Annotated in this window: 61 protein-coding genes, 2 pseudogenes and 1 riboswitch (2 of these 64 only partly in view); of the genes and pseudogenes, 42 read left to right on the forward strand and 21 right to left on the reverse strand. The window is 34.4% G+C overall.

What is annotated here, in order from left to right; translation table 11 throughout:
• Positions 1-200: the beginning of a hypothetical protein gene (locus M9897_01510; GenBank protein ID MCO5267554.1), read on the reverse strand. 649 nt of this gene lie to the left of the window's left edge; the window shows 200 of its 849 coding nt (coding positions 1-200); the start codon lies at positions 198-200; its stop codon lies beyond the left edge, outside the window.
• A gap of 66 nt (positions 201-266) precedes the next feature.
• Between M9897_01510 and M9897_01515 the strand changes: the two genes are divergently transcribed.
• On the forward strand, positions 267-1,526 hold the full coding sequence (locus tag M9897_01515) for an LETM1-related biofilm-associated protein (GenBank protein MCO5267555.1): 1,260 nt from the start codon (positions 267-269) through the stop codon (positions 1,524-1,526).
• Between the two features lie 3 nt (positions 1,527-1,529).
• On the opposite strand, the gene M9897_01520 is transcribed toward M9897_01515, so the two are convergent.
• The 3 genes from M9897_01520 to M9897_01530 all read right to left on the reverse strand — a co-directional run bounded on the left by M9897_01520 (position 1,530) and on the right by M9897_01530 (position 3,156).
• Positions 1,530-2,120 carry a hypothetical protein gene (locus M9897_01520; protein MCO5267556.1) on the reverse strand — a complete coding sequence of 197 codons (591 nt, stop codon included), beginning with the start codon at positions 2,118-2,120 and terminating at the stop codon, positions 1,530-1,532.
• 176 nt (positions 2,121-2,296) lie between these two features.
• Positions 2,297-2,710 carry a T9SS type A sorting domain-containing protein gene (locus M9897_01525; GenBank protein ID MCO5267557.1) on the reverse strand — a complete coding sequence of 138 codons (414 nt, stop codon included), beginning with the start codon at positions 2,708-2,710 and terminating at the stop codon, positions 2,297-2,299.
• Positions 2,701-3,156: a hypothetical protein gene (locus tag M9897_01530; protein MCO5267558.1), complete on the reverse strand. Its 456-nt coding sequence runs from the start codon at positions 3,154-3,156 to the stop codon at positions 2,701-2,703. The genes M9897_01525 and M9897_01530 overlap by 10 nt, the downstream gene beginning before the upstream one ends.
• 492 nt (positions 3,157-3,648) lie before the next feature.
• Between M9897_01530 and M9897_01535 the strand changes: the two genes are divergently transcribed.
• The 8 genes from M9897_01535 (at position 3,649) to M9897_01570 (ending at position 11,015) form a co-directional block, all read left to right on the forward strand.
• Positions 3,649-4,161 carry an RNA polymerase sigma factor gene (locus M9897_01535; protein ID MCO5267559.1) on the forward strand — a complete coding sequence of 171 codons (513 nt, stop codon included), beginning with the start codon at positions 3,649-3,651 and terminating at the stop codon, positions 4,159-4,161.
• A 171-nt stretch (positions 4,162-4,332) separates the two neighbouring features.
• Positions 4,333-4,740, forward strand: coding sequence for a 6-carboxytetrahydropterin synthase (locus M9897_01540; GenBank protein ID MCO5267560.1), 408 nt, complete (start codon positions 4,333-4,335; stop codon positions 4,738-4,740).
• A 93-nt stretch (positions 4,741-4,833) separates the two neighbouring features.
• The gene (locus tag M9897_01545) at positions 4,834-5,763 is read left to right on the forward strand and encodes a PfkB family carbohydrate kinase (GenBank protein MCO5267561.1); all 930 of its coding nucleotides are present in this window, start codon (positions 4,834-4,836) and stop codon (positions 5,761-5,763) included.
• A gap of 11 nt (positions 5,764-5,774) precedes the next feature.
• On the forward strand, positions 5,775-7,478 hold the full coding sequence (locus M9897_01550) for a DUF349 domain-containing protein (GenBank protein ID MCO5267562.1): 1,704 nt from the start codon (positions 5,775-5,777) through the stop codon (positions 7,476-7,478).
• The gene (locus M9897_01555; GenBank protein MCO5267563.1) at positions 7,471-8,133 is read left to right on the forward strand and encodes a hypothetical protein; all 663 of its coding nucleotides are present in this window, start codon (positions 7,471-7,473) and stop codon (positions 8,131-8,133) included. Before M9897_01550 ends, M9897_01555 begins: the two co-directional genes overlap by 8 nt.
• 89 nt (positions 8,134-8,222) lie before the next feature.
• A complete protein-coding gene (gene rseP / locus M9897_01560; GenBank protein MCO5267564.1) occupies positions 8,223-9,554 on the forward strand; it encodes an RIP metalloprotease RseP in 1,332 nt (443 codons plus the stop codon).
• A 111-nt stretch (positions 9,555-9,665) separates the two neighbouring features.
• Positions 9,666-10,325: a hypothetical protein gene (locus tag M9897_01565; protein MCO5267565.1), complete on the forward strand. Its 660-nt coding sequence runs from the start codon at positions 9,666-9,668 to the stop codon at positions 10,323-10,325.
• A gap of 15 nt (positions 10,326-10,340) precedes the next feature.
• Positions 10,341-11,015, forward strand: coding sequence for a GLPGLI family protein (locus tag M9897_01570; GenBank protein ID MCO5267566.1), 675 nt, complete (start codon positions 10,341-10,343; stop codon positions 11,013-11,015).
• 51 nt (positions 11,016-11,066) lie between these two features.
• Here the strand turns inward: M9897_01570 and M9897_01575 are convergent, their stop codons facing one another.
• On the reverse strand, positions 11,067-11,726 hold the full coding sequence (locus M9897_01575) for a hypothetical protein (GenBank protein MCO5267567.1): 660 nt from the start codon (positions 11,724-11,726) through the stop codon (positions 11,067-11,069).
• Complete coding sequence (locus M9897_01580; GenBank protein MCO5267568.1) at positions 11,678-12,916, reverse strand: DEAD/DEAH box helicase; 1,239 nt, start codon at positions 12,914-12,916, stop codon at positions 11,678-11,680. Before M9897_01580 ends, M9897_01575 begins: the two co-directional genes overlap by 49 nt.
• A gap of 351 nt (positions 12,917-13,267) precedes the next feature.
• On the opposite strand from M9897_01580, the gene M9897_01585 reads away from it, so the two are divergent.
• The 4 genes from M9897_01585 (at position 13,268) to M9897_01600 (ending at position 18,182) form a co-directional block, all read left to right on the forward strand.
• Positions 13,268-15,589, forward strand: coding sequence for a T9SS type A sorting domain-containing protein (locus tag M9897_01585; GenBank protein ID MCO5267569.1), 2,322 nt, complete (start codon positions 13,268-13,270; stop codon positions 15,587-15,589).
• A 2-nt stretch (positions 15,590-15,591) separates the two neighbouring features.
• Positions 15,592-16,299: a DNA repair protein RecO gene (recO, locus tag M9897_01590; protein ID MCO5267570.1), complete on the forward strand. Its 708-nt coding sequence runs from the start codon at positions 15,592-15,594 to the stop codon at positions 16,297-16,299.
• 96 nt (positions 16,300-16,395) lie between these two features.
• Positions 16,396-17,406, forward strand: coding sequence for an NAD(P)/FAD-dependent oxidoreductase (locus M9897_01595; GenBank protein ID MCO5267571.1), 1,011 nt, complete (start codon positions 16,396-16,398; stop codon positions 17,404-17,406).
• Between the two features lie 8 nt (positions 17,407-17,414).
• Positions 17,415-18,182, forward strand: a complete 768-nt coding sequence (locus M9897_01600) for an exodeoxyribonuclease III (protein ID MCO5267572.1) — start codon at positions 17,415-17,417, stop codon at positions 18,180-18,182.
• Here M9897_01600 and M9897_01605 read toward each other — a convergent pair.
• Positions 18,179-19,867, reverse strand: a complete 1,689-nt coding sequence (locus tag M9897_01605) for a hypothetical protein (protein ID MCO5267573.1) — start codon at positions 19,865-19,867, stop codon at positions 18,179-18,181. The genes M9897_01600 and M9897_01605 overlap by 4 nt on opposite strands.
• A gap of 131 nt (positions 19,868-19,998) precedes the next feature.
• Here M9897_01605 and M9897_01610 point away from each other — a divergent pair, with 131 nt between their 5' ends.
• Positions 19,999-20,139, forward strand: coding sequence for a hypothetical protein (locus M9897_01610; GenBank protein ID MCO5267574.1), 141 nt, complete (start codon positions 19,999-20,001; stop codon positions 20,137-20,139).
• 55 nt (positions 20,140-20,194) lie between these two features.
• On the opposite strand, the gene M9897_01615 is transcribed toward M9897_01610, so the two are convergent.
• Positions 20,195-20,863, reverse strand: a complete 669-nt coding sequence (locus tag M9897_01615) for an SCO family protein (GenBank protein MCO5267575.1) — start codon at positions 20,861-20,863, stop codon at positions 20,195-20,197.
• A 120-nt stretch (positions 20,864-20,983) separates the two neighbouring features.
• Positions 20,984-21,787 carry a hypothetical protein gene (locus tag M9897_01620; GenBank protein MCO5267576.1) on the reverse strand — a complete coding sequence of 268 codons (804 nt, stop codon included), beginning with the start codon at positions 21,785-21,787 and terminating at the stop codon, positions 20,984-20,986.
• Positions 21,788-21,958: 171 nt separating this feature from the next.
• Between M9897_01620 and M9897_01625 the strand changes: the two genes are divergently transcribed.
• The gene (locus M9897_01625; protein MCO5267577.1) at positions 21,959-23,731 is read left to right on the forward strand and encodes an ABC transporter substrate-binding protein; all 1,773 of its coding nucleotides are present in this window, start codon (positions 21,959-21,961) and stop codon (positions 23,729-23,731) included.
• Between the two features lie 33 nt (positions 23,732-23,764).
• Positions 23,765-26,230 (forward strand): TonB-dependent receptor, encoded by a 2,466-nt coding sequence (locus M9897_01630; GenBank protein MCO5267578.1) that lies wholly within the window; start codon positions 23,765-23,767, stop codon positions 26,228-26,230.
• Between the two features lie 27 nt (positions 26,231-26,257).
• Here M9897_01630 and M9897_01635 read toward each other — a convergent pair whose 3' ends face one another.
• The 5 genes and pseudogenes from M9897_01635 to M9897_01655 all read right to left on the reverse strand — a co-directional run bounded on the left by M9897_01635 (position 26,258) and on the right by M9897_01655 (position 29,571).
• Positions 26,258-27,643, reverse strand: coding sequence for an aminotransferase class V-fold PLP-dependent enzyme (locus M9897_01635; GenBank protein MCO5267579.1), 1,386 nt, complete (start codon positions 27,641-27,643; stop codon positions 26,258-26,260).
• A 237-nt stretch (positions 27,644-27,880) separates the two neighbouring features.
• A complete protein-coding gene (locus tag M9897_01640; protein ID MCO5267580.1) occupies positions 27,881-28,072 on the reverse strand; it encodes a cold-shock protein in 192 nt (63 codons plus the stop codon).
• A 28-nt stretch (positions 28,073-28,100) separates the two neighbouring features.
• Positions 28,101-28,541 (reverse strand): cold shock domain-containing protein, encoded by a 441-nt coding sequence (locus M9897_01645; GenBank protein MCO5267581.1) that lies wholly within the window; start codon positions 28,539-28,541, stop codon positions 28,101-28,103.
• Between the two features lie 48 nt (positions 28,542-28,589).
• Positions 28,590-28,742, reverse strand: a pseudogene (locus M9897_01650) (DEAD/DEAH box helicase).
• Positions 28,743-29,133: 391 nt separating this feature from the next.
• Positions 29,134-29,571 (reverse strand): hypothetical protein, encoded by a 438-nt coding sequence (locus M9897_01655; GenBank protein ID MCO5267582.1) that lies wholly within the window; start codon positions 29,569-29,571, stop codon positions 29,134-29,136.
• 25 nt (positions 29,572-29,596) lie between these two features.
• Here M9897_01655 and M9897_01660 point away from each other — a divergent pair, with 25 nt between their 5' ends.
• Entirely contained in the window at positions 29,597-29,887 is a 291-nt protein-coding gene (locus M9897_01660) for a hypothetical protein (GenBank protein MCO5267583.1), read from the forward strand.
• On the opposite strand, the gene M9897_01665 is transcribed toward M9897_01660, so the two are convergent.
• Positions 29,884-30,828, reverse strand: coding sequence for a hypothetical protein (locus tag M9897_01665; protein ID MCO5267584.1), 945 nt, complete (start codon positions 30,826-30,828; stop codon positions 29,884-29,886). The genes M9897_01660 and M9897_01665 overlap by 4 nt on opposite strands.
• Before the next feature lie 132 nt (positions 30,829-30,960).
• On the opposite strand from M9897_01665, the gene trmB reads away from it, so the two are divergent.
• A complete protein-coding gene (gene trmB / locus M9897_01670) occupies positions 30,961-31,596 on the forward strand; it encodes a tRNA (guanosine(46)-N7)-methyltransferase TrmB (protein MCO5267585.1) in 636 nt (211 codons plus the stop codon).
• A gap of 64 nt (positions 31,597-31,660) precedes the next feature.
• Here trmB and M9897_01675 read toward each other — a convergent pair whose 3' ends face one another.
• Both M9897_01675 and M9897_01680 read right to left on the reverse strand, forming a co-directional pair.
• Positions 31,661-32,476: an isocitrate lyase/phosphoenolpyruvate mutase family protein gene (locus M9897_01675; GenBank protein ID MCO5267586.1), complete on the reverse strand. Its 816-nt coding sequence runs from the start codon at positions 32,474-32,476 to the stop codon at positions 31,661-31,663.
• Between the two features lie 88 nt (positions 32,477-32,564).
• On the reverse strand, positions 32,565-35,033 hold the full coding sequence (locus M9897_01680) for a TonB-dependent receptor (GenBank protein ID MCO5267587.1): 2,469 nt from the start codon (positions 35,031-35,033) through the stop codon (positions 32,565-32,567).
• A gap of 68 nt (positions 35,034-35,101) precedes the next feature.
• Positions 35,102-35,199, reverse strand: a riboswitch (TPP riboswitch).
• Positions 35,200-35,515: 316 nt separating this feature from the next.
• Between M9897_01680 and M9897_01685 the strand changes: the two genes are divergently transcribed.
• The 15 genes from M9897_01685 (at position 35,516) to M9897_01755 (ending at position 48,742) form a co-directional block, all read left to right on the forward strand.
• Positions 35,516-35,842, forward strand: a complete 327-nt coding sequence (locus tag M9897_01685; protein MCO5267588.1) for a TfoX/Sxy family protein — start codon at positions 35,516-35,518, stop codon at positions 35,840-35,842.
• Between the two features lie 53 nt (positions 35,843-35,895).
• Positions 35,896-37,206 carry an adenosylhomocysteinase gene (gene ahcY, locus M9897_01690; GenBank protein MCO5267589.1) on the forward strand — a complete coding sequence of 437 codons (1,311 nt, stop codon included), beginning with the start codon at positions 35,896-35,898 and terminating at the stop codon, positions 37,204-37,206.
• A gap of 275 nt (positions 37,207-37,481) precedes the next feature.
• Positions 37,482-38,333, forward strand: a complete 852-nt coding sequence (locus M9897_01695) for a site-specific integrase (GenBank protein ID MCO5267590.1) — start codon at positions 37,482-37,484, stop codon at positions 38,331-38,333.
• The gene (locus M9897_01700) at positions 38,330-39,490 is read left to right on the forward strand and encodes an IS91 family transposase (protein MCO5267591.1); all 1,161 of its coding nucleotides are present in this window, start codon (positions 38,330-38,332) and stop codon (positions 39,488-39,490) included. Before M9897_01695 ends, M9897_01700 begins: the two co-directional genes overlap by 4 nt.
• Positions 39,491-39,607: 117 nt before the next feature.
• A complete protein-coding gene (locus tag M9897_01705; GenBank protein ID MCO5267592.1) occupies positions 39,608-39,847 on the forward strand; it encodes a hypothetical protein in 240 nt (79 codons plus the stop codon).
• A gap of 56 nt (positions 39,848-39,903) precedes the next feature.
• The gene (locus tag M9897_01710; GenBank protein MCO5267593.1) at positions 39,904-40,470 is read left to right on the forward strand and encodes a DUF1851 domain-containing protein; all 567 of its coding nucleotides are present in this window, start codon (positions 39,904-39,906) and stop codon (positions 40,468-40,470) included.
• A gap of 220 nt (positions 40,471-40,690) precedes the next feature.
• Positions 40,691-41,542: a site-specific integrase gene (locus M9897_01715; protein ID MCO5267594.1), complete on the forward strand. Its 852-nt coding sequence runs from the start codon at positions 40,691-40,693 to the stop codon at positions 41,540-41,542.
• Entirely contained in the window at positions 41,539-42,699 is a 1,161-nt protein-coding gene (locus M9897_01720; GenBank protein ID MCO5267595.1) for an IS91 family transposase, read from the forward strand. Before M9897_01715 ends, M9897_01720 begins: the two co-directional genes overlap by 4 nt.
• Positions 42,700-42,816: 117 nt before the next feature.
• Positions 42,817-43,056 (forward strand): hypothetical protein, encoded by a 240-nt coding sequence (locus tag M9897_01725; GenBank protein MCO5267596.1) that lies wholly within the window; start codon positions 42,817-42,819, stop codon positions 43,054-43,056.
• A 106-nt stretch (positions 43,057-43,162) separates the two neighbouring features.
• Positions 43,163-44,014 (forward strand): site-specific integrase, encoded by an 852-nt coding sequence (locus tag M9897_01730; protein ID MCO5267597.1) that lies wholly within the window; start codon positions 43,163-43,165, stop codon positions 44,012-44,014.
• Positions 44,011-45,171 carry an IS91 family transposase gene (locus M9897_01735; protein MCO5267598.1) on the forward strand — a complete coding sequence of 387 codons (1,161 nt, stop codon included), beginning with the start codon at positions 44,011-44,013 and terminating at the stop codon, positions 45,169-45,171. Before M9897_01730 ends, M9897_01735 begins: the two co-directional genes overlap by 4 nt.
• 117 nt (positions 45,172-45,288) lie before the next feature.
• A complete protein-coding gene (locus M9897_01740) occupies positions 45,289-45,528 on the forward strand; it encodes a hypothetical protein (protein ID MCO5267599.1) in 240 nt (79 codons plus the stop codon).
• A 122-nt stretch (positions 45,529-45,650) separates the two neighbouring features.
• Positions 45,651-46,727: an adenine-specific methyltransferase EcoRI family protein gene (locus M9897_01745; protein ID MCO5267600.1), complete on the forward strand. Its 1,077-nt coding sequence runs from the start codon at positions 45,651-45,653 to the stop codon at positions 46,725-46,727.
• A complete protein-coding gene (locus M9897_01750; GenBank protein ID MCO5267601.1) occupies positions 46,724-47,887 on the forward strand; it encodes a DUF262 domain-containing protein in 1,164 nt (387 codons plus the stop codon). Before M9897_01745 ends, M9897_01750 begins: the two co-directional genes overlap by 4 nt.
• Positions 47,888-47,947: 60 nt before the next feature.
• Complete coding sequence (locus M9897_01755; protein ID MCO5267602.1) at positions 47,948-48,742, forward strand: abortive infection family protein; 795 nt, start codon at positions 47,948-47,950, stop codon at positions 48,740-48,742.
• 64 nt (positions 48,743-48,806) lie between these two features.
• On the opposite strand, the gene M9897_01760 is transcribed toward M9897_01755, so the two are convergent.
• The 3 genes from M9897_01760 to M9897_01770 form a co-directional block, all read right to left on the reverse strand.
• Entirely contained in the window at positions 48,807-49,121 is a 315-nt protein-coding gene (locus M9897_01760) for a transposase (GenBank protein ID MCO5267603.1), read from the reverse strand.
• A 13-nt stretch (positions 49,122-49,134) separates the two neighbouring features.
• The gene (locus M9897_01765; GenBank protein MCO5267604.1) at positions 49,135-49,512 is read right to left on the reverse strand and encodes a hypothetical protein; all 378 of its coding nucleotides are present in this window, start codon (positions 49,510-49,512) and stop codon (positions 49,135-49,137) included.
• Positions 49,513-49,582: 70 nt separating this feature from the next.
• A complete protein-coding gene (locus M9897_01770; GenBank protein ID MCO5267605.1) occupies positions 49,583-49,783 on the reverse strand; it encodes an IS110 family transposase in 201 nt (66 codons plus the stop codon).
• Between the two features lie 1,206 nt (positions 49,784-50,989).
• Here M9897_01770 and M9897_01775 point away from each other — a divergent pair.
• The 9 genes and pseudogenes from M9897_01775 to M9897_01815 all read left to right on the forward strand — a co-directional run bounded on the left by M9897_01775 (position 50,990) and on the right by M9897_01815 (position 56,495).
• Complete coding sequence (locus tag M9897_01775; GenBank protein MCO5267606.1) at positions 50,990-51,313, forward strand: reverse transcriptase domain-containing protein; 324 nt, start codon at positions 50,990-50,992, stop codon at positions 51,311-51,313.
• 298 nt (positions 51,314-51,611) lie between these two features.
• A complete protein-coding gene (locus M9897_01780) occupies positions 51,612-51,869 on the forward strand; it encodes a hypothetical protein (GenBank protein ID MCO5267607.1) in 258 nt (85 codons plus the stop codon).
• Positions 51,870-52,162: 293 nt separating this feature from the next.
• A pseudogene (locus M9897_01785) lies at positions 52,163-52,267 on the forward strand (Maebl).
• Positions 52,268-52,468: 201 nt separating this feature from the next.
• Positions 52,469-52,879 carry a glyoxalase/bleomycin resistance/extradiol dioxygenase family protein gene (locus M9897_01790; GenBank protein ID MCO5267608.1) on the forward strand — a complete coding sequence of 137 codons (411 nt, stop codon included), beginning with the start codon at positions 52,469-52,471 and terminating at the stop codon, positions 52,877-52,879.
• Between the two features lie 12 nt (positions 52,880-52,891).
• Positions 52,892-53,278, forward strand: coding sequence for a DUF1801 domain-containing protein (locus tag M9897_01795; protein ID MCO5267609.1), 387 nt, complete (start codon positions 52,892-52,894; stop codon positions 53,276-53,278).
• Between the two features lie 6 nt (positions 53,279-53,284).
• Entirely contained in the window at positions 53,285-53,725 is a 441-nt protein-coding gene (locus tag M9897_01800; protein MCO5267610.1) for a VOC family protein, read from the forward strand.
• Between the two features lie 821 nt (positions 53,726-54,546).
• Positions 54,547-54,969 (forward strand): VOC family protein, encoded by a 423-nt coding sequence (locus M9897_01805; protein ID MCO5267611.1) that lies wholly within the window; start codon positions 54,547-54,549, stop codon positions 54,967-54,969.
• Positions 54,969-55,262: a helix-hairpin-helix domain-containing protein gene (locus M9897_01810; GenBank protein ID MCO5267612.1), complete on the forward strand. Its 294-nt coding sequence runs from the start codon at positions 54,969-54,971 to the stop codon at positions 55,260-55,262. The genes M9897_01805 and M9897_01810 overlap by 1 nt, the downstream gene beginning before the upstream one ends.
• A gap of 258 nt (positions 55,263-55,520) precedes the next feature.
• On the forward strand, positions 55,521-56,495 hold the full coding sequence (locus M9897_01815; protein ID MCO5267613.1) for a hypothetical protein: 975 nt from the start codon (positions 55,521-55,523) through the stop codon (positions 56,493-56,495).
• 344 nt (positions 56,496-56,839) lie between these two features.
• On the opposite strand, the gene M9897_01820 is transcribed toward M9897_01815, so the two are convergent.
• A protein-coding gene (locus M9897_01820; GenBank protein MCO5267614.1) for a hypothetical protein crosses the window boundary here: on the reverse strand, positions 56,840-57,671 show its 3' portion. 314 nt of this gene lie beyond the right edge of the window; 832 of the gene's 1,146 nt are visible here — the last part of the coding sequence; its start codon lies off the right edge, out of view — the gene reads right to left on this strand; its stop codon occupies positions 56,840-56,842.

Raw genomic sequence — 57,671 nt, forward strand, 5'->3', positions numbered from 1 at the left:
CTTCGATTAAATTGATAAATTTTCGGCTCATTTCCAGAATCATTGATGGTTAAGAATGTATTTTGATATACGATAAGTGCCGAGCTTTCTTTTAATTCTTTGGGGAGTTTGACCTTTTGTTCTTGAGACCAAGTAAGAAAAGAGTGTAAACTCAATATATAGATAAAGGAATATTTTACGAATGTATATTTATGTATCATACCTAACAAAAGTAAAATACTAAATTGAATATTTACTATTTTTGTATTTAAAATAGGGGTATAAAGATGATTCAACCTGGATCTAAAAATTGGATTGATAAATATTTTTCTTTGATTGAAGAAGAAAAGATTGATGTGCTTAAACACGCTGATATTCAATCAGATACTCTAGATGCATATTTGCATAATTTATTTTTTAAATCTGGGATTATCTTTGGTTTCCCATGTGAATTTATTTTTTTTAATGATAAAATTTCAGATAATTGGACAGATGAAGAAAAAATGTCTTTACTGCTTTTTGAATGTCTTTTATTGATTTATATTAGTGAGAAAAAACAATGTAAGAAAGAAGAACTTATCAACTCTTTATTAGAATTTTATCAGAAGTATCAAGACAATTCTTTATTCAATATTACAAAGATTATTTTCAAGGAAACAGATGGCGTCAAACTTGAGAATATTCTTAAAAGAAGAGTTCACCCAAAATCAACCTTTGGTAACCGTTTATGGATTAATTATATAGAAAATAGTTTAATCTATTTGGATGTTATTGCTTTTAGGTCATTTTTACAACATCAGCGTGAAATAACGGAAAGCTATAGTGTGTTTATGAAAGGTACTCTATATACAATCGGAGTAATGTCTTTGATTGATAAGAATATTGATGCCGAAGAAAAATCTATTCTGAATGTCTTTTTGAATTCTATATATCTCAATGAAACGGATAAAATGGAGTTTAATGATAGATTAAAGAGTCAAAACTTAACCGTGCAAGATATTACGATTCCTAAATATGCCGAAAACTTATATCGTTTATATCTCATTGATATGGCAATTCTTACTATCCATTCAGATATTTCTGAAATTAGCCAGGATTCAAGTGAGGAGATTATTCAATTAAATGAATTATGTGCTTATTTATCTATTGATCTTACTCAGTTAAGGAGTGCAATTATCTTTATTGAAAAGTTTATTATGGAGAATAATCATAAAATTATTTTCTTCCATCAAAGCACTTCTTATGAGCGATTAGTAAATAACTTTTCAAAACGCTGGATTAAAATCTTAGGAAGGAACAAAGATAAGGTTGTAGAAGAATTAAAAGAGAGCAGAGAGTTGATAGCATTAGTAAATAAGTCTCTTCAAACTGAATTAACAGATGATGAAAAAGAAAAGGTGAAATCTCAATTTGGAGATATAGTTAAGTCTCTACCTGCTTTTGCTATCTTTATGTTACCTGGAGGGATGATTTTATTGCCAATAATTTTAAAAATTATTCCCGATTTACTCCCTTCTGCATTTAGAGACAATGAGACTCCCAAATAGAGTCTATACTGGCTTTTCAGTGAGAGGTTTTACAAACTTAACGGTTTTCTCCATATAATCCGTAATTGGTTTTGGATGCCCGTCTTCGGTAGTAATAAACAAGTAGTTAATTCCATCGATTTTGTGTTGAGACATCACGTAAAAACTTTCGTGATCTACACCTACCTCATCTCTTCCTTTTACGCCATTTACGTTAAGAATAGTTTTATAATACACAAAATTATCTTCTTTTTTTAGAAACTCTACTTTATAAATTTTTTGATTTTCAAGTTCTTTAACTCTTTCACTGAAAGCATCTGTTCCACCCCAATCTTCTATGTTCAGACTGAAATTTTGTCCTACATTGATGGTCCATTTGTAATCATCCATATCATGAAGTATTTCTGGAGAAGTTGCGGCACCAATATTAGCAGTGGCATCAGGTAAATATATGAGAGCAGGAATCCCATAAGGAGCCAAACTAAATGCTTCGTAATTATCTAACCCTTCATCTATATCATCGTATTCAATAATAGGTTCGTCACTATTTCCACCGCCACAAGAAGATAGCCCTGTTAGGACTGATACACATAAGATTAGGTAAATTGCTCTCATATTTCTTAATTAGATTACGATGTGAAATTACAAATAAATTTGTAAACCATCGCAGGAAACTATAAATTTTTTAGCTGTCTAAATTATATAACCGCAAAAGGCACTAAGATTTTTTGTGCAAAGTGTGCAGATCCTAGCGACCTTCGCGTAAACTTCGTGACCTTTGCGATTTATCTTCATTGTTTTATTATTTTAAATATTTGTTGTCCTTTCTCACCTCTAATGATAAGGAAATACATTCCAGTCGCACACTTCAAAGGTGTGTAAAACTCGCCTTCTTTTCGTAAAAGGATTTCATTACCATTTAGATCAATCAACTTTATTTTATCGAGTGGCATAGCTTCTGGTAATTTGAAATTGTCTGTGAATGGGTTGGGTGATACTTGAATTTGCTTTTCTATTTTATTTTGTTGCACACCCATTGTTATTAATTCCATTGTTCCAAACATTTGCCAAAAGGCGGAGATTGTATCCCCGATCGAATTGATATAAGAAAAAGGGTAACCAGATCCTCCAGCCCCCACATTGGAGGAGAAGGTGTTTCCCCAAAAACCGCCTGATTCGTTATCAAAGAAAGATATCACTTCCATATTACTCGGTCCAGGAACGTCAAACCACCCCCCGGATGATAACTCGTTATAAGACTACCTTTTATACAGCTGTCAACACTTATAGCCTCCCAAATTATTGTTACGGGCCAATTTTTAGTAAAGATATTGATCTGTTGTAGATTAGCACTACTGCAAGTGTAATTGATGATTTGTTTTTTTGTCTCATAGGACGGATATGAGTATGGTTGCCCTTTTGGATCTGAAATCCTCACCTCTATTCCAGAAGTTTTCCACGGAATACTAGTTAAATCTACTTCATCAAAATCAGCATCAATCGAATCCGTTGCCAAAGGATCATAACCTAAAGCAATTGTATCCTTATTCCCTGCCGCATCTTCAAAATACAGCTGAAATTCGAATTCAGGGATTTGGGAGAAACCATTTACCCCTACCAGCATAAACAATAAAAGATACATGTGTTTCATAATAGTCATTTTTAAGGTTATCTGTTACGAATTTACGATAATATATTCAATTACCCGTTGTGCATTTAGAACAAAATACCAATTATAATCTTAGACCCCGAGCAATCAAGGTTCTCGGGGTCTTTTTTATAAATAATTCCTATTTTCTTACATCCTTTCAGATTAAGCATAATCCATATATAGTAGAGATTATTGATTTAATTAATTTTTGTAAATGCACAACGGGCAATCAATTAAAAAAATATATTTTGGGGTTTAGGAGTTAGAAGATACTTGAGGCAAATTACATGCAATTAAATACGTGTAAAATATACACAAAGTGTCTAAGAAAATACACATATATACAATATTCATAGATAACTATGATAGTTGTGTATAAAATGTAAACACTTAATTATCAGCAATCTATTTTCAATAGTTTAAATTTTTAAGCTAATTTTAATATGGCATAGTTTTGTTGTTATTCAGGATATAATATTTAAATAGTTTATTATGTCAACAATTGAATTTAACAACACACTGACTGCAATGGAAACCCACCTTTTGGCATTTGCAATGAATTATACCCGAAATAAAGAGGATGCACAAGATTTAACACAAGAAACTATGTTGAAAGCCATCCGATATAAAGAGCAATATATCCCACAAACCAATTTTAAAGCATGGGTATTTACTATTATGAAGAACACCTTTATCAATCAATATAGAAGACGTGTTAAATCTCGAACTATTTTTGATAATTCAACAGACTATTATTTATTAAACAATACTTCTGTTTCTACAAGTTCTCCATTACATCAACTTACGAATCAAGAGGTTATTAAAAAAATTGATCAATTGGAGAATGAATATAAAGTACCTTTTGAAATGCACTTTGCCGGATATAAATACAAAGAGATATCTGATAAATTGGATATTCCATTGGGAACAGTAAAAAGTCGAATTTTTATCGCCCGTAAGAAATTAATGGAAGCAATGCCTGAATATCAGTTCAGTGAAAATTAAAAATTAACTAAATATAGAGAACCTGTTTCAAAGGTCAATATTGACAGCGAAACAGTAGGTGTTTAAAAAATGGTGTAAGCCTGTACTGAGCTTGCTGAAGTGCAGGATTTCGCCATTTTTGAGGCACCTATATATAAATTTTGTAACTTGCACAAAAAAACTGGACGACAAATTATGATTAAAATTGGAAGAAGAACAACTTTTAATTCGGCACATAGACTCAACGTTCCAACCTGGTCGGAAGAAAAGAACCAACATGTTTTTAGGAAATGCAATTCTCCTAATTATCATGGACACAATTATGTGCTTGAAACTTGGATTAAAGGTGAAGTTGATAAAGAGACAGGGTTTTTAATAAACCTCACTGACTTAAAGAAGATTATAAAAGAAGAGGTGGAGGATAGATTTGATCATAAGAATTTAAATTTAGATGTCCCTGAGTTTCAAAACCTAAATCCAACTGCTGAAAATATTGCGAAAGTTATTTATGAAAGGTTAAAGCCTAGACTGCAAGCGTATGAGTTAATTGTTAAGTTATACGAAACAGAAAATAACATCGTAGAATATTCAGGAGAATAGCTAAAATCCCAAAACAAGTAATTACTTTCATAGGAATACCATAAAAATAGAGTGATATTCCGCATTAAGCAATATATTTGTGACAAATTTTAAATTATGAGTTTAGTTACTGTAGGAAGTGTTGCGTTTGATGCCATTGAAACCCCGTTTGGAAAGACCGATAAAATTATTGGTGGCGCAGGAACTTATATTGCTTTTTCATCTTCTTATTTTGTGAAGAAACAGAATATTGTTGCAGTTGTAGGTGAAGATTTTCCTCAAGAAATGTTGAATAAATTAAGCAATAAGGGAGTTAACCTAGAAGGCCTTCAAATTAAACAAGGGAAAAAATCTTTTTTCTGGTCTGGTCGTTATAACAACGATATGAACTCTAGAGAAACCTTAGTAACGGAATTAAATGTATTAGGAGAATTTGACCCAATTATTCCAGATTCTTATCAAGATTGTGATTATTTAATGCTCGGAAATTTGAGTCCAGAGGTTCAACTAAAAGTTATGGAACGTCTTCATAAACGCCCAAAATTAGTTGCTATGGATACTATGAATTTCTGGATGGATGTGGCAATGGATGATTTAGCTAAAGCATTAAAAAAGATTGACCTTTTAATTATAAACGATGAAGAAGCACGTCAGCTTTCTAAAGAATATTCTCTGGTAAAGGCAGCGAGAATCATTCGTGATATGGGTCCAAAGCATTTAATTATAAAGAAAGGAGAACATGGAGCCTTATTGTTTTATGGAGATAAAGTGTTTTCTGCACCAGCTTTACCATTAGTCGATGTTTTTGACCCAACAGGAGCAGGAGATACTTTTGCAGGTGGTTTTATGGGGCATTTAGCAGCAACGGATGATATTTCATTTGAAAATATGAAACGAGCTATTATTGCAGGTTCTGCAATGGCTTCTTTTTGTGTTGAAAAATTTGGAACGGAACAGTTAGAAAACCTTACGCGTGCTCAGATTGAAAATAGAATCCATGAGTTTGTACAACTAACTGACTTTAATTTAGTAAATCTTATTTAAAAGCATTGACTATGGAAAAAAGAGCTTTTATTGATGATTTGAAAAAACTAACAGAAACTGAAGATATTTTAGCAGTTGGAAGGGATGTAGATGAACTTCGTCAACAATTTGAAGATTATCTGTTAGAAGCAAATCGTCTAATGCAGGTGGCAGAATTGGAAGCACGTGAGAAAGGGGAAGAATTGGAACAAGAAGATTGGATTTCTCCGTTAAAGAATGAATTTTATGAAATCTTTTCTGCATATAAAACGCAACAAAAGGAATTGAGGGATAAACAACGTGCCTTTGAAGAAGACAATCTTCGTCAGAAAAGAGCACTTATTAATCAGTTCCAAGCATTAATTGCGGATGAAGAGAATATTGGAGTAGCTTTCTCTACTCATAAAGAAATTAGCGAGAAATGGAAAACTATTGGCGATATTCCACGTGTAAAACGTCATGAAATTCAACAAGAATTTAGTCGTTTACAAGAAGAATTCTTCTACAACATGCGCATTTATAAGGATATTAAAGAATATGATTTCCAGAAGAATTTTGAAGCAAAGCAAAATATCATATCTAAATTACAGTCTCTTGTAAATCAGAATGAAATAAAAAATCTAGAAGTTGGAATCAAAGAACTTCAAAATGATTGGGAAGATATTGGTCCTACCAAACAAGAATTGTGGGATAAGATTAAGGATGAATATTGGGCGACTGTCAACCAAGTTTATGATAAAATTCGTTCTTTCTATGAGGAACGTAAGAAAAAGAGCGAAGAAAGTATCCAACAAAAGAAGGAACTTATTCAAAAGATGGAAGAGATTCTTGCTTCTGAGCGCGACTCTGTTAAAACATGGACAAAGCATACACAGCAGGTATTGGATTTACAGGATAAGTGGAAACATACAGGTATTGGCCAGCGCAAGGAGAGCGAACAAGTATGGAAAGATTTTCGAGGATTGTGTGATCAATTTTTTGAATTGAAAGGAAACTTTTTTTCTGTTGCTAATCAAGAGTTTGATAAAGTAGCTAAATATAAGGAAGGATTAATACAAAAAGCGCTAAAACTAAAGGATAGTACCGAATGGAATGAAACTTCAAAAGCTTTTATACAATTACAACAGGATTGGAAACGAGCAGGTAATGCTGGAAAGAAATTTGAACAAAAATTATGGAAAGAATTCCGTTCGGCGTGTGATTATTTCTTTAATGCCAAAGAGAGCTACCAAGCAGAACAAGAAAAAAGTTTTGAAGGTAACTTAAAAGAAAAACAAACATTAATTGAGGAAATTAAAGGATATACATTGCCTACTGATAAAAAGGAGGCACTCCAAATCTTAAAAAGTTTTTCCGAACGTTTTGCCTCTATAGGATATGTGCCAAATCAGCAAAAGAATCAAATTTTTGACGCGTATAAAAAGGCTATCAACGCGCATTATGAGGCATTGGATCTGAAAGGTGTAGAAAAGGAGAAAGTCATGTTCCAAGCACGTTTAAATACGCTCCAAGGAAGTAGTGATGCTGCTGAGATGCTAGCAAAAGAAAAATTTGCTATTCGCAACGAAATAAACAAAGTAAAACAACAAATCATTCAATACGAGAATAATCTTGGGTTTTTTGCAAATTCAAAAGGAACAAATCCATTGCTGGAACAAGCTGAAAAAAGTTTAAAAGCAGAACAGTTAAAATTGGAGGCGTTAAAAGAGAAACTAAAAATGATTCCAAATGAATAAGATTTACAATGCGTGGATTTTAATCATTTCTTTACTAACTCTTCCCTTTGCTTTCTTTACGGGAGTGAATGAGGTGTATGGAGCTTGGGACATTTCTTTGAAAGATTATGCACATCGCGATTTCATTTTTGCGCTATCTGCTGGTTTAATCCTTCTAATTGGTGTACATCGTTCCGTTCGTAAATGGGCAGGAATACGTATAGTTAACCAGAAGAATAAATTTGTATTTAATGCAGAAATTAGTACGGCTAGAAGAAAGAGGGTTATCTTATTCAATACAATCGAGATAGTATTTTTCTTTTTGCTTAGCATAGTCTTTGTTTTATTTTCTGTCTATGCTAGCATTATTTCTTTGGTTTTCTTTCTGTTTATTATAGATAATTTTTTGAATACCTTGTTAGGTATTTATGGTAAAAAATATCGAATAGGAATTACCAATAAGGCAATTGTTGCTGTCGATAGAGAAGTGATTGCTATTTATTTTAAAGGATTAAAACGAATTTCTTTTTGTGAAGAAAGCTTGGTGTTTGAGTATGTAAATGAACTTGTATTAGAACTTCCTTTTGAAAATGTTTCGCTTGAAGATAAAGAACAGTTTATAACTGTACTAAAAGAAAAAGTGGACTTAACAAAGGTGTATGTGGCCGGCCTATAATATTTTCACAAATTTTGGCAGGTGATTCAATTAGAATACTATAATGTTGAGTGAATTATTCTCATATTTGTAAACTTAATTAATAAACTATGGATTTTTGGATTAAAGCAGCACAACTGATTCTGTCACTAGCAATTCTTATTGTTTTACATGAATTTGGACATTTTATAGCAGCTCGTGCATTTAAGATACGTGTGGAAAAATTCTATTTATTCTTTGACCCTTGGTTTTCTATTTTTAAAAAGAAAATTGGTGATACAGAATGGGGTATTGGTTGGCTGCCTTTAGGTGGGTATGTGAAAATTGCCGGGATGATTGATGAATCCATGGATAAAGAACAAATGAAACAACCGCCAAAGGAAGATGAATTTCGTTCTAAACCAGCTTGGCAACGTTTGATTGTTATGATAGGTGGGGTTACCGTTAACGTTATCCTAGGCTTCCTGATTTATATTGTTGTAGTGGCTGCTTGGGGTGATAATGTGGTAAGCAATCAAACGCTAAAATATGGCATAGCTGTAGATGAGAATTTTAAAAAATTAAATACGGGCATTGAAGATGGTGATTTAATTACAAAAGTAGATGGACAGGAGGTTGAAAATTTTAATTTAATCAATCTACAAATCTTCCTTCGTGGCGCTCGTACTTTAGAAGTTGAAAAACCTTCTGGAGAAAAGCAAACTATCCAATTAGAAAAAGGCATTAATAAATGGATGTGGGAACACGACGCTATTATGGCATTCAATCCTCGTTTTCCTATTGTTGTTGATTCTGTAATGGAAAATAGAGATGTATTTAAGAAGGGATTGCGTAAGGGAGATAGTATTGTGTCATTAAATGGTATTGAAACGCCTTTCTTTAACAACCTAAAAGCCCAACTTAATAAACTAAAAGAAGATACTGCAAATGTAACTATCGGATTTTACCGCAATGGAGAATATCAAGAGCTAGAAACTTATGCTGATGTAAATAAAACGATCGGTTTTCAACCTGCTAATCCAGAGTGGCTGGTTCCTACTCATCGTGACTTCTCTTTTGGAGAAGCTATTCCTTTGGGATTTGAAAAGGCTATTTGGACTATGCGTGATTATGCAGCACAACTCCCTCTAATATTTACATCTAAAGGGGCAAAAAATGTTGGTGGATTTGGAGCTATTGGAAATTTATTCCCTTCTACCTGGGATTGGCATGTTTTTTGGGCAAATACAGCGTTTATTTCATTAGTATTAGCGATTATGAATATTTTACCAATCCCTGCGCTTGATGGTGGACATATTGTCTTCTTGTTGTATGAAATGATAACAGGAAAGGAAGCTCCTCAGAAAGTACTAGAATATGCACAATTAGTTGGTTTTGTTTTATTACTCGCTCTTTTTGTGTATGCCAATGGAAATGATCTCTATCGTTTCTTGTTTAAGTAGCGCCTTTTGAATGTAACACATGCTGTTTATCCTAAGATAATTGCGATTTATCCTATTATTGAGAGTAACAGTAAACTGAAATTGTAAATTTGATTAAATAAAAAATAAAAAATGAGAAAGATTACATTAATTACCGCTTTAATATTGTCTGTTAATTTTGTATTTGGACAAAATTTTACAGTTAAATATGACTTAAAAATGAAGTCAAGCAACCCACAAGTACAAGCTCAATTAGGAATGATGGAAGGTTCCAAATTAGCTATATATACCAAAGGAACTCAATCCAGAACGGAATCTAACATGGGTGCTTTTATTACAACAATCAATGTCATTGATGCAAAAAAGAAAAAGGGAATTCTACTTATGGATGGCATGATGGGTAAGATTGCTTCACCGTATGATTTGAATCAAGCTGATGATGAAAATGACATTAACAAGGCTGAAATCCAATTTGTAGATGAGACAAAAGAAATCTTGGGATATAAGTGTAAGAAAGCTATTATGAGTATGGGGGAAGAAGCAGAATTTACATACTGGTACACAGAAGATATTAAAATAAGTCCAGAAGCTATGGGAAAATATGTTAGCAATAAAATACCTGGACTTCCATTGGAATATACCATAGAACAAGAACAAGTAACGTTAAATTTTGTGGCAACTTCTGTTGAAAATTCATTGAAAGAAACAAAAGGAATGTTTGATGTAAGTGTTCCAAAAGGATATACTGTTAAAACTATGGAGGAAATTTCTAAAATGGGAGGCGGCCTCTAAAATGAATATTGAATTATGAAATCACTATTATTATCTCTGAGTGTTCTATTATCTATTGGGTTGAACGCTCAAATTACCAAAGGACAGATTAGTTACGATGTAGATTACTCCTCTGATAGCCCTGAAGCTGCTCAATACATGGAGCGTTTACAAAACAGCTCTTTAGATATTTATTTTACAGACGGAATTTTAGCTAGTAATTCTGTGATGGGAGAGTTTATGACTTTGAAAAGTGTAAGCGTCCAAAGTCTGGATTCAACCTTTATATTTATGGATGGAATGATGGGGAAAATAGCCATGCGTTTATCTAATAAAGAGAATCAGGATGATAGAAACAGCCAAAGTTTAGTGGCAGATGATGCTAAAGTTGAGTTAATAGATGAAACTAAGAAGATTGCTGGATACGATTGTAAGAAAGCTATAATTACTCAAAAGGATGGAGAAACTTCTGAAGTTTGGTACACAACTGCTATCTTACCTTCTTATAGAGGGGGCACTTACTTTTCAGATAAAATTCCGGGAGCAACTATGGCAATTACTGCTAAAATGAATGGAATGGATGTGAAAATTTCTGCCTATAGCGTAAAAACTAAATTTAAGAAAGAAGAAGAAATATTTAGTACGGCTACTCCAAAGGGGTATAAAGTAATGACTCCTGAAGATATGAAGAAGATGCGAGGAGGCAGATAGTTTATTGAAATATTCTAAAAGCACGGGATTCCCGTGCTTTTTTTATGCTTTCTAGTCTGCCAGACGTATTGATGTTTCAAAGCGCATCTTAACATTTCCTTTTCCTTTGATTGTTGAATTTTCTGTGTCTGAAAATTCTCCTTTTACTGAAAATTCAATTATACCTCCTTGCGGATTAAAATCTATAATTTGTACATTTCCTTTGGTGAGTGTGTATGTTTTCTCCCCTAGTCTAACAATCATCTTTACACCCTTTTTTGCATTCTGCTCGGGATCTGCTGCATAATCTCCTTTATAGTGAGTAAGAATTGTTGTATTGTTTTTGAAATAGACTTGAATTTCTTCACCTTCAGTCCCTTTAATTAGAGTATTGATAGTGCTGGAGTTAAAACTTAAAGCATTTAATTTCCCTTCAAATAGCGTAATGTCGATGATTTCTTGGTCAAGAGTTAGCTTTACTTCTCCTAAATGCAGAAACTCGGAACTGTTTCCTTTCTTTTTTATCTTCTTCTCTGCGTCATCTTTCACGCGAATATATTCACCATTCCATTTTCCTTTGGGAAGACTATCATACGTAAGAACATCAGTAGATTGTTTGTTTTTGTTTGTTTCGTTCTTACAAGATGGAAAAAATAGTGTTATGGATGCAATAATCACCCATACTATTTGCCAGTCTCGCCTCCTTTTGAAAAATGTTTGTTCTTGTTCCATTTTTTCTTTCCGTAAAATTTTTTGTTTTTTGTTTTCTCTTTTACCTCCCAGATGGGTGCCTCTCCTAATTCTACAGGCAAGGGGGTAACCGGAATCTCCATTTCAATTAATTTTTGAATACGCGCTAGACGCGCCATGTCCTTCGGATTAATTAATGAAATAGCTTCTCCTTTTGTATTAGCTCTTGCTGTTCTACCCACTCGATGCACATACTCTTCTGCATCCCCAGGCACATCATAATTAATCACCAAATCAATATCCTGAATATCAATTCCTCTACTCATCACATCTGTAGCTACTAGCACAGGAACCCTTCCTGAACGGAATCCCCGCAATACTTCTTCTCTTTCTTCTTGCTCTAGATTAGACGAAATTCCCTTCGTAGAGGGTTGGATGGTACGCATAAATCGAGTGATTTCAACAACTTTATCTTTGGTTGAAGTAAAAATAATAATCTTCTGGTAATGTTTGCGTTCGTTTAGAATATGTTCTAGTGTTTTATTCTTTTGTTCATCAAAACATAAATAAACAGATTGTTTTACCCCTTCGGCCGGTTTTGAAAGAGATAAATTAATCTCGATAGGATCTGTCAATAAATTTTTAGCTAATTTTCTTATTTCAGGAGCCATCGTGGCGCTAAATAGAAGCGTTTGTCTATTCTTAGGTAATTTATTAATGATTGTTGTTAAATCATCAATAAACCCCATGTCCAACATACGGTCTGCTTCATCTAAGACAAGATGTTTGAGTGATGAAAAATCCACATAACCAAGTTTTAAATGGGAGATTAATTTACCTGGAGTTGCTACAATAATATTTGTTCCTCCCACGAGCGCATCTTTTTGTATCTGCCAATCTTTTCCATCTCCCCCACCATAAATTACAGTAGAGCTTACTGATACAAAGTAAGCTAATCCTTGTATTTGTTGCTCAATCTGTATTGCTAATTCCCGTGTGGGAACTATAATTAGCGTATTGATATCATCTGTAGGATTTTGAGATAAGTAATTCAATATTGGAAGTACAAAGGCTACTGTCTTCCCAGTTCCTGTTTGTGCACAACCGATTATATCTTTTCCTGCCAAAATCTCCGGAATGGCATATTCTTGAATAGGAGTTAATTCTTTATATCCCATATAATCAATGGCATTGAGTAACTCCGATTCTAAATGTAATTGGGTAAATTCCATACTACAAAAGTAATGATATTTGTGTGAAAGTTAGAATGCATTGTATTTATTGCTTACTCGTTGAATATTTAGAATAAAATACATATTATAATCTTAAACTCCGACACTCCTTCGTCTATCGGGGTGACAATACATTGAGAGAATAAGGCGGTCGGCTTTGCCGACCGAAAGTAGCCCTATACTATTGTCACCCCGAGAACCTTGGTTGCTCGGGGTCTATTTGTAAATTATTCCTATTTTTTATATCTTCAAAAATTCAATACAATTCATATACAGTAGAAGTTATTGCTTATTTAGATTTATCTATCCAAAAAATAAAATAACTTTGACACTTGAACGTTTACGTTGAACATGAAAGGATTAATATTATTTTATTTCGTTTTATTGATTTTCTCTACTGTGACTTCCCAAGTGGAAATGGAAAAATGGAGAATGCATGTATCACCTAATGTGGCTGAGGATGTGGTATATGCCGACGGCTCTGTTTTTGCTATATTAGGGAATGCTTTATTAGAATATGATATTGAAAAAGAAGAGCAATCTTTATGGGCATATACTAATTTCTTATCGGATGTATCTCCTTCATCTATAGCGTATGATAAGAAGACAAAAACAGTTATAATTGGCTACGAGAATGGAAATCTTGACTTGCTAAAAAGTAATCGAATTTATAATATTCCTGCAATTAAATTAGCTAATACGAATGGTGTTAAACGTATAAATAAGATTACAACAAGAAATGGATTAGCATATCTATCAACTGGGGTTGGAATCGTTGTAATTGATTTGCAAAAAAAAGAAGTAAAAGACACGTACCATCCTTCGAATGAGAATTTAGATTTTCTGGATATTGCTTTTTATAATGATAGTATTTATGCGATAGATAAAAATGGAGTGTATGTAGGAAAAATTTCTTCTCCATTTTTGATGGATCCTTCTCAATGGAAAAAGAAAAATACTATTCCAAGTTACGCACCTAAGGGTAAATATACCAATATAGAAGCCTTTGGAGATGATTTATTCCTATTGTTTTATTCCGACTCTGTTTATTTCGGCGATACTCTCTATAAGATAAATTCAGGCAACTTAGAGATTTTTGAGACTAACGAGCTAATTCGCAATATCCAATCAGATGATGGTTTTTTCCTTGTTTCTCATTATGATAATCTTAAAATATATGATGGAGATTATAATCAAGTAGAAAAAATATTTCAATCAAAAGAAGGTAATCACGTTTATCCAAATGGCGCTTGTTCATCGAATAACGGATTTTATATTGCGGATAGTGACGAGGGTCTATTTTGGGTGAAAGATAATTACAATAATAAATACATTAATTTCCAAGGTCCTAGGCATAATTCAGTGTATCGTGTGAAATGGACAAAGGATAAATTGTCTATTGCTTGTGGGGGTATTGGGGGTTCAGGTCCTTTATTCAGTAAAGATGGAGGTAGTGTAATGGAAAATGAGCAATGGATTTCAACTGAAGTATTTAAACAGCCTATGTTAAATAATACCCATACATGGGATTTTATTTCAACAGCAATTAACCCTACAAATAAGGATATTGTGGCTTATGGAACAAACTCTGGAGTTCCATTAATTATTACGGATAAAGGAAAAGTGGTAGATACTTTTGGTTTTTATAACAGCCTTATTGAAGAAACGGGGAATATAGGATGGGGAAATATTGCGGATATGAGTTACGATGATAATGGAAATTTATGGGTATTAAATGGATATTCTATTAAACCTATTAAGGTTATGACGAGTAATGGTACTTGGTACGACTATAATATAGGAAGTAATGTAAATAATAGAGTGGCATTACGTTTCTTAATAGATAGGAACGGTATTAAATGGGCTAGTTTTAAAGAACTCGGATTGGTAGCTTTTGATGATAATGGTACATTAAGCAATTCGGGGGATGATCATTATAGATTATTTACTACGGGCGTTAATGATGGAGCTTTACCTTCCTTTAATGTATACGCCATAGCTTCCGATTTTGATAATAATATTTGGATAGGAACGGAAGAAGGAATGCGTGTTTTGTATAATACGGAGAATATCTTTACGGCTTCTCCTGGACAATATAATTTCCAGAAATTGCTAATTGAGTATGGAGAAAATGTTGAAATTGTTTTGGGAACCACCCATATAACCGCAATTGCCATAGATGGAGCTAATAGAAAATGGATAGGTACAGCTACTTCAGGTGTATTCCTTCTTTCTCCGGATGGGTTATCCATAGAAAGAAAATTCACTACTGAGAACAGCCCCTTACTCAGTAACTCAATTATGGATATTACCATAAACCAAACAACAGGAGAGGTGTTTTTTGTAACTGAAAAAGGACTTGTGTCTTATCGTTCAGATGCCTCCCAAGGGGATGATGAATTCTCAAATGTCAAAATTTTCCCAAACCCTGTATATCCTAATTTTGATGGGGTTATAACCATTCAAGGTGTAGCATATAATTCTGATGTAAAAATTACAGATGCTTCCGGCAAATTAGTATATCAAACACATTCTAATGGAGGAACTGCCACTTGGAATGGTAAAACGATGGATGGTAAACCTGTTTCTACAGGTGTATATCTTATCTGGTCAAGTATTGATAGTGATGAATATAAAGGAAGACATGTAGGTAAGATTCTAATAATTAATTAATCATGAAGCAAATCCAACATGGGATATTACTTAAAAAAATTAATTATAGTGAATCCAGTCTAATACTCCATTTCTTTACATTAGAAGAAGGTTTTCAGGCAGGTATTTTTCAAGGAGGTAAAAAGAAGAAGGGAAATATACTTCAAGCTCTTAACATAGTTGAAATATCATTATCTAAAAGGGTAGATAGTGAATTGAATAAGATTCACGAAGTGAATTTGATATATACCCCACAATCTATACCCTACCATCCTATTAAAAGTGGGTTAGCTTTTTTTATGACAGAAGTATTGGCTCAGGTTCTATCAAGAAGCGAAAAAGATGTGACTTTATTTGAATTTCTCGAAAAAGAAATACAATGGATTGATTTATCAGATGAATTAACGAATTATCCGTTATGGTGGATGATCAAGTTGATTGAAAAATTAGGACTGGGGATACAGACAGAAGAGCATGGAGATACTTATTTTGATTTGTTGGACGGTACTATCTTAAAATATAAACCAAACTCTCATCAATATATTCAAGATACGACAATTCCTCTTCTATCGGAATTAGTTAGCTTAGACAAAAACACCTGTATGGCCAAGGTAATTCAAAAAACAGATAGAAGGGTTTTGTTAGAGCATCTTATTCTGTATTATAAGACACATATACAAGGATTTAAAACTCCGCATACAATACAAATTATGCAAACTATATTTGAATAGATAATGTAGCTTTTTGGTCATACTTTTACTGAAAACCTTTTTTCTTTTAAACTGTTAGCTAAAGAATAGTTAACTTTGCATCCCAAATGATTTGATATGATTCAAACTGATATAATTATAATTGGAGCAGGTCCTGTTGGACTTTTTACAATATTTGAGGCGGGACTTTTGAAATTACATTGCCATCTGATTGATTCTTTACCTGTACCAGGTGGACAATGTGCAGAAATTTATCCTAAAAAACCAATTTACGATATACCTGGATTCCCTTCTGTTTTAGCGGGAGACTTAATTGATAATTTAATGGAACAGGCTGCACCTTTTAAGCCTGGATTTACCTTAGGTGAGGCAGCGGTGAAGATTGATAAAGCAGAGGATGATATGTTTATTGTCACAACGAATAAAGGTACTCAACACATGGCACCTGTCGTTATCGTTGCAGGAGGATTGGGAGTTTTTGAACCTCGAAAACCACCTATTTCCTCTCTTGAACAATATGAAGATAGAGGGGTAGAATATATCATTAAGGAACCTGAATTATATCGTGCAAAGGAATGCGTGATTGCTGGAGGAGGGGACTCGGCTTTAGATTGGGCTATTTATTTAGCGGATAGAAAAATTGCTTCGAAAGTCACTTTGGTACATAGAAGAGATTCTTTCCGAGGCCACTTAGACTCTGTTCAAAAGGTGATGGATTTAGCTGCTGCGGGAAAGATTAATCTACTTACGAATAGCGAGGTAATAGATATTCAAGGAGATGGAAAAGTAGAGAGTGTAACTGTTAAGCACGATACTGAAGGAGAGTTTATTTACAAGACGGATCATTTTATTCCGTTATTTGGATTAAAACCTTCATTAGGACCTATTGCTGAATGGGGCTTGGAGATTGAGAATAACGCAATTAAGGTAGATACACGTGACTACTCAACTAATATTCCTGGAATATTTGCTGTGGGTGATATCAATACTTATGAGGGAAAATTAAAATTAATCTTATGCGGTTTTCATGAAGGTACGCTTGCTGTTCAATCGGCTTTTGCACGTATTCACCCAGAAAAGAAAAATGTATTAAAATATACAACTGTAAACGGAGTTCAAGGTTTTTAAAATAGCACATGGCAAAACTAATTTCATTTAATGTTAACGGAATCCGAGCAATCATTGAGAAGGATTTTATAAAGGATATGCGAAATCTCAACCCTGATGTCTTATGTCTGCAAGAAACAAAAGCCCAAGAAGATCAGGTAAATGTAGCTCTTAGAGATTTTTCTGATTATCATATTGTTTCCAATTCTGCGGTAAAGAAAGGGTATTCAGGGACGGCTATTCTGAGTAAAGAAAAACCTATCAATGTGATTTATGATATTGGGGTTGAAGAACACGATCAAGAAGGGCGTGTTATTAGTGCTGAATTTACGAATTATTATGTAGTGGTTGTGTATGTTCCAAATTCTGGGGATGAATTAAAACGCTTGGAATATAGAGGAACATGGGATCAGGCATTTTTGGCACATCTTAAAAAATTAGAAGCCCATAAACCGGTGATTGTTTGTGGAGATTTTAATGTGGCGCATAAAGCAGTTGATTTAGCTAGGCCAAAGGATAATTACAACAAACATGCAGGTTTTACCCAAAAGGAAATTGATGGAATGGATGCCTTCATTCAAAATGGATTGGTAGATACATTTCGCCACTTTTATCCAGATACGGTGAAATACTCATGGTGGAGTTACAGAGGTGGAGCTAGAGCAAGGAACGTGGGCTGGAGAATTGATTATTTTCTAGTGAGTGAATCTTTATTAAACAGAGTCACAAAGGCTGAGATTTTAAATGAGATTCATGGCTCTGACCATTGTCCCGTTTTACTAGAAATTAAGGATTAAAAATACGCAATATATCCGAAGTGTATTTTACTGTCACGTATCTGAATAGGATTGTTTTGTTGACTTCCTAAAGCGTATGAGATTGAGAAAATCCCTATTTTTGTTCCAAAACTATATCCCAAACCAAATCCATAAGGGTGATCATTGCGATATTCCACAGCTGTATTTTCATAGAAAGTTTGATCAAAAAATGCAAATGCATGAGAATTCTTATCCACTAAGAAACGATATTCTATACTAAAAACAGAGAGTGTGGTCGCCAGTAAGCTCTCTTCACTAAATCCACGTTGTGTGTTGAGTCCCCCAAATCGATATAATTCATTTTTGAATATATTCGGGGCGTAATACGTTTGCGTTGTATTAGATAGTCTAATTATGTGTCTTTTAACTAGGGGAATAAATACGGAAATATCTAACCTCCCTTTAAATGTTGTGGATGTTAGTGTGGTATCTTTCCCTGCTTCATTACTTTTACGTATTCCTGCAGAAGATTCAACTTCTATGAGTAAACCTTTACTTGGATTCTGGATATAATCTACTTTATTATAAAAGAATGAGATTCCATAGTTGTTACTCTTTACGGTGGAAAATTCACCTGTTGTAGAAGATGAGGTTCCTTGTAATAAGTTGGAATTATCTAATTCATAAAACACTTTAAGATAAGAACCTCCCAACAAGAAGTATTGCATACCCGCATGAAAGTTAAGAGTTAGGTAACTCGAGTCGCGTTTGTATAAATTGAATTTTGTATCAATTCCAAATGGAGTATTAAACATGAAAGGATAATTCAGGCGAAGCTTTAATTCCTGTGTTTGTGGCTGGTAACTTCTCCAGTTTATATCTAATAATTCCCCTCTTTTTAATAGATTTTGTAATTTAAGACGAACATCTCCTGTCACAGTTGTCTTCTTTGTAGTAGGGTCTGGTTGTATACCTATAATACCATTAATTAAGCTAACAGGATTGTTTTTTAGATATACATATAATTCAGCACCTTCTGGTTTAAAAAGAATTTCGGCTGGCTTTATTTCTTTGATAAATTGTACTTGTTCTATCCTTCTACTAATCCCCCGAATTAAATCTGAATTATATGGATGTCCTTCTTTGATGGATATAATATTTTGAACAAATTTCTTATTTATTTTCTGATCACCTTTGACAAAAATTTGTGTAATCTTCACCAAAGGTCCCTTCTCAATAATTAGTTGTGCATGGGAACCTTTTATTTGTAAACTATCTATTTTCAAAAATACTTTAGAAAATGGATAACCCGTGTTATTCAGATATGAACTGATATTTTTAAGCATACTCTGCACTAAACGAGGACTAAATGGGAAGTCACCCATAATTTTCTCATTAATCGAAGGAGTTTTTTTAATGATGTACTCATCTTCCTTTTTAATATTTATGTGGATATTTTCGAATTTCTCACCTTTGTAAAGCTGAACATAAGCCGTATCGTTTTTCCAATTAAGACTATCTATTGAGGCTAACACAAATCCTTTCTTTATTAACTTAAACTGGCGTTGTTGCAGGAAAGTTTCTACTTCTTTCTTTGTTTTAAAAGTGTAAAAGTCTTTCTTAAATTGGAATTCTTTTGCTTGGTGGATACTTAAAAAATATGTTTGTTGACTCCATAATGTAATGGAACTTAAAAGACTTAATATCAACAATATTCTTATCATTCGGCAATATCTAACGAGTTCTTTCGTTGATTATTTTTAAAATAGTTATCGAATATATTAGATTTTTTTTCGTTTTCCGATGATTTTCTATATATTTGCCCTTTAACAATAACAATTAAACAAATAAAACTATGAAGAATATCTTGCCTATAATCTTTATTGGAGCGTTAGTTTTAGCAATCGCTTCTTCATGTGGTTCTTCTAGAGCTAGTTGTGATGCATACGGTAATGTTAATACACCAACTCAGCAATCAGATTTAGCTAGTAAATAATAGCTTGAACCTTACTAATAAAGAATTAAAGGTAGAAACCAAGAATGGTTAATACCTATTTTTCTTTTAATAATAAATCTATATCATCCATGAGTGTATTCACTTCTTGTGGATTAGTCCCATCATAATATCCTCTTATCTGTAGCGCACGATCGACTAATACGAAGTTATTTGTATGTATAAAATCTGAGTTAGCATCACCTAGATTGCGGGCCTCAGCAGGCTTCAGTACAAAGAATGAATTTCTGGCCAATTGGTATAATTCTTCCTTTTTTCCAGTTAAGAAATGCCATTGCCCCTTTTGTGCTTGGTGCTTTTCTGCGTAAGCTTTCAGAGTTTCAACGGTATCTATATCGGGGTCAACCGTAAAACTTAATATCTTAACTTCATCATTTCCTCTAAATCGACTTTGTACCCGCATCATTTCATCTGTCATAATGGGGCAGATAGTTTGGCAGGTAGTAAAGAAATATTCAGCAATAAATATTTTTCCTTTTACATCTTGAAGGGATACTTTTTGATTGTATTGATTTCTAAATTCAAATTCACCTATTCTGTGGCCTAATCCCTGATTCATTATTTCGGGATTTACCATTTCAGAGTTTACATCGACAGGTTGAATGATGGGTAATTCTTTCTCTCCTAAATTGCTCTTAATCATAGAATAAGCAATTATTATTCCTACAATCACAATACATATAGAGATTAATGTTCCTTTTCTCATTTCTACTATTTACGAGCAAATATACCTATTTTATAAAGGAAATTAAAAAAAGAAAACATTTGCTAAACTAAATTAACAAATGTTATATAATTAAAATTGTTGGTAATCTTAAAGTAAACTTTATGATTTAATAAACTTCTCGTTTTGATTATCGAAGTTAATGTAATAAGCACCTTTTCTAAGGTTGTTACAATCTACTTTAGATCCAAATCCTTTCTTTACGATATTTCCGTATGCATCGTAGATTTCGTATTTAGTTTCTACAGATGATCCACTATTTTTTCCAGTAAATTTAATTTCACCTTTTACTTTTTTAGGATTCATTTCAACTTCTTCAATTTCACTCACAAAAGTTTTTTCAGGAGATTTACGTTTCTTTCCAGAATAATCTTTTTGTACAATTCTCACTTTATTTTCGCCAGAGTGAGGAGTGATTTTGTATTCGTATGAATTAGGTCCAGCTTCTCCAGTACCATCAATCTCTCCTGCGCTAACCCATTTGTTCCATCTATATTGTTCAATAGTAAAAGGCAATTGACCTTGTTCACCTGTTGTTGTCCATTTTACTAAACCATCCTTAGAAACTGACATATTAGTTACATCAAAAGTAGATCTAGGTAATAATACTTCTGGGTTTAAGATCTTTGGAGTACATCCGTCTCCATGCTCAATCACGATAAAAATAGCATCACCAATCTGTAAATTGAATAAAGAAAAGTCGATTTCAAATGCACTTCGGTTGATATTTCCAGGCATAATATTGTTGTTCACAGTCACTTTTGTAACGCAGAAACCAAATCCATCTTCACTCGAAGGGTTTTGAACATAAATATTTTTCCCCTGATAACTTCCTTCTATTGAAAGATTTGCAAATGAAAAGTTAGCAGTGCTAATGGCTATGATTAGATATATCAGTATTCTCATTTTTCTTATTTGATACTTTTTCAAGTGCAAGTATAATATCATTTTGTTAAATAAACAATTGATTTATATATTTTTTTTTGTTTAGACGATAAAAAAACACACTTTATCAGAAAAAAAAACGTTTTGGACTTGTTTAAAGAATAATTATTTATACTTTAGTTTCATAAATTTATGACCAAAAAACTTAGACATTTATCTAATCTCTACTCTATGAGCTGTATGCGTTACCTTTTATTGTTTACTCTTGGCTGTTTTTTATTCGCTTGTTCAGGGGGTGGACAAAAATTTAAATTTGAAGGGGGGACTTTCCATTATGCAATGGATAATGAACCTACAACCTTTCTCCCCCGGGATGTAACTGATTTATATTCAGCTACCTTACTAAGTCAGGTATATCAAGGATTAGTTGCATTTAATCCTCAAACTATGGAGCCTGAACCTTGTTTGGCGAAAAGTTGGACGGTATCTGAAGATCAAAAAACATTTCGTTTTGAGCTAAGGGATGATGTCTATTTTCATACCAACGAGTATTTTAAAAAACCTGTAAAACTAACTATGGATGATGTCGTGTATAGTGTTGAAGCTGCTTGTACTAAACGCGATGGGAAAGAAAGTTTTGCTTTCGCAACACTATACAAAGGGATGTTGAAGGGAGCAATAGAATTTTTTAATGGAGAAACAGAGCATATTTCGGGACTTAAAGTCAATGGAAACACAATCGAATTCGAACTTTTGGAATCTAGCCCTAATTTCGTCGATAAATTAGCTATGGTTAATGCTTCGATTGTTTCTAAAAAGGCTGCAGAAGAAGATTTAGAACTAGAGCCTATTGGTACAGGACCTTTTAAATTTGTTGGTTCGTTTGACAAAGATGGTCGTACCGAGATAGCTTTAGTACGCAATGAGAATTATTATGAGAAGGACAAAGATGGCAATAGACTTCCTTATTTGGATAGTGTGATTTTTTTAGTGGAGAGCAGAAAATTAATTCAATTAGAAATGTTTGAAGAAGGATCTATAGAATTGATTGATGGTCTTCCTCCTAGCCGAATATCTTCTCTTTTAGGTGAAGGTAAAATTCAAGAATTTAATAGCACCCCTCCCAATTTAATTTTGGATAGAAAACCTTTGCTTGGAACGCAATATTATTGTTTTAATATGCTCAAGAAAGAATTTAAAGATGTACGTGTACGTCAGGCAATTAACTATGCTATTAATCGTGATGAAATAGTTGAAAATATCTTAAATAATCAAGCGTATAGTACAGGAGACGGAGGGGTTGTTCCCCCTGCCGCTTTTAAAGGGTATAATGCGAAAGATGTTAAAGAACACGCATACACTTTCCAACCTGAGAAGGCAAAAAAATTACTAGCACAAGCTGGATATCCAGATGGTAAAGGATTCCCTACCATCAGCTTAAAATTTAATATTGGGACTCACCATAGTGCAGTTGCAGATGAAGTAGCTAAGCAGCTTAAGAAAGTGTTGAATATCAATGTGAATTTAGATGGTATCGAATTTAAGGAAATGTTGCAGGATCAATATTATTCTCGAGGTGACATTTTCCGAACTTCCTGGTATGCAGATTATTATAGCCCAGAAAGTTTTTTGTTAAATGCATACGGCAAAACGGTTCCTTTAGACCCATCAACTCCTTCAATTACTAATATATCTAGGTATCAAAATCCTAAATACGACGAACTTTTTGAAAAAGGCATGCAGGCAAATAGCATAGTAGATCGTTATAAATATTTTTCAGAAGCAGAGAGCGTTCTGATGGATGATTCTCCTTTTGTAATTCTTTGGTATGAAGAAACAATTAAGATAGTTTATTCAAAAGTCAGGAATCTGTATTTGAATAAAATGAATACCTATTCCTTTAAGAAAGTTTATTTTAAAGATTGGACAAAGGAAGAATGGGAAACAGAGAATGATTATAAATAAAATTTGTTTTCTTTGTTTTTGAAAAACTAACACATGAAAAGATTTATTCTATTTAGTGCATTTCTTATTACTACTTATGCATTTGGACAAATTGTTCAAACTGTTCGGGGTAGTGTTGTGGATGCCGAATCTCAATATCCGTTGGTAGGAGCTAAAGTTACACTTGTTCGCGATTCTACTCAGAAGTATAATGCTCTTGCCGATATGGACGGTCTATTTATATTTACGAATATTCCCATTGGAAAATATCAGTTAATTGCTAGCTATAATTCGTATAAAAGTAGTTCAGTAACTATTCAGGTAATTTCAGGAAGAGAATCTATCCAAAATCTTCAATTACAAGAAGATATTGTTACTATGGAGGAAGTTAGCATTGTTGGAAGAAAATCTGGAGAGGTAAATAATGAAATGGCATTAATTTCTGCGAGGCAATTCAGTGTAGAAGAAACAGATAGATATGCAGGCTCGAGAGGAGATCCTGCCCGTATGGCTAGTAACTTTGCTGGAGTTCAAGGTGCTGATGATTCTAGAAATGATATTGTAATCAGAGGAAATACACCCCTAGGTGTTTTATGGAAAGTGGAAGGTATTGATATTCCCAACCCAAACCATTTTGCAATTTCTGGTTCTACAGGAGGTCCGGTGGCTATCTTGAACAATAAGATATTATCCAATTCTGATTTCTTTATGTCTGCCTTTCCCGCAGAATACGGTAATGCTATTTCTGGAGTTTTTGACTTGAAATTGAGAAATGGAAATACTGATAAGCATGAATTTGCTGGTCAATTTGGATTTCTTGGAACAGAAGTTATGGCAGAAGGTCCGTTTAATCGTAAAACTCGCTCTAGTTATTTGGTAATGGGAAGATATAGTACCTTAAGTATTTTTCAAGCAATGAAAATTAAGATTGGTACAGATGCCGTTCCAACATACGGAGATATGGCCTTTAAATTATCATTTCCTTTGAAAAATGGAGGGCATGTAGGTGTGTTTGGTATTGGTGGAATGTCAGAGATTGCCATTAAAATATCTGATCAAACGAAAGCTTCTGAAGAGGCATTTGGAGAAGGTGATAGAGATCAATATTTTGGAACTGCCATGGGCGTACTTGGTGTGACGTATAAAAAACCTGTTTCCCGTAATACGTTCTTTTCTGCTACAATCGCACAAAATTACGATAACCAGCATACACGACATGATTACTTGGTGCGAAGTGCTAAGCAATTAGGTGATGGCTCCTACGAAATACGGACTGACTCAATTTATCCGATGTTAGGTTATGTCTTTCACACTATGAGAACTGCTCTTTATGCGAGTGTAAATCATAAAATTAGCCCGCGTCATATCATTAAAGCCGGGGTGAATGTAGATGTTTATTATTTGAATTATCTAGACACTGTACTGAATGTAACACATGATTCTTTTGTTACACGTTATGATTACAAAGGTGTCTCTGCATTAATTCAGCCGTTCTTCCAGTATAAATGGAAAATCACAGAGAATATGGATTTATCAGCAGGTATTCATAGCCAATATTTTTCACTTAGTAATAGCTGGACTTATGCTGAGCCTCGTTTAGGGTGGCAATGGAGATTTGGAGATGGAAACTCTCTCAGTGCTGGTGCAGGAATGCACTCACAGATGCAGCCTTTGTATCAATATGTATATCAACGCCCAGATGTAAATGGCGAGATGACTTTATTTAATAAAAATATGGACTTTACCCGTAGCATACATACGGCATTAGGTTATCAAAAGGATTTTAAACGTTTTATGACGGTTAGAACTGAAATCTATTATCAGTATCTGTATGGAATTCCCGTGGATATGTTTCCATCTGCATTTAGTATGATTAACCAAGGTTCCGGATTTCAACGTTTCTTCCCTGGACAATTGGTCAATAAGGGTACAGGAACAAATTATGGTATTGAATTGACTGTACAAAAACATTTTAATCGAACCTATTACTTTATGATTACCGGAGCATTATATCAATCACAGTATAAAGGAAGTGACGGAATAGAACGCAACACAGATTTTAATGGAAACTATACCTATAATGTGCTAGGAGGAAAGGAATTTAAGATAAATGCTAAGAACACTATTTCAGTTGGATTAAAAGTATCAGGTGCCGGTGGAAGAAGGTATGGTTATGTGAATGTAGCACAAACTAAGATAGATCAAGAATTGGTATTTAAGGATTCCTTGTTTAATACTCGTCAGTTTAAGCCTTATTTTAGATTAGACTTTAAAGTTGCGTATGTGTTGAATACGAAGAGATTTACTCACGAGATTAGTGTAGATTTAGTGAATATTCTCAATACTAAAAACATTTTAGCCCTTTCTTATGCTCCAAACTTGATAGATCCAAGTAAAGAACCAATTGCCAATAAATACCAATTAGGTTTCTTACCGATTTTCTATTATCGTTTGGACTTTACATTCAGGAGTGCAAAAGCACGTAATGAAATGAAAACGACAGGAACACCTGATTTTTAGTAATAGATTTGATAGCAATCCTATGTATTATGAATGTACTTTTTCAAGTGTATTCAAATAGTGTTTCTTTGCAAACGCTTCAAATTTTTCAAAGAATGCTAGAATATCTTCACTAGAATTTTGTCCATTGATAGTTACTAAACGAATGAACTCTTGTCCTTGGTAACTACCATAACTCACCATTAATTGAGCTTCTTGGTATAATTTCTCACAAATTTCTTTTGCAGGAATATTTTTATAATTGAAACAAATGGAGATAGAATGATCAAAACTATATAACGTATAGTCAGCATGCTTACGGATATATTCTCTAGCAGTATCTGCTAATTCAAACTCATGGTCAACAATTGTTTCCAACCCATTTGTTCCAACACTTTTCCAGAGTGTCCAAAATTTGAGTGCATCATTCCTTCTTCCACATTGAAGAGAGGTCTTTCCTGGATTGTATTCATCTTCCTCCGTTTGGAAAAGATAATCAGCTTCCACGGAAAATGAATTATATAAATGTTCTTTATTCTTTACCACATAAATAGAGCAGGTAAGAGGAGTTCCAAACATTTTATGAGGATTGAAGCTAAAGGAATCAGCATTTTCTAATCCTTTTATAAGGTATTTATATTTCTTACTGAAAATAACAGCCCCACAGTATGCACCATCAACATGTAACCAAATGCGATATTGTTTACAAATTTTACTGATAGCTTCGACTGGGTCAAAAGCACCTAAAACGGTGGTACCTGCTGTAGCATTTACCATGATTGGGTGGAAACCACTTTGCATATCTTTTTGGATGGCTTTTTCTAAATATGCTACGTCCATTTCTCCTTTTTTATTCGTAGGAATAAGACGTACATTTTTTTTACCAATTCCAATAAAAGCTGCATTCTTAGGAATACTGAAATGTGATTCTACAGAAGTATATACAGTTAACTTGTCTTCTATTCCGTTGAAACGGATGGAGGATCTAAAGGCATCACGGGCGGTAATCATAGACATGAGATTGGTCATCGAACCACCTGATGCATACGTGCCATCCGATCTTTCGTCCCATCCAATGATATTACACACTTCGCGTAAAGTAATCTTTTCTACCCCAACCTGTATTCCGGCTGCTTTATAGGTGTACATGCTATTGTTTAATAGAACAGATAGCAATTCACCCAAAACTGCTTTTTCATTCCTACCTCCATATAATTGGTTGAAAAATGCATTACTAGAGGTTTTAGTACTGTGATTTATTAATTCTTTTAATTTCTCATAGTATTCCTGTTCATCCATGGGATTGTAGTGAAGACTTAAATCTACTCGATCAAACATTTCTTTGGCTGGAATAAATTTAGCTACTGGACTGATTTTTTCATTTTCCAGTAGAAGTTGAGCTAATGACAGAAAATCCTTTAATGTTTTATCCATGATAATTATACCGAGATAAAGAGAATAAGTTTGTTAATTAACTAATAAACAACAAATTATACTTATTCAAATTTTTTATCACAACAATGATTTTTAAAAATGCATGGCAAATTTACACAAAACTATTTGTTGTAGCTAATCTAGGACTATTAAATTTAGTGATAATAGTCTGTATATTATGCTTTATTAAAAATATAAATAAAATCTGAGTTCATTCAACTCAGGTTTTAGCTTTGATTATGCTAATTTCACATTCACAGCATTTGGTCCTTTTCTGCCTTCTTCAACATCAAAAACCACTTTATCGTTTTCTTTAATTTCTTCTTTTAATCCATTTGCATGAACAAATACATCTTTTGAACCGTCATCTGGTATTATGAATCCAAAACCTTTTGATTCATTAAAGAATTTTACTGTACCTTCTTTCATTATTTGTATATTATATGTGTTGCTAAATTTACTTTACTTTTTTTACATTAATTGCAGCATACCCTTTGGGAGTTCTCTCTTTCTCGTATGTTACTTTATTATTTTCGCTTATGGGCTCTGTTAGGTTATTACTATGTACAAAGACTATTGCATCACTTCCATCTTCTTTAATAAATCCATACGATTTATCAGCAAAGAAAGAAACAACCGTTCCCACAAATTCACTAGGCTTATCATGCGTAATAGGAGCTGCTCCTAACTGAATATCTTCTACATTTATTTCACTTCTTTTTTGTAGTTCGGGTGGTGTATCGGTTATGTTGCCAAATTCATCCAAATAGGCTATCATATCATCTAAGCCTTTTCCCTTATCGTTATTCATCTTACGTTCTTCTCTACGCTCTTGTTTGTCTTTTTTCTTTTTGTCTCTTTTTTGCTGTAAGGACTTCTTGTTATAACTATCTGCCATTTACTTAAATCTATTTTTATTGTGTTATTACTGTATTTTGCTGTTTATCTTTCCGGTACCCGTTTGTGCACATCCTAATAAATCTCGATTTTTAAGTATTTGTGGTATTGCTTTCTGTTGAATCTCTGTTGGCTCCATGTAACTAACATCTGTTAATGCTTTTTGGATAGGTTCAATTAAATTTAATTCTTTAAAATTCATACTTTGTTTTTACTAATGAGGAGTGCTTTTTAAATTTTATGGTGTTTACTTGAACAATCTTTTATAAAAATGAGAAGGTCAAGTAAAAAAGATATTATCATCACATTTTTGTGATAGTTAAAAGCATATTCTTCATTAAATTTTAATTCTATTCTTTTAATATTGTTTTACTTTTTAATCAAACTAATGATATTACTACCAAAAGAATTGACTTTTGTTTGGCAACTGAAAAAGCAAAAACTGAGTGAGAAAAATTAAATCTTAAACAATATCAAGGAATGCAGAGGCAGAAGCCTATCATAATAAATGATGGTGCAAAGATACGATAATTAATTGAGTATCGCTAGTTATCGGTAGAAAATGGAGTTTATGTTGTATATTACCCAATGAATTAAGGGTTATAAATTCTAACTAAGTCTCCGCCGTTGTATTCCGTTAGGTATGAGCGTAGCCCCCATTTTGAATTTCCACTTATAACTGAGCCGTCATATAACGAGAATTTAGCATTGGAACATGGATCGTTCAGGATGAGAAAATTCTCCGAATCTACCTCAAGTCCATCCTTACAATTTTCACTTCCTTCTGCTGGAGAATGTCGGTCAAAGGCAATAAAATTTTGTATGCTTTGTCTATACACTACAATACCTTTAGAACCTGCTCCGCTCACATACGCCCAACCGCCTACACCTTGTAAATTATTGTATGATGGTAATGTTAAATTAATAGTAACGTCAAAAGAATAATATGGCACAGGATGGTGTTTATTCTTATTGCAGGATAAAAATACAGCTAAGAATAATAAGAAGACAAATATTTTACGTATGTTCATAGCCTCGAACTTAGAGAACAAATTTATGACTAAAAGAACGATATTTATATTAACTTTCGTATTATTTAACATTATTTCTTTAGGTTCATCATGTGCAAGTTCGGGTCCAGCAAAGACGCCTACTACTGTTGATGAAGCCGAACGCAACATTGCGCGTGATAGAAGAGATAGATTGAAGGCAGCCGAAAAACAACAAAAAGCGGCTCGTAAAGCATTCTGGAAGCTCCAATCTAAGGAAGCTAAAAAACGTGTTAAACAGACACAGAAAAGAGAAAAGAAAAAGATTCGAAAAGAAAGAGGGTATAATGCTATTTAAAATACCTTTTTTAAGAATTCTTTTTCCGTCAACATCTCCCAATTTGCATGAGATGCATTATTTTTTGCCAAATAGAGCTGTTCTTTTTGTCCGGGTGTAGGTATAAGAATGGCTGAATGTTTCGTATTTTCTAAATCCATGAGCGTTGAATAACCACATCTACTGATAATAATTTCACTGTCGTGAAGAAGTTGCTCAAATTCAGAAGATGTGGGATTGGAAAAGTATGTTATTTGTGCAGGATATTCTAATTCTGCAAGTAATTCTTGGGAAGCAATAAGCGCAGATAGGTGTGCTACATCATTGAATTTAGCTAAAATTAATTCAATAAATTGCTTACTGTACGGTATGGGACCACTTACAATAATAAGGTATTTATATTTCTTTGTTGAAGAGGGAATTATTTCTTTAAAACGAGAACAATTTCCAATGAAACTCACATTTTTAGTTAATCCTTTACTTAGGTTTCCTGATAGTCTTCTGTCTGGAGTATCTGGCACCCATATTTCATCAAAGGCTTTTAATAACCGCCTATTCCAACACTTTGCTATCCAATTCCAAGAGGGAACGGGAAGATTTAATTGATGAGAAATAATAATACTTCTTACTTGTGTGTGCCGAAAACCAAAACGTTGATCGGAGATAATTAAATCAGGATGAAACTTATCTATAAGCTGTTCTACTTCGTTTTTTTCTTTTAAAAAACGATTATAAAGCGGTTTAAAACGTTTTAATATATCAATTATCCAAGTTCCATTGCCCCGAAAATGGAAGGGATATCCCTGAAATGGAATATACCATAGTTCTGGAAAATAATTCCGATAGAATAGTTCTTGTTCATTATCGCAGCATATAAATACTTCATTATTATTCTCTAGTAGAGTAGTAATGATAGGTATAGTTCGGCTAACATGTCCCAAACCCCAATTGAGTGGACTCAATAAAATCCGCTTATTTTGAATGGAATTTACGACAGAATGGATCACAGCTTATGGAAGATTTCTATTTTTGTAGCACCAAGGTAATAAAAGATGGGAAAAAACAAGCTGTTTAAGTTTGCAGAGATAAAAAAAATGAGTCATGTCTTCGAACCGACAATGGAGGATATACGTGATGGAATGACTGAATGGAAAGGAAAATGGTGTGAAAGAATATTCCAAAATGAACATCCTATCACGTTGGAATTAGGATGTGGAAAGGGTGAATATACAGTTGGAATGGCTCGTAAATATCCAAATAGAAATTTTATTGGAGTTGACATCAAAGGGAATAGAATCTTTGTGGGGGCTAAACAAGCGTTGGATGAAGGATTGGAAAATGTTTTCTTTATTCGGACTAAGATTGATATGATAACGCATTTTTTCGATAAAGATGAGGTGGATGAAATATGGCTTACCTTTTCTGATCCTCAGCCCAATAAGCCTAATAAACGGCTAACCTCTAGGAGTTTTATAGAAAGATACCTTCAATTCTTAAAACCAAATGGCATTATTCATCTCAAAACAGATAGTGATTTACTATTTGAATCGACGCAAAAGGAAATAGGAGAATATAAGTATAATGTACTTTTTTCATCAGATGATATTTACAGAGATATTACTCAACTAAGCCCGGATGAACAAGAGATACTTTCCTTCAAAACCCATTATGAAAAACTTTTTGTAAGTAGGGGATCCGTTATTAAATATTGTAAATTTCGTGTTGGATAGAACAACAATCCCATTGTTTCTCGTACTAATTTCTACTAATAAGAAGTGATAGACACCAATTACTTTAGAAGTGATTGTTTATTTCATAATATCCCGTGTTATTTTGCATCAAGGTTTCCCAAATATTATCTGTTTTCAGTTCATGAGCTGCTTTTTTTAATAAATTAAGTGAAGCCATCATGGGTTTTGATCCTGTACTGATACGGTTAATATGAAGCGTTTTGAGTCCTGCAATATCCAAACTTCGTTCTGCCAAAATATTCAGCGGGAGTTCAATTTGCTCTTTGAGTTGTTGTGCTGTATGCATATCTTCTACAAAAGGCACAAAAATACAGTCGGCACCTGCTTCTTGGTATGCTTTAGCACGTGCTACACTTGCTTGGATTTTAGTTTGTAAATCTCCTTCGGTATATTCTAGAGTATCTATACGGGCATTAATGAATAACTGCATACCTTTATCTTTTGCGAGAGATTTAATCAAACTAATCTTATCTTGTTGCTCTTTGATATTATCTAGTGTTTTTGTGCGTGTGTGACTATCTTCTATATTGATTCCTGTGACGCCAATATCCATCAATGAAGCAAAAAATTGTGCAAATTCTTTACTTGTTCCACTATAATATCCTCCTTCGATATCGGCAGATAATGGAATATCAATCGATTTAACCATTCGTTCTAAAACACGTAGCATCAGATCGGCTGGGATATGTTCACCATCTTTATATCCACACGACCATGCAATGCCAGAGCTAGTTGTACCAACTGCTGTAAAATCTTCTTTTTCAAATATTTTAGCCGAAGTACAATCCCATGCATTGGGAAGAATAAAAGTGTTTCCTTGGTGGTGTAGATTATGAAAATGATCGTAATAACTAGTCATAAATATTTTTTTGATGTTTTAAAATTCCGTTTTCTCTTGGTTTCAAACCAGGTGTTTCGAGAGAAACGAGCAAAATACTTGTTTAGATTTATAATTTTATCACCAGCCTAGCTAAGAAATGAATACCTGCCTGTGGATAATAGAAATTCTCTTGTATTCTATCATCACCTACTAGATAAGAGAAAGTGTAGCCATTATTTTGATAGAATTGGTTCAATAAATTATTGATTCTTCCCCCAACAGTAATTTCTTTAATTTTCCATACAGAGAAAGAATAAGAAATATCCAAATGAGTAATAAAATAAGCATCTATTTTACGTGTGTTATTTGAAGTATTATCTAAAAATTGTTTCCCTACGTATTGATTCATTAAGGTAAATACCAACCCTTTAATAGGTTCATATCCTATATTTAATCCAGCTATAACATTCGGTGAAAAAGCAATATCTGTTGTGCCATACATCACTTTTGTTTGAGGAAGCGGATTCCAAGAGGCATCATAACTGTCTATGTATTCTATAAAGTTTAGAATTTTATTTTGACTCAATCCAAGATTAGCGGATACACTTAATTTATTAAAGAAAGTATATCCTCCTTCCAACTCAAAACCTAATCGGTAGCTATCTTTTACGTTGGTTCGAGTATATCCTCCCACATCGTTAATTTCTCCCGTAAGTATGAGTTGATTCTTATATCTCATGTAATAAATATTGGTGTTTAAATAGGCTTTTTTATACGTTAAATGATATCCGACTTCTAAGTCATGAAGTGTTTCTGCTTTTGGATAATTCTGAGGGGTAGATTCTTTGAAGTCGTCTCGTACAGGTTCTCTATTTGCAATAGCATACGAAGCATAAATAGCGTGATTATTATTGATTTGGTAGTATAATCCAGCTTTGGGATTTAGGAAATGGTATGAAACACGTTGTTGCATATCTATAATATTCCCTCCATAATCGTCAATTCCCATAAAAGAATAATCGATGGTTCTGTATTGTATGTCTGTAAAAATGTTAACCTTTTTTATGGTATAATTTACCTTTACAAATAGGTTTCCATCGTATTTTGTAGAATGATTTTTATAATACAAATGATCTTTCTGTGCAACAGGCATATATTGTCCCCAAACTACCGTTCCAATATGATCTCCATCGTATCTGTTGAAGGCGCCACCTATTAAAAAATCTAGACCTTTTTCATTTTTGTAATTTACACTAAAAACACCTCCACCAAAATGATTATCCAAGCCTTTTCTACGAATCAGATTCATTTTTTTTATCGTATCAGTTCCCATAATAACAGGATCCATATTATATGTAGCTAATTTGTCATTTCTTCGGTAGTTTTCATAGTATCCTTTACCTCGGGTATAGTGAAGCGCCAATTTTAAGTCCCAATTTTTATTAAATTGATAGCCATAATGTACTTGGTAATGTGTCTGCTGATAATTGTCCGTTTCGTTATCATAAGTGTATGCATTATACGTTCTTCCTGAATGAAGCAGATTTTGTGTTTCCGCATCATCTAAGCCATTACGAGCAGCATAATCCAACATGCCTTGTTGGTCATTTTTGATACGACTTTCAGGTGTGCCATACCAAGCCTGATAGGTTTTTTCTTTTCCTCCAAAGACAATTAGTTTGAGAGTAGATTTATTGCCTAAATAAGTTCCCGATAAGTAGAAAGACTGTAAATTGGAATTGGCTCTGTCTATGTAACCATCTGAAACGATGCGAGAAAGTCGTGCATCCACAGAAAATTTATCCTGTATTAAACCTGTTCCCACTTTGACAGCATTTCGGAGTGTATTAAACGAACCTCCTGAATTATCGATTATTGCATAAGGATCTCGTTCTATTTTTTGTGTGGAGATGTTAATACTTGCTCCAAATGCTCCTGCTCCGTTTGTGGAGGTACCAACGCCTCTTTGCACTTGCATACTTTCCACTGAGGAAGACATATCGGGCATGTTAACCCAAAACACAGTTTGTGATTCTGCATCATTGATAGGAATTCCATCAATTGTGATATTGGTTCGGGTAGGATCTACACCACGAATGCGAAAGCCTGTGTATCCAATGCCTGCTCCTGCATCAGAAGTAACAATAGTTGAAGGAACGGAGGATAATAGAAAGGGAATATCTTGTCCGTAGTTCTGCTTTTCGATTGCTTCTTTATCAAGATTTGAGTAGGTTGTTGGTGAATTTTTAGCTGCACGAATGGCTTTTACTTCAATTCCTTCTAAGAGTGAATAAGTAGGAACTAATGAAAAATCTATCACCATATCTTGACTTAGGTCTATGCTTTGTTTATTGCCTTCAAACCCTAAAAAGTTTGCTTCTAATTCGTATTTCCCAGTTTTGATTGCTTGAAGGACGTATTTACCTTCTTCATTGGTAAGAGTTCCTTTATTTTCACCTCGAATTTTAACGGTAACACCCTCGAGAAGTTCACCTTCTTGACTGCGAACTGTTCCAGAAATTTGAAATTGTGAAAATAAATTCAGAGGCAGTAACAAAGCCACTGCGCAGGCTCTAATAACATTCCTTGTTTTCATGTTTGTAAACATTTAACAAGAATCAGGGGCTAATTCTTGGATTTATAAATAAATTTTGAATTAACACTATATTCTATCGTCATCTTCCCGCCGCAGGTACTAACCTGATCCGGTTCAATGGGTATAATCTCAGTCTCGCTTGCACGAGACACCCCTTAGAGACGCAGCAAAGATATTATTTATTTTTTAATAGTTGAGAAGCAAAGGAAAGATAATGTACCCGTTGTGCATTTAGAATAGAATACAGATTATAATCTTAGACCCCGACACTCCTTCGTCCGTCGGGGTGACAATCCCTAGGAAAAATCAGGCGGTCGGCAAAGCCGACCGATAGCCTCCCCTCACAATTGTCACCCCAAGAGCCTTGGCTACTTGGGGTCTATTTTTTTCATAAATCTTATTTCTTACATCTTTACAAATTCAATACATACCATATATAGTTGGAATTATTTATATTTATCACTTAATTTCAAAAGTAACTTATGGCTACCAAACAAAGTTTCGCAGAATTTATTGTTGATCAGATTGATCATGCAGGTGATATTACCATTCGCAAGATGTTTGGCGAATATGCTATCTATTCTAACGGAAAAGTGTTTGGACTAATTTGTGACAATCAACTTTTTATTAAGCCGACACAAGTTGGAAGAGAATACATAGGAACTATTACCGAAGCACCTCCCTACCCAGGAGCAACAAACTATTTTTTAATTGAAGATAGAATTGAAGATAGAGAATGGTTGAGTGAACTTGTGAGGATTACAGCCAAAGCACTACCAGAACCCAAGCCCAAAAAGAAGAAAAAATAAATTTTTGTTTGACCTATATATTCTTTATCTTTGCAATCCATTAAAAATGAATTATGAGCGAAACTAAAGAAATGTTGAAGTACAAAGTAAAAGATATCAATCTTGCAGATTGGGGAAGAAAAGAAATTAAATTAGCAGAAGCTGAGATGCCAGGACTTATGTCCTTAAGAGCAGAATATGGCACATCAAAACCATTAAAAGGAGCACGTATCGCTGGATGTTTACACATGACTATCCAAACGGCTGTATTAATTGAAACTTTAATTGAATTAGGAGCTGAGGTAACTTGGTCTTCTTGTAATATCTTCTCTACGCAAGATCATGCTGCTGCTGCCATTGCTGCTGCAGGAATTCCAGTATATGCTTGGAAAGGAATGAATGAGCAAGAGTTTGATTGGTGTATTGAACAAACCTTATTTGCCTTTGAAGGAGGAAAACCTCTAAACATGATTTTAGATGATGGAGGAGATTTAACTAACATGGTGTTGGATCGCTATCCTGAATTAGTAAAAGATATTAAAGGTCTTTCTGAAGAAACTACAACAGGAGTTCACCGTTTATACGAAAGAGTTAAAAATGGTACACTTCCAATGCCTGCTATCAACGTAAATGACTCCGTAACTAAATCTAAATTTGACAACAAATACGGTTGTAAAGAGTCTTTAGTAGATGGTATTCGTCGCGCAACTGATACCATGATGGCTGGGAAAGTGGCTGTTGTTTGTGGATATGGAGATGTTGGGAAAGGTTCCGCTGCTTCTTTAAGAGGAGCTGGTGCTCGTGTTATTGTAACAGAGATTGATCCTATTTGTGCGCTTCAAGCAGCTATGGACGGATATGAAGTAAAGAAATTAGATACTGTAATCGACAAAGCAAATATTATAGTCACAACAACTGGTAACAAAGATATCGTGGTTGATCGTCATTTCAAAAAGATGAAAGACAAGGCGATAGTATGTAATATCGGTCACTTTGATAACGAAATTGATGTGGCTTGGTTAAACAAGAATGCACAGAAGAAAACCAACATCAAACCTCAAGTGGATCTATATGAATTAGGTGGAAAAGAAATTATCTTATTAGCTGAAGGTCGTTTAGTAAACTTAGGTTGTGCAACTGGTCACCCTTCTTTTGTAATGTCAAATTCTTTCACAAACCAAACATTGGCGCAAATTGAACTTTGGAATCATGCAGATAAGTATGAAAACGATGTGTATATGTTGCCAAAACATTTAGATGAGAAAGTTGCTCGTTTACACTTAGCTCAAATTGGAGTAGAGTTAGAAGCATTATCTCAAGAGCAAGCAGATTATATTGGAGTGAAAGTAGAAGGTCCATATAAAGCTGAACATTATAGATATTAGAATAAAACGTCTTATAAGGATAAGCCACGACTAAATGTTGTGGCTTTTTTTATGCATTGTAAGAGCGAAGAAAGAGGATTTATGATTATATATAACAAAAAAAATGTATATTCGATAGCTTAATAAAGCCTCATAAAATGAGACAAATGCAACAAAGGTATGTTGTATAGGGATTATAAAGTGGGGCTTATAAATAAGTTGAACTAAACCGACCAAGTCGGTAATTCCCAAAACATTCCATAACTTTTAGATTTCATTTTAAAAATCAAAAAGTTATGGAGAATAAATTTTCCCCAGCCATAGCGCTGTTAAAACGAGAAATGGAGATACGCAATTACAGCGATTGCTCTGTGAGAAGCTACTGTGAGACGATGCAGGTCTTCGAGTCGTATGCAAACAAGACCTTGGATAAACTGACCAGCGAGGATTTGAAACAATACTTGCATCATTTAGTAAAGTCAAAAAAAGTTTCGCCATCTTATATCAATCAAAAGATTAGTGCGTTTAAAATCTACACCGAAGATGTATTAAAAAAAGAATGGGAACCCATTGCAATAAAACGTCCTAGATTGCCGCGAGAACTACCCGAAATTATTTCCTTGGAAGAAGTTAAATTGATGATTGAGCGTACTCAAAACATCAAACATCGGGTGATGATTATGACCATGTACACGGCAGGATTGCGCAAAATGGAATTATTGCAGTTAAAACCGAAGGACATTGACTCAGAAAACGGTTTTATTATCGTGCGTCAAGGTAAAGGAAAGAAAGACCGAAGAACGATTCTTTCAAAGCAAACCCTAGAGGAATTACGCTATTATTACAAGTGTTTTAGACCAAAAGTTTACTTGTTTGAACCAAATGGGCATCCAGGGAAGAAGATGAGTGTCCGAACTTTTGATAAAGTAATTCATGATGCTGCACAAAGAGCGGGCATCAAAAGAAGAGTAACCCCTCATTTGCTACGACATAGTTTTGCTACCCATCTCTTGGACAAAGGAATTAACCTAAAGATTATTCAATCTTTTATGGGGCATAGTTCTATCCGAACTACTTCGATTTACCTGCATCTTTCAAATGCTAGCTTAAAAAACATTGTCTCACCTTTTGATGATCTTCGCTTATGAAAACAAAGCAAAATAAACGACAAAAAGTAGAGTTGTCCGATATTTTTAGTGAAGTACTCAACAAAGGACTGAATCTGAATGACTTGCATCCTTTTCAAGAAAAAGCATTTCAGGCTATTTTAGCTTGTCGAACAGTAAAACTAGGAGGACATGTTGCAGAGTGCAATCACTGTCATCATTACAGAAACGCCTACAACTCATGTAGAGACAGACATTGCCCGAAGTGTCAAATGACACGAAAAATACAGTGGGTGGATAAACTGAAAAGCAATTTACCAGAAGTGAAGCATTTTCATTTGGTTTTTACCATTCCAGAATCACTCAACAAGTTGTTTTACATCAATCAGCGCATTGCTTATGATAGTTTGTTTAAGGCTGCCAGTCAAGCACTTATGCAATGCGGAGAAAACAACGAGTATCTTGGTGCTAAAATGGGAGGCGTAGCAGTGCTACACACCTGGGGACAAACTATGTCCTACCACCCACACATTCACATGATTGTTCCCTCGGGAGGTTTAACAGAAGACGGCTTTGAATGGGTGCCATCCCATAAAAAGTTCTTTCTGCCAGTGAAAGTTTTAAGTGCTATTTTTCGAGGACTATTGATGAAAACGTTAGAAAAAGAGTATGCTATCGGCAAATTAAAGCTGCCGGATGATATTCAAAATTTTAAGCAAATTAAAGATACTTGTTATCAGAAAAAGTGGGTTGTTTACAGTGAAAAACCTTTTACTACTCCTGATAACATCATCAAATATCTTGGCAATTACACACATCGAGTTGCGATTTCCAATCAACGAATTATCAGTCATAAAAATGGGAAAGTCACTTTTTATTACAAAAACTACAAGAAAGCAGGACTTAAAAGTGTAATGACATTGGATGAATCAGAATTTGTCCGACGATTTTTACAGCACATTCTGCCTTCAGGTCTTTGCAAGGTAAGGTACATTGGTTTTTTAGCTTTGCGACATCTAAAAGAAAACGTAGAGTTATGTGCCACCATAAACAAAAGTGAACGTTTCTTTCCGAAGTATGAAGGCTTAAATGCCTATGAGGTATATCGAGAAATCAAACAGCAAGATCCTTTGCTATGCCCGAAGTGTAAGAAGGGGCACATGGTCATTCGAAAGCCGATAGAAAGGGCGCCTTCGTGACAGTATATTTAGTGAAACGCTCTTTGACTCAAGATAGTTTTTTTTTTAAAACGGGACAAAACCGTAACGGGATAGGTATGTCTTATCGGTAACATATTGTAAAAATAAACGATATGAATGAATGGGGTTTATTCTTTTCAGAGCCCAAAAAAGCAATTAAAAACGCTTTTTCATCATCGAAATATTATTCGAGAGAATACCATGCCCATAGCTCCTAAAACCATCTCAAGCTCAATTATTACTCAGGCTTCGTTCAACTTCATTGTATCATCAATTTTCTTTATTTTAGCTTTATTGGCTTCATTTTCAAAAAAATGGGGATGGGTATTTTTTGTTCCTGATTTTATGTATATTTGAAAGAAAAATAACGATACAATCGTATAGAGTTAGCAACAATTTAAAAAACAAAAAATATGATAGAAAAATTTAAGGAACACTATAAGGTAGAAACTGGCAATACGATTGTTTCTGAAGAATTAATAAAGAAATACCAGAAAAAAGTTTCCTCTTTGCTTATTGACATTTGGAAGACAACAGGCTTTGGAAAATACAACAAAGGTCTTATAGAACTAATTAACCCAGAGCAGTACGAAAATAACCTTTGGACTTGGCTTGGGAGAGAAGTAGAAAATTACACCCCTTTTGCAATTACTGGATTTGGAGAATTGTTGTATTATCGTAAACTGACTGAAACAGACGAAGATGTTTGTATGATTGACATTCAATACGGAAAAATAGAAACTTTAGTTTGGAGCTTGGAGTCATTTTTCAATGAATTTTTAACAAGTGAAGAAGACAAAAAAATGTGGCTAAGAGAAGATCTTTTCTTGAAAGCAATTTCAGAAAAAGGCGATTTGCAAAATGGTGAAATTTTCACATTTACTCCAATTCTTGCAATGGGGGGTGCAGAAGAATTAGAATATTTGCAAAAAGGAAACGCCTATGTATATCAAGACTTAGTATTTCAAATGACTATGTAAAAATAATATAAACTGTTGCTAACAAGGGTTTTGCGTCAGGCGGGCTGAAGTGCTAAATTCAACGGTAGTTTTTCAATTAAACATTAGTAATAAAACCAGCTTTTGTGCTTCGATTTCCCGCCCGAACGCAAAGCCCCGCACCGTTGAACTAAACCGACCAAGTCGGTAATTCCCAAAACATTCCATAACTTTTAGATTTCATTTTAAAAATCAAAAAGTTATGGAGAATAAATTTTCCCCAGCCATAGCGCTGTTAAAACGAGAAATGGAGATTCGCAATTACAGCGATTGCTCTGTGAGAAGCTACTGTGAGACGATGCAGGTCTTCGAGTCGTATGCAAACAAGACCTTGGATAAACTGACCAGCGAGGATTTGAAACAATACTTGCATCATTTAGTAAAGTCAAAAAAAGTTTCGCCATCTTATATCAATCAAAAGATTAGTGCGTTTAAAATCTACACCGAAGATGTATTAAAAAAAGAATGGGAACCCATTGCAATAAAACGTCCTAGATTGCCGCGAGAACTACCCGAAATTATTTCCTTGGAAGAAGTTAAATTGATGATTGAGCGTACTCAAAACATCAAACATCGGGTGATGATTATGACCATGTACACGGCAGGATTGCGCAAAATGGAATTATTGCAGTTAAAACCGAAGGACATTGACTCAGAAAACGGTTTTATTATCGTGCGTCAAGGTAAAGGAAAGAAAGACCGAAGAACGATTCTTTCAAAGCAAACCCTAGAGGAATTACGCTATTATTACAAGTGTTTTAGACCAAAAGTTTACTTGTTTGAACCAAATGGGCATCCAGGGAAGAAGATGAGTGTCCGAACTTTTGATAAAGTAATTCATGATGCTGCACAAAGAGCGGGCATCAAAAGAAGAGTAACCCCTCATTTGCTACGACATAGTTTTGCTACCCATCTCTTGGACAAAGGAATTAACCTAAAGATTATTCAATCTTTTATGGGGCATAGTTCTATCCGAACTACTTCGATTTACCTGCATCTTTCAAATGCTAGCTTAAAAAACATTGTCTCACCTTTTGATGATCTTCGCTTATGAAAACAAAGCAAAATAAACGACAAAAAGTAGAGTTGTCCGATATTTTTAGTGAAGTACTCAACAAAGGACTGAATCTGAATGACTTGCATCCTTTTCAAGAAAAAGCATTTCAGGCTATTTTAGCTTGTCGAACAGTAAAACTAGGAGGACATGTTGCAGAGTGCAATCACTGTCATCATTACAGAAACGCCTACAACTCATGTAGAGACAGACATTGCCCGAAGTGTCAAATGACACGAAAAATACAGTGGGTGGATAAACTGAAAAGCAATTTACCAGAAGTGAAGCATTTTCATTTGGTTTTTACCATTCCAGAATCACTCAACAAGTTGTTTTACATCAATCAGCGCATTGCTTATGATAGTTTGTTTAAGGCTGCCAGTCAAGCACTTATGCAATGCGGAGAAAACAACGAGTATCTTGGTGCTAAAATGGGAGGCGTAGCAGTGCTACACACCTGGGGACAAACTATGTCCTACCACCCACACATTCACATGATTGTTCCCTCGGGAGGTTTAACAGAAGACGGCTTTGAATGGGTGCCATCCCATAAAAAGTTCTTTCTGCCAGTGAAAGTTTTAAGTGCTATTTTTCGAGGACTATTGATGAAAACGTTAGAAAAAGAGTATGCTATCGGCAAATTAAAGCTGCCGGATGATATTCAAAATTTTAAGCAAATTAAAGATACTTGTTATCAGAAAAAGTGGGTTGTTTACAGTGAAAAACCTTTTACTACTCCTGATAACATCATCAAATATCTTGGCAATTACACACATCGAGTTGCGATTTCCAATCAACGAATTATCAGTCATAAAAATGGGAAAGTCACTTTTTATTACAAAAACTACAAGAAAGCAGGACTTAAAAGTGTAATGACATTGGATGAATCAGAATTTGTCCGACGATTTTTACAGCACATTCTGCCTTCAGGTCTTTGCAAGGTAAGGTACATTGGTTTTTTAGCTTTGCGACATCTAAAAGAAAACGTAGAGTTATGTGCCACCATAAACAAAAGTGAACGTTTCTTTCCGAAGTATGAAGGCTTAAATGCCTATGAGGTATATCGAGAAATCAAACAGCAAGATCCTTTGCTATGCCCGAAGTGTAAGAAGGGGCACATGGTCATTCGAAAGCCGATAGAAAGGGCGCCTTCGTGACAGTATATTTAGTGAAACGCTCTTTGACTCAAGATAGTTTTTTTTTTAAAACGGGACAAAACCGTAACGGGATAGGTATGTCTTATCGGTAACATATTGTAAAAATAAACGATATGAATGAATGGGGTTTATTCTTTTCAGAGCCCAAAAAAGCAATTAAAAACGCTTTTTCATCATCGAAATATTATTCGAGAGAATACCATGCCCATAGCTCCTAAAACCATCTCAAGCTCAATTATTACTCAGGCTTCGTTCAACTTCATTGTATCATCAATTTTCTTTATTTTAGCTTTATTGGCTTCATTTTCAAAAAAATGGGGATGGGTATTTTTTGTTCCTGATTTTATGTATATTTGAAAGAAAAATAACGATACAATCGTATAGAGTTGAACTAAACCGACCAAGTCGGTAATTCCCAAAACATTCCATAACTTTTAGATTTCATTTTAAAAATCAAAAAGTTATGGAGAATAAATTTTCCCCAGCCATAGCGCTGTTAAAACGAGAAATGGAGATTCGCAATTACAGCGATTGCTCTGTGAGAAGCTACTGCGAGACGATGCAGGTCTTCGAGTCGTATGCAAACAAGACCTTGGATAAACTGACCAGCGAGGATTTGAAACAATACTTGCATCATTTAGTAAAGTCAAAAAAAGTTTCGCCATCTTATATCAATCAAAAGATTAGTGCGTTTAAAATCTACACCGAAGACGTATTAAAAAAAGAATGGGAACCCATTGCAATAAAACGTCCTAGATTGCCGCGAGAACTACCCGAAATTCTTTCCTTAGAAGAAGTTAAATTGATGATTGAGCGTACTCAAAACATCAAACATCGGGTGATGATTATGACCATGTACACGGCAGGATTGCGCAAAATGGAATTATTGCAGTTAAAACCGAAGGACATTGACTCAGAAAACGGTTTTATTATCGTGCGTCAAGGTAAAGGAAAGAAAGACCGAAGAACGATTCTTTCAAAGCAAACCCTAGAGGAATTACGCTATTATTACAAGTGTTTTAGACCAAAAGTTTACTTGTTTGAACCAAATGGGCATCCAGGGAAGAAGATGAGTGTCCGAACTTTTGATAAAGTAATTCATGATGCTGCACAAAGAGCGGGCATCAAAAGAAGAGTAACCCCTCATTTGCTACGACATAGTTTTGCTACCCATCTCTTGGACAAAGGAATTAACCTAAAGATTATTCAATCTTTTATGGGGCATAGTTCTATCCGAACTACTTCGATTTACCTGCATCTTTCAAATGCTAGCTTAAAAAACATTGTCTCACCTTTTGATGATCTTCGCTTATGAAAACAAAGCAAAATAAACGACAAAAAGTAGAGTTGTCCGATATTTTTAGTGAAGTACTCAACAAAGGACTGAATCTGAATGACTTGCATCCTTTTCAAGAAAAAGCATTTCAGGCTATTTTAGCTTGTCGAACAGTAAAACTAGGAGGACATGTTGCAGAGTGCAATCACTGTCATCATTACAGAAACGCCTACAACTCATGTAGAGACAGACATTGCCCGAAGTGTCAAATGACACGAAAAATACAGTGGGTGGATAAACTGAAAAGCAATTTACCAGAAGTGAAGCATTTTCATTTGGTTTTTACCATTCCAGAATCACTCAACAAGTTGTTTTACATCAATCAGCGCATTGCTTATGATAGTTTGTTTAAGGCTGCCAGTCAAGCACTTATGCAATGCGGAGAAAACAACGAGTATCTTGGTGCTAAAATGGGAGGCGTAGCAGTGCTACACACCTGGGGACAAACTATGTCCTACCACCCACACATTCACATGATTGTTCCCTCGGGAGGTTTAACAGAAGACGGCTTTGAATGGGTGCCATCCCATAAAAAGTTCTTTCTGCCAGTGAAAGTTTTAAGTGCTATTTTTCGAGGACTATTGATGAAAACGTTAGAAAAAGAGTATGCTATCGGCAAATTAAAGCTGCCGGATGATATTCAAAATTTTAAGCAAATTAAAGATACTTGTTATCAGAAAAAGTGGGTTGTTTACAGTGAAAAACCTTTTACTACTCCTGATAACATCATCAAATATCTTGGCAATTACACACATCGAGTTGCGATTTCCAATCAACGAATTATCAGTCATAAAAATGGGAAAGTCACTTTTTATTACAAAAACTACAAGAAAGCAGGACTTAAAAGTGTAATGACATTGGATGAATCAGAATTTGTCCGACGATTTTTACAGCACATTCTGCCTTCAGGTCTTTGCAAGGTAAGGTACATTGGTTTTTTAGCTTTGCGACATCTAAAAGAAAACGTAGAGTTATGTGCCACCATAAACAAAAGTGAACGTTTCTTTCCGAAGTATGAAGGCTTAAATGCCTATGAGGTATATCGAGAAATCAAACAGCAAGATCCTTTGCTATGCCCGAAGTGTAAGAAGGGGCACATGGTCATTCGAAAGCCGATAGAAAGGGCGCCTTCGTGACAGTATATTTAGTGAAACGCTCTTTGACTCAAGATAGTTTTTTTTTTAAAACGGGACAAAACCGTAACGGGATAGGTATGTCTTATCGGTAACATATTGTAAAAATAAACGATATGAATGAATGGGGTTTATTCTTTTCAGAGCCCAAAAAAGCAATTAAAAACGCTTTTTCATCATCGAAATATTATTCGAGAGAATACCATGCCCATAGCTCCTAAAACCATCTCAAGCTCAATTATTACTCAGGCTTCGTTCAACTTCATTGTATCATCAATTTTCTTTATTTTAGCTTTATTGGCTTCATTTTCAAAAAAATGGGGATGGGTATTTTTTGTTCCTGATTTTATGTATATTTGAAAGAAAAATAACGATACAATCGTATAGAGTTAGCAACAAGGCTAGCGGAACGGCGGTAAACAAACATTAAACTATTCCGACCATAAAAGTCCGTTGACTTTGTTGCCCAAAACGGGAAACAAATGGCGGGCAAAAAAGCAGGAAACAGAAATTTAACTAAGGCAAAAAATACAAAAAACGACGAATTTTATACGCAATACTACGACATTGAGCGTGAAATTAATGCGTATTTAGAATACAATTCAGACGTATTTCGAGGAAAAACAATTTTACTTCCTTGTGATGACCCAGAATGGAGCAACTTCACTAAATTTTTCGCACAGAATTTTGAAAATTTCGGGCTGAAAAAATTGATTAGTACAAGCTATGCACCTGAAAGCAAAAAATATAAAGGTGGCTACCAACCTACTCTATTTGAAACTTCCGACCCACAATTTGACGAAAGAAAAACCATTACCAAAGGAAAAATCTTCACTTTAACGCACGATAAAACAGGTGATGGAAAAATTGATGTTGAAGACTTAGAATGGACGTATTTAGAGGGAGATGGAGATTTCAGAAGTAAAGAAATTATCAAACTTCGTAATGAAGCAGATATAATTATCACAAATCCACCTTTTTCACTTTTTAGAGAGTTTTTAAATTGGATTGTAGAAACTCAAAAGCAATTTGTAATCATCGGTAGTATGAATGCGATTACCTATAAAGAAGTTTTTCCATTAATTAAAGACGATAAAATGTGGCTTGGAAACGGATTTAAGGCAGGAAATGCTTTTTTCTCATCTCCGACTACAAATGATTACGCAGAAGGCGTTTTTAATCCTGATACAGGTCTAGTGAAATTCAGAAATGTTGTTTGGTTTACGAATATTGACCACGGAAGACGACATCAACCTCTCCCCTTAATGACAATGGCTGACAATATTAAATTTAGCAAACATAAAGAAGTCAAAGGAAATAAATACCAAAAATATGACAATTATGATGCTATAAACATTCCTTTTACAGATGCTATCCCAAGTGATTATGACGGAGTTATGGGAGTTCCAATTAGTTTTTTAGATAAATATTCTCCCGAACAATTTGAAATTATTGGAGAGATGGTAAGCACGACAGTAGATGAATTTAATTTTGGTTATCCCTATATAAATGGTAAAAAGATTTACGCCCGAATTTTAATAAAACACCGTAAAAAATGAAAACAACTCTACAAACAGAAATAACAGTAAAAGATATTTGTGATGGATTCGTTTACAATGAATTGGAAGGAAAAGGACTTTTTGGATTATCGGGAAAACTAACTATCCAACCCGAATACCAACGTAATTATATTTACGCTGATGGGAAACGTGATGTTGCCGTAATCGAATCAATATTAAAAGGTTATCCGCTCGGTTTAATCTATTTCAACAAAGTAAGTGATGACAACTTTGAAGTTTTGGACGGACAGCAAAGAATTACAAGTTTTGGGCGTTTCGTAACTAACAAATTCGCCATAAAAGACGAAAACAGAATGGAGCAATATTTTAGCGGAATCGCCAAAGACAAGCAAGAAAAAATATTGAATACCAAACTTTTAATTTACGAATGTGAAGGAACAGAAACTGAAATTAAAGAATGGTTTAGGACAATCAATATTGCAGGAGTTCCGCTAAATAGTCAAGAACTTTTAAATGCTGTTTATTCTGGTCCTTTCGTAACACTTGGAAAAGAGGAGTTTTCAAATTCTCAAAACGCCAATATTCAAAAATGGAGTGCTTATGTTTCGGGAAGTGCCAACCGTCAAGACTTTTTAGAACGTGCGTTGGAATGGGTAAGTAAAAACAATGTAGGCGATTATATGAGCCGACACCGTTTTGACGACAACATAAACGAACTCAAAAATTACTTTAACAGCGTAATTGATTGGATTTCGGCAGTTTTTACAGACGTTGAAACTGAAATGAGAGGTTTGGAATGGGGACGATTGTATGAAACTTACAAAAAACAACCTTACAATCCCCAAAAAGTATCTGAACAAGTTCGGGAACTTTACGCTGACTCTTATGTCAAAAATAGAAAAGGAGTGTTTGAATTTATTCTTGGTGGTTTAACCGATACCAAACTTTTAGACCTTCGAGTTTTTGATGAAGCAACCAAAAAATCTGTTTACACCAAACAAACAGCAGAAGCCGAAGAAAAAGGAATTTCAAACTGTTCACTTTGTGCTGTCGGACACGATGCAAATAAAACCAAAATTTGGAGTTTAAAAGATATGGATGCCGACCACGTTACAGCTTGGAGTAAAGGCGGAGCGACTGATATTAAAAACTGTGAAATGTTGTGTAAAACACATAATCGAGCGAAAGGGAATAGATAAATTATTTTTATTGAGCTTAGACTAATTTCTTTAGTATTTTTACACTAAATACATTTTAAAATGAATGAATTAATCTCTCCAAAATATCAAATGAAATTAGTTAGCGATGTCGAAAATGCTTTATGGGAACAATTTGATTCGTCGAAATATTATAATGTTGAAAGATACTTAGAGAAATGGCAAATATTCGAAGATAGAAGAACTGAAACTGGTTTCAATCTCGGATGGACTCCGCAATTTGAAATAAAAAAACAAGAAGGAGATAAAATTGATTTAAAATCAACTTTGCATAGTATGGATGGTGAAACGTTACTTAAAGTTGCAATTGATTTAGGGGTTGATACGCCCGATTTCATTCCATCCATTCCAACATTCAAAAATATTTTAAAAGTTAATTACAGTACAGCTCTCGATACTTTTAATAAGGCATATAAACAAATAGAATCCGACCCAAGTACAGCTATTGGTTTAGCAAATTCAGCACTCGAAAGTATAATAAAAGAAATTCTCAAAGACAACAGGATATCTAGCAAGATTCAAGGAAATGAAACACTTTATAAATTAACGGGAATAATTTTAAAAGAATTCTCTCTTACAAATTCTGAGGCAGTAAAAGAAATTAAAACTATCGGTAGTTCTCTATTAGCTATAAATCAATCAATAGAGAAATTAAGAAGTGAAAAAACTACTTTCCATGGAAAGACCACTGAGGATTATGTAATTAATGACCCGATGTATTCGTTTTTTGTTATTAATAGCGTTACTACTATTGGTTTTTTTCTAAATTCTTATTATAAAACAAAATACCCAAAAATAGATGAAACGGAAAGCTATGAAGACAATTTACCTTTTTAAACTAATGAAATGCTGAAAACAAATGCCCAGTTGCTAACATGAACTGTGTAAAAAACCAAACATTTTACACAAAACTTTTTCCATAATTATCATCAAACGGAATTCCATTTTTTACACACCCAAAAACCTGTTTTAAAAGTTTATTACAAACAGCAATTATTGCTACTTTTCCATTCTTTCCTTTGGAAATTAACCGTTGATAAAGTTCCTTGCAGGCTCGATTATTTTGCATTGCGTTCATCGCACACATATACAGAATATGCCGTAATTGGTAACCACCCCGTTTACTTATTCGAACTCTCCCACGAATACTTGTTCCACTACTATGCTCGGTAGGATTTAAGCCTGCATAGCTGACTAGTTGTCTATAATTGGTCATTTCACTAAACGCTTTAGTAAAAATGATTAACTCTGCCGACTCTCTTTCCTATTCCTTTTACACTACTTACAATTGTTAATAATTCAGGTTGCCATACTTTTAATTTTTCGTGTAATTCTTTCTCTAATTTTGATTTCTCTGAGCGAAGTTTTGTAAGCATGGAACGGTAACTCTTTATTATGGATTTAACATCATAAGGGCACTTTTCCAAAGCATGAATTCGATTGCCTATTTGATTAATTTCCTTGGTGATATCATGAATAGCTCCATTCAAAGCCCTACATTCAAAGTATTCACTTTCAGGTCGATGTGTAGCTGTAGGTTTTTGATTAATGCCGTATAGACAAATCCATCTCGCATCTTTCTTATCGACACTTTGGTCTAGTTGCATTTGAATAAAACGCTTAATCTTTAGGGCATTCTCAACTGTAAAAGTGATTTTTCATCATGTAAATAAAACATTAATCCAACATGATAAACACCGTACTTTCCATTACATAATGGTAGTCTTTCCCACAGGTTTTAATAATCTTCTGGAAACCCTTTTTATCATTTGTAACCTGAAAACTCAATAATGAATCTCCTTCTGCTTGATAGCAAACATCCAGTGTATCAGCTGAAACATCAATTCCGCAATACTTTTTTCTTGATTCTTCCTTCATTTTATTATTTTTGTTTAAGAGAAAAAAGAGAGAACAATCTTATCGGAAGTCTGCGATCCTAATACGAACTCTAAAAGGTTCAATAAAACTGTTCGACTTTTGGATAAGAAGGAGGTAGGGGTAATCATGTTAGTCAAGCTCGAAGCTTACTCGGTTCGTCTACCTTATTCTACCTCCTTGTTCTTTCAAATATCTCTGGTTTATAAAGTAACTAATTTAATACTTTTACAAACATAGGACTCGGTTCGGTCGGTTCGGTCGTCAGCCGGGTTATTCGCTTCGTTTTAACATTTTTCGTAAAGAAAAAATTATTAACTTCGTATCTAAGATTAATGTAAAAATCCGGCCGAACGCCGAGCCGAGGAAACGTGTGTGACTTGAACAATCAGCTGTCTGCTGATTGGTGCTTTAAAACAGATGAGAGTAGGTCTCTCAATGGCGATTTTCAGGAATAGCCATTAAACCACTTTGTGCTGCAAGATTAGGAAACGGTTTTGTGGTGAGCGACAAAGAAAAACGGAAGCAACGACTTCTGTAGGTGTGTGTATGTGAGTTGAACGAAAGTGAACCCAACGATGAAGCCTCGTAAGGGCAATAGACGATGTCAAAAATAGGTAGTTACGTTTGTACCTATGATAAGAGTGTACCGGACACCTGATTTACTGGGTACACGGCATCCGGGGTTAAGTGGGCAAGACGCATACATAGGCTGTTTTAAGGAACAAGTGAACTCTACATCGTTCTGTAAAATAGAAATAGGAAGCAGACAAGAGGGGATGTGTTTGAGATGTAGGGGGCAGACTTAGCCTAGTAGTGTTGAAGTGTTTGTAATGAACATGGGAGCGAAGGGCTAAGCATGTTAGGCAAACGAATTTACAACCGTAAAAGGGATGATTAATTATTATGAAACAAAATCACAGCCAATAACCAGATTAATGGTTTGGCAAGCATACAAGAGGTAAAATCCAATGCTGGAAGTGGTGGAATAGACAAAATGAGTTGGGAATATTTGCAGAAAACAGTACGGAACTTTATATGCTCTGGAACCGCCTAAGCTCAGGGAGTTATCGAAAGCCTGTCAAACAAGTTGCTATACAAAGAAAGGGGAGGAGACAATTTACTGGTATCCCGACGATTTTAGACCGTATCACAACAAGTAGTACGAAAACACTTGGAACGAATAGTAGAACAAAATTTCATTAGTTCATTTGTTACCGACCCAATCGGAACTGTCATCAAGCCGTTGAACAAGCATATACAAATTTATACAATCATGATTTTGCTATTGACTTAGACATCAAAGGTTTCTTTGACAACATCGACCACGAACTGATGATGAAAGCATTAAAACACTACCGTTCAGACAATTGGGTTTTGTTATATGTGGAAAGGTGGTTGAAAGCAGAATTGTACAGAAAGGGAGACAAACCAACCCTTTCAGGAACTCCACAAGGTGGCGTTATTAGTCCGCTTTTAGCAAACTTATTTCTACATGTAGTCTTCGATAAATGGATGGATAGTTCCACCTGAAAAGCCATTTGAAAGGTATGCAGATGATATTGTAGTGCATTGCAAAACCGAGAATCAAGCGCAATTCATGTTGCGCCAAATTAAAGAGCGCATGGAATCAAATTACAGTTGCATGAAGTCAAAAGTAAAATAGTCAATTTGAGAGGGTTTTCACAAACGAAATACTCCAAAGGTTCGACTTTCTGGCTTTACAATCCGTCCACGAGCCTACAAAACAAAAGGCACAGGAAAAAGGAAATCTATTCCATGTATCTGCGTAAGTCAGAAGTCGAAGACACATCATGAAAGTTCAGGGAAAATGAATTTACACAAACGCAGAAAATCCTTGGAAGAAATCGCCAAGGAAATCAACCCCGTCATTCGTGGGATTATCAACTATTACCACAAGTTTTGGAAAGATGATATGCGAATGGTGTGGAATCAACTGAACGCACGACTACTGAAATGGACAAAATGGGAGAAAGACTTATTCAAGAAAGCCTCTGTGCGCTACTTGAAAACCAAGTACAAAGAAAACCCCAATTTATTTGCGCATTGGTTATTGGTATATCCGTAAAAAGTTATTACTTTTGATGTGATTTAGTAACATGAAGAGCCGTATGAAGGGAGACTTTCACGTACGGTTCCGTGAGAACGTAGGGGTGAAATTCCCTTACGTGACTCGATTAGCGGTAATTATAACTGAAGACAAAACAAACATCATAAAATGACAGAAGATAAACTAGCAGTATTAATTGATGACATTCCATAATGTAAAAGGAGAATTGCAAAATCACCCACAATCAAACGAATTTATGGCCAACAGTTGGATGGAAAATGTAAATGCAATTACTCCGATTCAACAATATTGACAGCGCAATGATAATTGACGCAATGGATATTCTTTATTCAGGAAAAGTTAACGGTTTTTGTATTACAGCGATTAGCACACGTCTCAGAATGAAAGTAATTGGTTTTAAAAGAAAAACCCACAGCCATTCATCTGCATGTACAAATTTATTATTTAGAAATATTGATCGGCACCTCAGGTAAAAAAATTGATACTTTTAATAACCAATCAATATTCCTTAATGTTGGCGGTAATTGTATAGCGACACTCACAGATTGACAAAAACAAAAATTCGATATTATTTTTACAAATAAAATATTAGACAAATGGCAAAACAAGTATTTATCAATTTAGCAGTAAAAAACCTTCAAAAATCTATGGACTTTTATGCTGCATTAGGATTTTCAAACAATCCACAATTTTCTGACGACACTGCAAAGTGTATGGTTTGGAGTGAAAACATTTTTGTCATGATTATGACACACGAAAAGTTTTCAGGCTTTACCTCAAAACCCCTTGCTGACACCAAAACCAACATTGCAGGTCTTTTTTCATTATCGTTAGATAGCATTGACGAAGTGAACCATTTAATGACTAATGGACTTAATGCAGGTGGAATTGAACCCAATGAAATGCGAGACTATGGTTTTATGCAACAGCGAACAATAGAAGATTTTGATGGACACACCTGGGAACTTTTTTATATGGACATTACTAAATTTCCTCGACAATCATAACATACTAGCTGTATGAAGAAAGAAATTGAAACATATAATCAAACGTTAGAAGATAATGAACTTTGTAACTTGTTGGCTGCAATAATTGATGAAAATCTAATAGGTGCTGAAAGTAAAATTTGGTATGCTCACCCAGTTTGGTTTTTAGAAGGCAATCCTATTGTAGGTTACAGTAAGCAAAAAAAAGGCATTAGACTAATGTTTTGGAGTGGAGCAGATTTTGAAGAAGACGATTTAGACACAAGGGGAGATAAATTTAAAGACGCTTCAATCTTTTACAATTCAGTTGAAGAAATTGATGCAACTAAAATAAAAAAATGGCTAAAAAAATCTGAAAACATACAGTGGGACTACAAAAATTTAGTAAAAAGAAAAGGTAAATTAGAAAAATTAAAGTAAAAAAATATGGCACAAATAAATCCTTACATTCATTTTAACGGAAATGCTGAAGAAGCTTTTAACTTTTATAAATCAGTATTCGGTGGAGAGTTTGCAATGGTAATGCGTTTCAAAGATTTGACTTTTGAAGGTAGTATTGCGAAAGAAGAAGAAGCCAACAAAATTATGCACATAGCATTACCAATTGGCAATCACAATATTTTAATGGGTAGCGACTCACCTTCAGCTCTTGGTACGCACAATGAAAATGAAACAAGAAGTAAAATTTCAGTTGGTGCAGAAAATAAAGAAGAAGCTGATAAATTATTTAACGGACTTTCAGCAGGAGGACAAATAGAAATGCCAATTCAAGATAGCCCTTGGGGTTCTTACTTTGGTATGTTTAGAGACAAGTTTGGTATTGAGTGGATGGTGGACTTTGACCCAAGACAAAAGGGACAACCATAATAAAAACAACTACCGCCAATAACTAAGTTTTCGTTGCGTCCGAAGGACGGACAATGAAAACGGTGTTGAACGACCGCGCAGCAGCACCGCAGGTAAACCGGTCTTCGATCTATGGGGATTTCATCTCAGTTGAGAAGGTGGCTATAAGGCGATTGGAAGTAAGTTTTAAAAAGGCAGCATTGTTTTATAATGCGTTGCTTTTTTATAAGTAGTTTTCTAGCCTTAATGGCACATACCTTCCCCTACCCATAGTGTCATACCATAGAAGTTTGGGGTGATGCCGATAAATACATCGCTGGCGGACCTCTGCTTCCAAAGACTTCTATCGTTATCAAAGTGCCGGTCTTGCAATAGGGGCATCTGCGATGGTTAATGATTGGCGTAGCTGAGTATTTCTTGACATTTAGCACTTGTTGTAGTTGTTGCAGCTTCCCTCGTTTCCAACTGCACTATATGAAACATTCATTTTACAGGGATTTTGCTATTCGTTCTTCAGCGACCGCGAAGCAGCATCGAAGGTAAACCGGATTATATTTGGGAGTTAATAGGAAAAAGCCAAGATTTAGGCTTCGTTTGCGTGAAGGTTTTCTGTGAAGTGTTGCCAATATAGGACGATGCCGGGACAGGTCTTGGTTGGTGCACCAAAGTGTATAAAACTAAAATCCGTATTTGTCTAATGCAGAATAGGCGTTGAAATACATTTATCCCTACTTATAGGATTTGATCGGCTTCTCAAGTCAAAAAAATGTTACTTTTAACAACCAATCAATATTCCTTAATGTTAGTGACTATTATACGGACACAGTAAAAACGACAGAACAATGAGACAAAAGCTGAACTTAATAACACTTGGAACTGACGACTTTCAAAAATCCTTAGACTTTTACGAAAACGGACTTGGTTGGAAAAAATCTGAAAAAAGTATGGACGGCTTAGCTTTATTTGACTTGGGTGGAGTTATTTTAGCGTTGCACTCAAGACACGAACTTGCAGTCGACACAACATTGACATATCAACCGACAACATTTTCTGGACTTACCATTTCGCACAACACAAAATCTGAAAAAGAAGTGGACGAAGTTTTAGAAAAAGTTGCAAAACTTGGTGCGACAATCGTAAAACCTGCACAGAAAGTTTATTGGGGCGGTTACAGCGGTTATTTCAAAGACTTGGACGGACATTTGTTTGAAGTTGCTTACAATCCATTTTGGGAACTTGATGAAAATAACAACGTAAAACTGTAATGACAGAAGCGCAGACAATAAAAGCATTGACAGTAATTCCGGGAGTTGGTAAATCCATTGCGACAGATTTATACAACATCGGCATTAGACACATTGATGACCTGAAAGGCAAAGACCCCGAAGTGCTTTATGAAAACTCAAACCTTTTTGCTGGTTGTGTTCAAGACAGGTGTTTACTTTATGTTTTTAGGTGTGCAGTATATTTTGCAGAAACACCAATAAATAAACAAGACAGCGAAAAATTAAGATGGTGGAATTGGAAAGACAAAAGGGTAGTCACTAACATCAATTAGCTTCAATAGGAGGATAAATTAAAAATTTATAGCAACATGTTTTGACGCTGCAAGCTCTGACTTTTGTGGAATAAATAAATTGAATTTTAAAACATCAAAATAAGTATGTTATAACTTTATAAACAGAAATTAGGGTAGTATCGAATTGGGGGCTTGAATCTGCCACTAGATTTTTGGCTATATAATTTTTGTCATCCTAAAAATATTTTACTATATTCGATTTTCTTAGACGATTTATTTACTCTAAAATATAGAATTATGATTAAAAAAATAACTACCCTTTTGTGCACTATTGCATATTGTTTAACCATTTCTTTTTCTATAAATAGTCAGATTGCCATAGCCAATCTTGACCAACTCGCAAAATTAAAAAGTGGGACAACATACATTGTAATGGATAATCTTGATTCTGACATTTCCAAAGAATACATGGAGGTGTACAAAAAATATTGGACGATTACCAAGATTGAGTTTATTAAAAATTCCGAAATCTATAGCCATATATCACCCAATAATTCATTTTTTTCAATTAACGGATTAAGCAAAACAACTCAATTTTCCAGTGGCAACATAGGGAGTGCAACTACAAAAGCCGGTATTAGCTATGAAAATACCCATATTTATCTCAACTTATGGATGTGTAATGATAAGTATTTTAAGAAGAAGGATCCAACAATTGGATTATATGATCAGACGCAAATAGCACGAATAGAACTTTTTACTGATTTTAAAACAATATTAACCCCTGAACTGCTCTTTAATTCCGATTATGACGGAGGTGGACATATAAATAATTGGGGTGTGGGATTTCTTAAAAATTACATTCAAGCGTTAATGAACTTTTTGAATGAAGGCGAAAATCGTACCTTATATTCAGGAATAACGAATGTCAATGAATTAAAAAATTTGAAAAATCAGGTGTTGTATGTTCCAGATTACATATTGACGAAATTCAATAAATTTACAGGAGATGAATCTAAGCGGTTTGAGGAAGATAAAATCTTAAAAGATTATACGTACAAATATCAGTTGATTTCTACAAAAGACTTAAATCAAAAAATTATGGAAGATACTACTCCTTTTTATTACTTGATCTATGTTAAAAGTAGTACGGATAAATTTGTTAGCGTTGTTAACTCACAAACGGGTGAAATCATTTATTCAAAATACTCTGCCATTTCCTATAATATAAAGTCGGACGACTTAAAAAATATACAAAAACTAATAGAATAATTGAATTCCCTACATATTTCTCATAATGTAAAAAGTTTAAATGAATTCTTTTTTTTATTTTGGGTTACCAAGATAAATCGTTACATCATACAGGACGTAAATAGATTGCGTTCTCTCCCTTTAATTTTGTCAAGAAACAATTGATATGAAAACAATTAAGGGTATAAGTAGAAAGGAGTTTGATGAATGTTTCGGGAATAATGAGAAGTGAGGGAATCACTTCGAATGTATAAAATGCAAGCATTTACATTTCGTAATGAGGAGAAGGAAGTATAACAGACGTTGTTCTAGTTGTGGCTACGAAGAATCACCTATTTCCATCACTCCAGAATATGCTATTTATATCAACGTATTTTCACAAATTCACCATCTTTCAATTTATACGTTTTACCGTCAATTTCAATTGTTTTTCCTTCTTTAACTTGTGCTAAATTCTTTAAATCTGTTTTTATGGTGTGCACAGAACCATTTGTTGCATACGCCAGATGCAGGTATTGTTCATTGATGCTAAAATGTGTTCCACACAAAACAGTGCGCACAGGGATTTTAATTTTATCTAGTAATCTAAAATCTCTAATAGAAGAGGTGTTGTCTGCAATCAAGATTATTTCCGAGGAATTGGGGAAAAGTTCTTGTGCTTTTAAAACGGCTTCTAAATCATTTTCGGGTGCATCACCACCACATCCTTTAGAAGTTGCTTGTATCACTAAATCTCGGAAATCATGATAATCTGTTGCTGTTTTGTAATAGATTCCTCCAGTCTTTCCTATTCTTTTTAATTCGTCTACAATTTCATCACCATCATTAAACAAAACCAAGTTTATTTTCTCTTTACCACTATATTTATATAGAAACCAATATACAGTTTGCAGGATGTAGGGTGACATACTTCCCGTAACATCTATAACTACGGTTGAATTTTGCCATTCTTTATTTCTTCTTAAAGCAGCCACAACAGAAGTATCTCTAAAATCTTTAAATGTTTTGTTTGTTATAATAGGAGCTTTATCTTTGGGCAAACCTTCTGCTAAAGAAATTTGTTCCATACGATATAGCGCAGGATCTTGCTCCGGTTTATAGTAAATCACTGCACCATGAAAAAGCAACATAGCATCCGATTCATCAGTTAAGCCCATTTGTCGACATAACCTCCATTGGATGCTTTCATTTGAAACT

It is taken from the genome of Brumimicrobium sp. (genome assembly GCA_023957385.1).
Lineage (GTDB): Bacteria > Bacteroidota > Bacteroidia > Flavobacteriales_D > Crocinitomicaceae > Brumimicrobium.

Bases quoted from the DNA above. Each gene is read 5' to 3' on its own strand.
- M9897_01610 (MCO5267574.1), top strand. From the start codon at position 19,999: ATGAAGAATATCTTGCCTATAATCTTTATTGGAGCGTTAGTTTTAGCA.
- M9897_01755 (MCO5267602.1), top strand. From the start codon at position 47,948: ATGAATGAATTAATCTCTCCAAAATATCAAATGAAATTAGTTAGCGAT.
- M9897_01745 (MCO5267600.1), top strand. From the start codon at position 45,651: ATGGCGGGCAAAAAAGCAGGAAACAGAAATTTAACTAAGGCAAAAAAT.
- M9897_01555 (MCO5267563.1), top strand. From the start codon at position 7,471: ATGAATAAGATTTACAATGCGTGGATTTTAATCATTTCTTTACTAACT.
- M9897_01580 (MCO5267568.1), bottom strand. From the start codon at position 12,916: ATGGAATTTACCCAATTACATTTAGAATCGGAGTTACTCAATGCCATT.
- M9897_01780 (MCO5267607.1), top strand. From the start codon at position 51,612: ATGAATTTACACAAACGCAGAAAATCCTTGGAAGAAATCGCCAAGGAA.
- M9897_01605 (MCO5267573.1), bottom strand. From the start codon at position 19,867: ATGATAAGAATATTGTTGATATTAAGTCTTTTAAGTTCCATTACATTA.
- M9897_01530 (MCO5267558.1), bottom strand. From the start codon at position 3,156: ATGAAACACATGTATCTTTTATTGTTTATGCTGGTAGGGGTAAATGGT.
- M9897_01715 (MCO5267594.1), top strand. From the start codon at position 40,691: ATGGAGAATAAATTTTCCCCAGCCATAGCGCTGTTAAAACGAGAAATG.
- M9897_01730 (MCO5267597.1), top strand. From the start codon at position 43,163: ATGGAGAATAAATTTTCCCCAGCCATAGCGCTGTTAAAACGAGAAATG.
- M9897_01740 (MCO5267599.1), top strand. From the start codon at position 45,289: ATGAATGGGGTTTATTCTTTTCAGAGCCCAAAAAAGCAATTAAAAACG.
- M9897_01695 (MCO5267590.1), top strand. From the start codon at position 37,482: ATGGAGAATAAATTTTCCCCAGCCATAGCGCTGTTAAAACGAGAAATG.
- M9897_01565 (MCO5267565.1), top strand. From the start codon at position 9,666: ATGAGAAAGATTACATTAATTACCGCTTTAATATTGTCTGTTAATTTT.
- M9897_01550 (MCO5267562.1), top strand. From the start codon at position 5,775: ATGGAAAAAAGAGCTTTTATTGATGATTTGAAAAAACTAACAGAAACT.
- M9897_01815 (MCO5267613.1), top strand. From the start codon at position 55,521: ATGATTAAAAAAATAACTACCCTTTTGTGCACTATTGCATATTGTTTA.
- M9897_01525 (MCO5267557.1), bottom strand. From the start codon at position 2,710: ATGGAAGTGATATCTTTCTTTGATAACGAATCAGGCGGTTTTTGGGGA.
- M9897_01615 (MCO5267575.1), bottom strand. From the start codon at position 20,863: ATGAGAAAAGGAACATTAATCTCTATATGTATTGTGATTGTAGGAATA.
- M9897_01625 (MCO5267577.1), top strand. From the start codon at position 21,959: ATGACCAAAAAACTTAGACATTTATCTAATCTCTACTCTATGAGCTGT.
- M9897_01790 (MCO5267608.1), top strand. From the start codon at position 52,469: ATGGCAAAACAAGTATTTATCAATTTAGCAGTAAAAAACCTTCAAAAA.
- trmB (MCO5267585.1), top strand. From the start codon at position 30,961: ATGAGTCATGTCTTCGAACCGACAATGGAGGATATACGTGATGGAATG.
- M9897_01600 (MCO5267572.1), top strand. From the start codon at position 17,415: ATGGCAAAACTAATTTCATTTAATGTTAACGGAATCCGAGCAATCATT.
- M9897_01655 (MCO5267582.1), bottom strand. From the start codon at position 29,571: ATGAACATACGTAAAATATTTGTCTTCTTATTATTCTTAGCTGTATTT.
- recO (MCO5267570.1), top strand. From the start codon at position 15,592: ATGAAGCAAATCCAACATGGGATATTACTTAAAAAAATTAATTATAGT.
- M9897_01795 (MCO5267609.1), top strand. From the start codon at position 52,892: ATGAAGAAAGAAATTGAAACATATAATCAAACGTTAGAAGATAATGAA.
- M9897_01630 (MCO5267578.1), top strand. From the start codon at position 23,765: ATGAAAAGATTTATTCTATTTAGTGCATTTCTTATTACTACTTATGCA.
- M9897_01535 (MCO5267559.1), top strand. From the start codon at position 3,649: ATGTCAACAATTGAATTTAACAACACACTGACTGCAATGGAAACCCAC.
- M9897_01685 (MCO5267588.1), top strand. From the start codon at position 35,516: ATGGCTACCAAACAAAGTTTCGCAGAATTTATTGTTGATCAGATTGAT.
- M9897_01660 (MCO5267583.1), top strand. From the start codon at position 29,597: ATGACTAAAAGAACGATATTTATATTAACTTTCGTATTATTTAACATT.
- M9897_01645 (MCO5267581.1), bottom strand. From the start codon at position 28,541: ATGGCAGATAGTTATAACAAGAAGTCCTTACAGCAAAAAAGAGACAAA.
- M9897_01725 (MCO5267596.1), top strand. From the start codon at position 42,817: ATGAATGGGGTTTATTCTTTTCAGAGCCCAAAAAAGCAATTAAAAACG.
- M9897_01710 (MCO5267593.1), top strand. From the start codon at position 39,904: ATGATAGAAAAATTTAAGGAACACTATAAGGTAGAAACTGGCAATACG.
- M9897_01735 (MCO5267598.1), top strand. From the start codon at position 44,011: ATGAAAACAAAGCAAAATAAACGACAAAAAGTAGAGTTGTCCGATATT.
- M9897_01620 (MCO5267576.1), bottom strand. From the start codon at position 21,787: ATGAGAATACTGATATATCTAATCATAGCCATTAGCACTGCTAACTTT.
- M9897_01770 (MCO5267605.1), bottom strand. From the start codon at position 49,783: ATGAAGGAAGAATCAAGAAAAAAGTATTGCGGAATTGATGTTTCAGCT.
- M9897_01760 (MCO5267603.1), bottom strand. From the start codon at position 49,121: ATGACCAATTATAGACAACTAGTCAGCTATGCAGGCTTAAATCCTACC.
- M9897_01720 (MCO5267595.1), top strand. From the start codon at position 41,539: ATGAAAACAAAGCAAAATAAACGACAAAAAGTAGAGTTGTCCGATATT.
- rseP (MCO5267564.1), top strand. From the start codon at position 8,223: ATGGATTTTTGGATTAAAGCAGCACAACTGATTCTGTCACTAGCAATT.
- M9897_01635 (MCO5267579.1), bottom strand. From the start codon at position 27,643: ATGGATAAAACATTAAAGGATTTTCTGTCATTAGCTCAACTTCTACTG.
- ahcY (MCO5267589.1), top strand. From the start codon at position 35,896: ATGAGCGAAACTAAAGAAATGTTGAAGTACAAAGTAAAAGATATCAAT.
- M9897_01640 (MCO5267580.1), bottom strand. From the start codon at position 28,072: ATGAAAGAAGGTACAGTAAAATTCTTTAATGAATCAAAAGGTTTTGGA.
- M9897_01700 (MCO5267591.1), top strand. From the start codon at position 38,330: ATGAAAACAAAGCAAAATAAACGACAAAAAGTAGAGTTGTCCGATATT.
- M9897_01515 (MCO5267555.1), top strand. From the start codon at position 267: ATGATTCAACCTGGATCTAAAAATTGGATTGATAAATATTTTTCTTTG.
- M9897_01810 (MCO5267612.1), top strand. From the start codon at position 54,969: ATGACAGAAGCGCAGACAATAAAAGCATTGACAGTAATTCCGGGAGTT.
- M9897_01800 (MCO5267610.1), top strand. From the start codon at position 53,285: ATGGCACAAATAAATCCTTACATTCATTTTAACGGAAATGCTGAAGAA.
- M9897_01520 (MCO5267556.1), bottom strand. From the start codon at position 2,120: ATGAGAGCAATTTACCTAATCTTATGTGTATCAGTCCTAACAGGGCTA.
- M9897_01595 (MCO5267571.1), top strand. From the start codon at position 16,396: ATGATTCAAACTGATATAATTATAATTGGAGCAGGTCCTGTTGGACTT.
- M9897_01805 (MCO5267611.1), top strand. From the start codon at position 54,547: ATGAGACAAAAGCTGAACTTAATAACACTTGGAACTGACGACTTTCAA.
- M9897_01765 (MCO5267604.1), bottom strand. From the start codon at position 49,512: ATGCAACTAGACCAAAGTGTCGATAAGAAAGATGCGAGATGGATTTGT.
- M9897_01570 (MCO5267566.1), top strand. From the start codon at position 10,341: ATGAAATCACTATTATTATCTCTGAGTGTTCTATTATCTATTGGGTTG.
- M9897_01680 (MCO5267587.1), bottom strand. From the start codon at position 35,033: ATGAAAACAAGGAATGTTATTAGAGCCTGCGCAGTGGCTTTGTTACTG.
- M9897_01585 (MCO5267569.1), top strand. From the start codon at position 13,268: ATGAAAGGATTAATATTATTTTATTTCGTTTTATTGATTTTCTCTACT.
- M9897_01750 (MCO5267601.1), top strand. From the start codon at position 46,724: ATGAAAACAACTCTACAAACAGAAATAACAGTAAAAGATATTTGTGAT.
- M9897_01705 (MCO5267592.1), top strand. From the start codon at position 39,608: ATGAATGGGGTTTATTCTTTTCAGAGCCCAAAAAAGCAATTAAAAACG.
- M9897_01675 (MCO5267586.1), bottom strand. From the start codon at position 32,476: ATGACTAGTTATTACGATCATTTTCATAATCTACACCACCAAGGAAAC.
- M9897_01575 (MCO5267567.1), bottom strand. From the start codon at position 11,726: ATGGAACAAGAACAAACATTTTTCAAAAGGAGGCGAGACTGGCAAATA.